Raw genomic sequence first — 57,671 nt, forward strand, 5'->3', positions numbered from 1 at the left:
AAGACACCCAAAATGGCCCGCCGCGCCGTCATGCGCTACGTCACCCGAGACATCTACCGCTACCTCGAAGACAACAGCCCACAACCAGCCCCCACCGCTTGACAAAATCGATAAGAGCGTCGAGACCGGGTGCGGGGCCTCGATACGCTCGCTCTCTTCGTTCGCGGGCTACTCGACCAGCCTGGGGGTCTTGGTTCGTGGCTGGGGCGCGGTGTTTCAGGGTGGTCGAGTAGCGACCGGAGCGCAGCGGAGGACGCGTATCGAGGCCCTGGTGCGGGGTCTCGATACGCTCGCTCTCTTCGTTCGCGGGCTACTCGACCGGCCGGTGTGTGGTTCGTGGTTGGGGCGCGGTGTTTCAGGGTGGTCGAGTAGCGACCGGAGCGCAGCGTAGGACGCGTATCGAGACCGGGTGCGGGGTCTCGATACGCTCGCTCACTTCTTCGCGGGCTACTCGACCAGCCTGGGGAGGAGGCGTCGCGGGTACTCGATCACCGTGTCGTACGAACGGACCCACCTCGAGGGGTGATTGTCTTCTTTAGCAATGTTGCGGCGGTGATTGTGACGTGTATCTCGGCCCCGGCGTCGAATCGCTTTGGACCACGACCCGTTCTTTGGGTATTCTCAGGCCACTGAAATGTTACTAGCGGGTACAGGTAATCGGGTGGGGGTCGAACGTCCCGGCCGGAAGTGTGACAACAGCTGCTGGTGCGTTAGAGTGACCGCAGCCACAGGGGTCTCGGGCCGGTGGCGGCGAAACAACTCTGTAGGGGGAGCGGCGCCTCGCACCTCGTACTCGGTAGACATGAAAGGTCTGGAGGGACACTGTGGGTGTTGAGGTCAAGGTCGAGGGACTGACGAAGTCGTTCGGCTCACAGAACATCTGGCGCGACGTATCGCTGACCCTGCCTGCGGGCGAGGTGAACGCGCTGCTGGGCCCGTCGGGTACCGGTAAGTCGGTGTTCCTGAAGACGTTGATCGGCCTGCTGCACCCCGAACAGGGCTCGGTGATCATCGACGGCACCGACATCACCGAGTGCTCGGCCAAGGAACTCTACGAGATCCGCAAGCTCTTCGGCGTCCTGTTCCAGGACGGCGCGCTGTTCGGCTCGATGACCCTCTACGACAACATCGCCTTCCCGCTTCGTGAGCACACGAAGAAGAAGGAAGACGAGATCCGCCGCATCGTGATGGAGAAGGTGGAGCTGGTCGGTCTGGCCGGCGCCGAGGGCAAGCTGCCCGGCGAGATCTCCGGCGGCATGCGCAAGCGAGCAGGCCTCGCCCGCGCGCTGGTCCTCGACCCCGAGATCATCCTGTGCGACGAGCCGGACTCCGGCCTGGACCCGGTCCGCACCGCCTACATCTCGCAGCTCCTGATCGACATCAACGCCGAGATCGACGCGACGATCCTGATCGTCACGCACAACATCAACATCGCCCGCACCATCCCCGACAACATCGGCATGCTGTTCCGCAAGGAACTGGTCATGTTCGGTCCGCGCGAGCAGCTGCTGACCTCCGATCAGCCGGTCGTCAAGCAGTTCCTGTCCGGTGACCGGTTCGGCCCCATCGGCATGTCGGAGGAGAAGGACGAGGCGATCGCCGCAGCCGAGGCCGCAATGATGGCCGCGGGCATCTCCGGCGGTGGCACCAAGGACGACTTCTCCGAGATCATCGCCCAGGTGCAGCCCAACCCGGGCGTCCCGGTCCGCAAGGCCGCCATCCGCCACCGCGCCAACGTGCTCGAGATGCTGCCGTCGCTGCCGGCCAACGCGCAGGCCGCGATCCGTGCCTCGATCGCCGAGGAGGATGCGCGCGCCGCTGAGGCGCCGGAGTCCGTCGCGACGCTGGTGGCCCTGGCGAACACCGACTTCTCCGACCCGGCTGCCGTTCAGGCGGCCCAGGACAACGCTCACACCCAGGTGATCGAACGTCCCACCGAGGTCTATGCCACGGGCGACGATGCGCAGACCCAGCCCATCGACACCGCCGCCATCGAGACCGCCGTCAACCAGTCCAAGGGACAGGGGAGTACCGAGGCATGACGAGTGCCACCTCGCGTGGCGTCGACAAACTGGCGAAAGCCGGGGAGGGCGCGCTCGCCCAAACCGGCAACATCGTCCAGTTGTTCGTCGACGTCGCCCGCCAGCTCTTCGTGCGACCGTTCCAGTTGCGCGAGTTCATCCAGCAGGCCTGGTTCATCGCCAGCGTCACGATTCTGCCGACCGCGCTCATCGCGATCCCGTTCGGCGCCATCGTCTCGCTGCAGACCGGCTCGCTGATCAAGCAGCTCGGCGCCGAGTCGTACACGGGTGCGGCCTCGGTCCTGGTCGTCGTGCAGCAGGGCTCGCCGTTGGTGACCTCGCTGCTCGTGGCGGGTGCGGCCGGCTCGGCGGTTGCGGCGGATCTCGGCTCACGGACCATTCGTGAGGAGATCGACGCCATGGAGGTGCTCGGCATCAACCCGGTCCAGCGACTGGTGGTGCCGCGAGTGTTGGCGATGGTCCTGGTGGCCGTCCTGCTCAACGGTCTGGTCGCGGTCGTCGGCATCGGCGGCGGCTACTTCTTCAACGTGGTCATCCAGGGCGGCACGCCCGGTGCCTACCTCGCCTCGTTCGGCGCGCTCGCGCAGCTGCCGGACCTGTACATCTCGACGCTCAAGGCCGTGATCTTCGGTGTCATCGCCGGTGTCGTGGCCGCCTACAAGGGTCTCAACCCCAAGGGCGGTCCGAAGGGTGTGGGTGACGCGGTCAACCAGAGCGTCGTGGTGACCTTCCTGCTCCTGTTCTTCGCGAACCTGATCATCACCGCAGTGTTCCTTCAGATCGTTCCGCCGAAAGTAGGTTAGCGATGACTCGTGGTGTGACGATCTCCAAGAGCAGGCCCGAGTACCTCCTGTACGAGGCGCGCAAGCAGCTCGGACGGCCGCTCAAGCTGCTCGACGGCGCAGGCGAGCAGATGTCGTTCTACGCGCGCACCCTGGCGTGGATCCCGAAGACGCTGGTGCACTACACGCGCGAAGTGATGCGCCTGCTGGCCGAGGTGGCCTTCGGCTCGGGTGGCCTGGCCGTCATCGGCGGCACCGTCGGCGTGATGGTCCTGATGTCGGGCTTCACCGGCGTCGTCGTCGGCATGCAGGGCTACGCGGCCCTCGACCAGATCGGTTCGCAGGCCCTCACCGGCTTCCTGTCCGCGTACGTCAACACCCGTGAGGTCGCGCCCCTGGTGGCCGGCCTGGCGCTGTCGGCGACGGTCGGTTGCGGCTTCACCGCGCAGCTCGGCGCCATGCGGATCTCCGAGGAGATCGACGCCCTCGAGGTGATGGCGGTCCCGTCGATCCCGTTCCTGGTGTCCTCGCGCGTCATCGCAGGCTTCATCGCCGTCATCCCGCTGTACGTGCTGGGCCTGATGGCCGCCTATCTCGCGTCTCGAACCATCAACACCGTGTTCAACGGTCAGTCCACCGGTTCGTACGACCACTACTTCAATCTGTTCCTGCCACCGGCCGACGTTCTCTGGTCGTTCGGCAAGGTGCTGATATTCGCATTCGTCATCATCCTGATCCACTGCTACTACGGCTACTACGCCAGCGGCGGTCCGGCCGGGGTGGGCGTGGCCGTCGGTCACGCCGTCCGCACGGCACTGGTGCTGATCGCGGTGATGGACTTCTTCCTGGGCCTGGCGATCTGGGGTACGACCACGTCGATCCGAGTGGGAGGTTAGGAAAACCGTGGGGACACTCAAGCGCAGGCTGTTGGGCCTGTTGTTCTTCGTCGTCGTCATCGGACTGCTGGCCCTGTCGGTGCTCAAGTTCCGCGGCACGTTCGACGACTACTCGATGGTCACGCTGCGGACCGACAACGCGGGCAACGCGCTGGTCAAGAACGCCGACGTGAAGGCCAACGGCGTCGTCGTCGGCTCGGTCCGGTCGGTGAACGTCGAACCCGGCGGCAAGGTCTCGGTGGAACTCGGGATCACCCCCGACCAGCTCCACAACCTGCCGGTCGGCACCACTGCGCGGGTGCTGCCCAAGACGTTGTTCGGTGAGCGCTACATCGCGCTGCAACTGCCGGAGAAGACCGGCGACGGCACCCTGACCAACGGCTCGGTCATCACTACCGACCCGCGGGGCAATTCGGCCGAGGTCGAGGATCTCTTCGACGCGCTGCTGCCGGTGATCAAGGCGATCCCCCCGCAAGATCTCAACGTGACGCTCAGTGCCATCTCGCAGGCGATCGGCGGCAAGGGACAGGAGATCGGCCAGATCGTCGACCGTCTCAATACCATCTTCACGCGAGTCAACGCGAACATGACCGACCTGCAGGGCACCATCCGCGGGCTGGCGACCTTCTCGCAGACCTACTCCGAGGCGGTCCCCGACATCATCGACGCCCTCGACAACCTGCGCATCACCGGCAACACGCTGGTGGAACGCCAGGGCGATCTGCGATCGACCATCTCGACGTTGAGCGTGGCCGCCGTCGACACCACCGCGTTCCTGAAGAAGAACAAGAAGGACCTGCTGAACTTGTTCATCGACTCGGAGCCCTTCCTGCGGGCCACCGCGCGTCAGTCGCCGACCTTCGGCTGCATGTTCCACAACTTCGCCACCATCGTCCCGAAGGTCGGTGCGATCGTCGGCAAGGACACCCCCAACCCCGGTGTGCGCGTGAACCTGCAGTTCGTCAACCCGCGCGGACGCTACCTGCCCAACCAGGACGAGCCGCGCATGCTCTGGGTGGATCCGCCTGCCCGCTGCTACGAGCCGGCCACCAACGGACGGCCCTTCCCGCAGTACCCCGGCGGCGGTGTGCCGGACGGCTCCTACCAGCCGCCGTCACGTAACGCCGGACCGTCGACCTGGCCGGATCTGCCGCAGCCGCAGTTCAGCGCCACGCCGAGCGGAACCGTCTCCGAGACCGATTACCAGAAGCAGATGCAGGTCGTTTACGGCGCCTCGTCCGGCCAGAACCCCGAAGACGTTCCGCTGTGGGTCACCTACATCGGCGCGGGATCGCTGCAGGGAGCGCAGGTGAACATCAAATGAGAGGGATCGTCGCACCCCTGGTGAAGCTGATCGTCTTCGCGGTGATCACCGTCTTCGCCACCGCGATGCTCGGTCTGACCATCGCCAACGCCGGCGCCGGCGGCAAGGCCAGCTTCAAGGGCGTCTTCAACGACGCCGCGATGCTCAACCCCGGCGACGACGTCCGCATCGCGGGTGTGCGTGTCGGACAGATCGAGAGCGTCCAGATCACCGACCGCAATAAGGCGCTCGTCGGATTCAGCGTCGACCGCGATCAGCTGCCGAAGGGCACCCAGCTGTACATCCGCTACCGGAACCTCACCGGCCTGCGGTACATGGCGCTGGAGAAGGGACCGGGTCCGGCGGGCGACACCGTCGACAAGGGCTACACGTTCCAGAACACGCCCACGCACACCAGCACGCACGACGCGGTGAACCTGACCGAACTGTTCAACGGCTTCCGGCCGCTGTTCAAGCAGATCACGCCCGAAGACATGAACAAGCTGGCCGAGACCATGATCAAGGTCTTCCAGGGCGACATGGACACCACGATCGGCAACCTGATCAGCGATACCGCAGGCCTGACCAATGCGCTGGCGGACAAGGACAAGGTGATCGGCGAGATGATCACCAACCTGACCAAAGTGCTCGACACGGTCAACCGCAACGACGACCAGTTCACCAGCCTGCTCGTGAACACCGAGAAGCTGATCACCGGCCTGGCCGCACAGCGTGACTCGGTGGGCTCGGCGATCGCCTCGGTGTCGAACCTGACGACCGTCACCGGATCGATCCTGAGCAAGACCCGGCCGGCCATCCAGGGCGACATCGCGGGCATCAAGTCGCTGTCGGATCAGCTGAACTCGCGCACCGACGACATCGAGAAGGCGTTGACGAACCTCCCGATCAAGCTTCAGAAGATCGGCCGAGCGGCGACCTTCGGATCGTGGTTCCAGTTCTACCTGTGCGGCATCGACGTCGTCGCGGGCAACGGCAAGTCGACCCTGCTGACGCAGCCGGTGGTCCCGCTGCCGAACATCAATCATGTGCTCTACACCAGCGCCGCCACGCGATGCTGGCGCGACGGAAAGGCTGGGGGGTGACCATGAGCGAGCACCAGAACACCCCGGATCCGGAGTCCTCGGCGGTTCCGACGACACCGAAGAAGAGCAGGCGTTTCGCTGGCCGGCGAAGCCCGGTCAGCATCGGCGCGATGGGTCTGCTGATCCTGATCATGGCCGCGGTCTCCTCCTTCTACCTGAAGGATCTGCCGCTGCTGGGCGCGGGCGCCCGCTACACCGCACAGTTCTCCGAGGCCGCCGGCCTGAAGGCGGGCAACGAGGTGCGGGTGGCCGGCGTCAAGGTCGGTCAGGTGACCGACGTCAAGCTCAACGGCGACAAGGTCGACGTCTCGTTCCGGGCCAACAACACCTGGATCGGCGACCAGACACAGGCGTCCATCCAGATCAAGACGGTCTTGGGGCAGAAGTACCTGGCACTCAATCCGCGTGGCAGCAAGCTCGCCGACCCGGACGTCACGCTGACCGACACGGTGGCGCCCTACGACGTCATCGAGGCCTTCGGCGACGCGGCCGATCAGATCGAGAACATCGACACCGACCAGCTCGCGAAGTCGCTGCGCACCCTGTCGACGGCCTTCTCCGGCACCAGCGGCGAGGACATCAACGCCTCGCTCACCGGCATCTCCCGGCTGTCGAACACCATCGCCAGCCGCGACCAGGAAGTGCAGCGCCTGCTGAAGGCCACCAAGGACTCGAGCAAGATCCTCGCCGACCGCAATGAGGAGTTCACCAAGCTCATCGCGGGCGCGGGGGTGCTGCTCAAGGAGCTGAACACCCGGCAGAAGAACATCTCGGCGCTGCTTGCGAGCACGACCACCCTCAGCAAGGCGCTGACCGGGATCGTGCGCGACAACGAGGCCCAGCTGGGCCCGGCGCTCGACTCGCTGCGCGGCGTCACCGACATGCTGACCCGGCAGAACCAGAACGTGCGCGACACCATCACCTACATGGCGCCGTTCTACCGGCTGTACGCGAACGTCCTCGGCAACGGCCGCTGGTTCGAGTCGACCGTGACGAACCTGCTGCCGCCCGCGCTGCCGCAGCAGAACACGACGCGGCCGCCGAACATGACTAAGAATCTCACCAACGGCGGAACGGGGGTCGGCTGATGACCGGGTCTGACCAGGCCTCTGGGCTGTTCAGCAAACGCAACGTCGTCTACGGCGCGCTGGGCGCGGTCCTGCTGCTCATCATCGCAGCGGGCGGCTGGTGGGCGTCGACGCTCATCGGGACCACCAAGGTCCACGCGACCTTCACCAGCGCGGTCGGCATCTACGAGGGCAGCAATGTGCGGATCCTCGGCGTCGACGTCGGCAAGGTCACGAAGGTGACTCCGCGCGGCGACGTCGTCGACGTCGACCTGAGGGTCAATCGCGGTGTCAAGCTGCCCGCCGACGTCAAGGCCGTCCAGATCATCCCGTCGATCGTCGCGGACCGCTACGTCCAGCTCATGCCCGCCTACAGCGGGGGACCGCAGGCCGGCAGCGACATCGAGCTGACGACCAAGCAGACCCGCGTGCCCGTCGAGATCGACTCGATCTACGCCAACCTGCAGAAGCTGTCGAAGTCGCTCGGACCGGACGGTGCCAACAAGAACGGTGCCGTCACCGACTTCGTCGACGTCTTCTCGAAGAACCTCGACGGCAACGGCGCCAAGCTCGGCGAGGCGATCACCAACCTGTCGAAGGCCGCGGGCACCCTGTCCGACGGCAGCGGCGACCTGGTGAGCACCATCAAGAACCTCAACGTCTTCGTCGGTGCGCTGAAGGAGAACGACGCGCAGGTGCGTCAGTTCAACACGCAGATGGCCTCGTTCAACACCTTCCTGGCCGGCGAGCGTCAGCAGCTCGGCACGGCGCTGGACACCTTGTCGTACGCCCTGGGCGATGTCGCGACCTTCATCTCCGACAACAACCAGAAGATCGGCGATGCGATCCGCGGCCTGCAGCCGACCGGACAGGCGCTCCTGGACAACAAGGACCACCTGCTCGAGATCTTGACGGTGCTGCCGGTGACGATCAGCAACCTGATCAACGCCTACGACGCGGAGTCGGGAACCGTGGCCATGCGCCTGAACATCACCGACCTGCAGGATCCGCTCGGCGCAGGCTGCAAGTTCCTGGATCTGGGACAGCTGCTGCCGGGCAACCCGATGGCCGTCGACTTCTCCCGCAAGATGGCGCCGCTGGTGAACAACTGCAAGGGCGTCGCCAAGCAGATCACCGACGGCGTCCTGGAACCGACTCTCCCGATCCTGCCGTTCGGCATCCTGAGCGGCAACAAGGAGCAGAAGAGCCCGGCGCCGGGCACCGTCCCCGGCAACCCCGATCCGAAACTGCCTGGAGGCCAGCGATGACGGCGAAACGCTCGACGCGAGCCCGCGTCGCCGGTGTCGGCGCCGCCCTCGCCACCGTCCTGACGGTGACCACCGGCTGCGCCGGAATCCAGTCGGTCCCGCTGCCCGGCGGCGTCGACGTGGGAGACAATCCCCGCACCTATAAGGTGCAGTTCGACGACATCTTGGACCTGGTCCCGCAGTCCATGGTGAAGATGGACGGCATCCCCGTCGGCCAGGTGACCAAGGTCGAGGTGCCGAAGGGCGCCTGGAACGCCCTGGTCACCATCAAGGTGAAGAATTCGGTGAACCTGTCCGACGAGGCTTCGGCCGCCGTCCAGCAGACGAACCTGCTCGGCGAGAAGTTCGTGGCGCTGAGCGAACCGCAGGGCGTCTCCGCGGCGACGCCGCGGCAGCCGTCCGCGCAGCCGATCAAGACCGACCGCACGCGCACCGTCACCGACATCGAGCAGCTGCTCGGCGCCCTGTCGATGCTGCTCAACGGCGGCGGGATCAACCAGCTGGAACCGATCATCACCTCGCTCAACCAGGCGTTGGGTGACCGGCCGAACACGGTGCGGTCGCTGCTGCGGCAGTCCGAGACATTGATCGCCAGCCTCAATCGGCAGCGCGACGACATCGTCCGCGCCATCGACGGGGTCAGCAAGCTGTCGGCGCGCGCCAACCAGCAGACCGCACAGATCGAGCGGATCCTCGACCAACTGCCCGCGGGCGTCAAGGTGCTGGAGGATCAGCGACCGCAGTTCGTCGACCTGCTCACCAAGCTCGACTCGCTGGGACAGGTCGGCACCGACATCCTCGGCAAGGCGCACGACGAGATCATCACCGACCTCAAGGCCCTGCGGCCGATCCTGTCGGAGCTCGCCAAGTCGGCGCAGGACGCCGTCACGGCGCTCCCGCTGATGCTGACCCACCCGTTCCCGGACGATCTGCTGCCCGGCGTGCACGGCGACTCGACGAACCTGTTCATGACCCTCGACTTCCGGCTGCTCAATCAGCTCGAAGCGCTCGGTGTTGGGCAGGGGACGCCGAAGTACCAGGCGCCGAAGGTCCGCCCGCCCAACATCGATCCGAACAACCCGTACATCAACGGGAACGGTCCGCGTCGCGGATGGCCGACGATCTCGCTGTTGCCGCCGTCCGGGAACTCGCGTCCCGGACCCAACACGCCGCCCTCGGGAGGCACCTATCCGATGAATCCGCCGGCGACGGGCAAGAAGCCGAGCTCGAAGAAGAACCAGTACTCGACGATGCCGTCGAGCAGCGAGAACTTCCTCGACGGCACCCTCGCGATGCTTGGAGGTGATGGCCAGTGACCACCAGACTGGTCAAGGTGCAGCTGATCGTCTTCGCGGTGATCGGTGTGCTGGCGATCGTCTACGTCGGCGCCAAGTATGCCCGGCTCGACAAGCTTGCCGGCTTGTCGACCTATCACGTCACCCTGCACATGCCCGATGCGAGCGGCGTCTTCACCAACGCCGAGGTGACCTACCGCGGGGTTCCCGTCGGCCTGGTCGGCGACATGAAGATGGTGCCCGGCGGGGTCGATGTGACGCTGAACATGAACTCCGGCGCCCCGAAGGTGCCTGCATCGTCGAAGGCGGTGCTGGCGAACCGGTCGGCGATCGGTGAGCAGTTCATCGACCTGCAGCCGCCGAGCAGTGCCGGCCCCTACCTGACGAACGGGTCGAAGATCGACGGCGCCGAGACGCCGCCGAAGCTCCAGGACGTCATCGCCGACACCATCACGCTCACCAAGACGGTGCCGGTCGACCAGCTGAGCTCGGTGATCAAAGAACTCGGCAAGGCGTTCAACGGGAAGGGCGAGGATCTCACTCGCCTGGTCGAGTCGCTCGACAAGATCTCGAAGGACGGCGTCGACAACATCGGCCCGATCACCGAGCTGATCCGCAACTCGAACACCGTCCTGGGCACCCAGGCCGAGCAGTCCGACGAGATCCTCGCCTGGTCGAAGAACCTCAATCTGGTGACCGCGAAGCTGGCGGGCTCGGATCCGGCGGTGCGTCGCATTCTGACGAATGCACCGCCCGCGGCGACCGCCCTGACGCAGTTCCTGCAGGACAACGGCGCCGATGCGTCCAAGTTGGTGCACCAACTCGGGACTACCATGCACACCGCGGCACCCGCGTCGTTCGCGACCGGCGCGACCTTCGCGATGCTCTCGGCGCTGTCGGCGGGCTCGCACAGCCCGGCGCCCGGCGACGGACAGATCCACTTCGGCATCGTGCTGGAGACGGGCAACCCGGTCAGCTGCACGCGCGGCTACGAGAGCACCGACGCGATCATCGCGGAGATGAAGAAGCGCAACCCGAACTTCGACATCAACTACGACGACTTCCCGTTCAACACCAAGGCCAACTGTGACGTGCCGGTCGGCAACCCGACGTCGGTCCGCGGTGCCAACCGCGCGGCGCTGGCCAACCCGTACATCTCGCAGCCGTGGGACAACACGCCGAAGAAGGATCCGGACAAGTTGAATCTGAACCCCCTCGCGACCCAGCTCGCAGCACTGATGGGTGTTCATCGCCGGTGATCGCCCAGCCGATCTGCCGCAGCCGACAGGCGCCGCGGCAGATTGGCGAGGCGCGCCACGCGATGACTACAGTTGCGCTCGATGACTGACGACGACAGCAGCAAGCCGACCGGGGAACCGGCGGACGGTGCGGGGACTCCCGCGGAACCGACCGACGGTGACGCCACCGCCACGCGGCCGGTCGATCTGACGAAGGCCCCGACGGACGAGGCCGCAGAGGAGGCCGGGGACGCCGCTGCGGCGACCGACGAACCGGCAGCCGCCCCCGACGATGCCACCGCCACCGCCGACGCAGCAGCCCCGGACGAGCCGTCCGGACGGTCGCCGCTGTCGTCGATGGCGTTGGCCGCGGCCGTCGCCGCGCTGATCGCCGCCGTCGTCTGCCTCGGCTACTTCGGATACACCGGCATCAAGGCATACACCGTCGACGCCGCCACCGAGACGCTGCGGACCGAATCGGTCGACGCCGCCGAGCAGGCGGTCCTGAACATCACCTCGGTGGACCCGACCGACGCCGCGGGGTGGAAGAAGCGGCTGGAGTCATCGCTGACCGGTGAGGCCCTCAAGCAGGTCAACGCCTCGGTCGTCGCCGACATCGAGAAGCAGGTCCAGGCCAGCGGCGGTAAGGCGGGCAAGATCGAGTCCCGGATCGCGCGCAGCGCCGCGACCGAGGTCGATCGGTCCGAGGACCGGGCGACGGTGCTCGTCTACGCGAACGTCAAGTCCACCGTTCCGAACCAGCCGGTCGCCCAGCAGCAGATGGGCTTCCTGCTGACCATGGTCGACGTCGACGGCACCCGCAAGGCGGAGAAGGTCGTCGCCCTGCAGACCCTCGAGTACAGCGACGCCCAGTCCGGCGTCACCCAGAACAACCAGCAGGGGGGTGGCAACTGATGGCCGCCGGACGCCCACGCAACCCGAGCTCGTCGCCCAAGCGCACCCCGAAGGTCGCCGGTCGCAACGCCCCGCGCGTCGCGGTCTCCAAGCCGGCGGAGAACGTCGACGAGACGGCACCCGTCGAGTCCGATGCCGCACCGACTCCGAGCGATGCCGCCGGTTCCGGTGTCGAACGCAAGCGCCTCGCTGCGCAGGAGGCGAAGGACCGGCGGCGACGGGTCAAGAAGATCCGCGAGGCCGGCCCGGCCGTCCGGGACACCTCGGCGACGCTGAGCCTGGCACGCAAGACCGGCGCCGCAGCGGTGGTGATCGGGGCCGTCGCCGCGGTCCTCGCGTTCCACCCCGGTGCCGGGGTGACCGGCAACCAGGCCTTCGTCGACAAGCCGGCGACCGACCGTCTGCTCTCGGAGGCGGCCAACGCGGTCTGCGCCCCCTTCCGGTTCGACTACAAGACGATCGACAACTGGTTCGCGACCATCAGCGACAGTCTCACCGGCTCGGCGCTGACCGAGTTCCGCAAGACCGAGAAGACGAACCGCGACATCACCACCCAGGCCAAGGCCGCGCAGGACTGCCAGGTGGAGGCGCTGGGCGTGTCGAATCTGTCCGGTGACGACGCCGTGGTCGTGACTCAGCTCCTGGTGAGCACCACGCAGAACGGCATGATCGCGGCCAGCGACGCTCCGCACGTCGAGTTCGTGATGCGGTTCGAAGACGACCGGTGGAAGGTCGCCGAGGTCCACGACTTCTAGTGGACTGCGGTTCGGCGCGGGCTCGCCGGACGCGTCGGCGCGGTGTGGTCCCCGTGGGGTCGGCGTGTCCCTCCCAGAGACATTACCGGTGGACGGTGTCAGCTCCGTTCGCCCGATCCGGGGTGCATCGGCGGCGTCGAATCGGTGTCCGATCGGTGATTCGTCGAGGATTTCCGCGCGTTCGGCTTGACGCGAGGGGCGTCGGCGCGTCAATCTGTCTCAAGTCGATTGTCACAGGTAGGCAGCCGTAGACAATCTCTCCCGGACCGGGTATACACAATTCCTTTGGAATCTGATACAGTTGGACGTTGCGCTGGCTGCCTCCTGTCCGCTGATTGCTCATCCTTCCAGCCCGCCCCTCGGGGTCGGCTCTCGGATGCGATGGTCGTGCAGGCTGCACGACCACCGCAGGGCCATACGGCCACGCACCGAGAAACTTCGTGTTGGAAGGACGCATCTTGGCACTCGACCGCCAGTCCACCTCAACCACAGCGGGAACCATCCCGGGCGCACCGCATCGCGCTTCGTTCGCCAAGATCGACGAGCCGCTCGAGGTTCCGGGTCTGCTGGATCTGCAGCTGGACTCGTTCGAATGGCTCGTGGGCACGCCGGAATGGCGCGCCAAGGCGATTGCACGGGGTGAGGAGAACCCGGTCGGCGGACTTGAGGAAGTCCTCCGCGAACTGTCACCCATCGAGGACTTCTCGTCGTCGATGTCCCTGTCCTTCTCTGACCCGCACTTCGACGAGGTCAAGGCCTCCATCGAGGAGTGCAAGGACAAGGACATCACCTACGCGGCACCGCTGTTCGTGACGGCCGAGTTCATCAACAACAACACCGGCGAGATCAAGTCGCAGACGGTGTTCATGGGTGACTTCCCGATCATGACCGACAAGGGCAGCTTCATCATCAACGGCACCGAGCGTGTCGTGGTGAGCCAGCTGGTCCGCAGCCCCGGCGTGTACTTCGACTCCAGCATCGACAAGACCACGGAGAAGACCCTCCACTCGGTCAAGGTCATCCCGGGCCGCGGCGCCTGGCTGGAGTTCGACGTCGACAAGCGCGACACCGTCGGTGTCCGCATCGATCGCAAGCGTCGTCAGCCGGTGACCATCCTGCTCAAGGCCCTCGGCATGTCGAACGAGGAGATCGCCGAGCGCTTCGGCTTCTCCGAGATCATGATGTCGACCCTGGAGAAGGACTCGACCACCAACCAGGACGAGGCCCTGCTCGAGGTCTACCGCAAGCTGCGCCCGGGCGAGCCGCCGACCAAGGAGTCGGCCGAGAGCCTGCTGGAGAACCTGTTCTTCAAGGACAAGCGTTACGATCTCGCGCGCGTCGGCCGCTACAAGATCAACAAGAAGCTCGGTCTGACCGCGACCCCGATGTTCGGCGAGTCGACGCTGACCACCGAGGACATTGTCGCCACGGTCGAGTACCTGGTCCGCCTGCACGAGGCCGATCCCAACCTGACCACCATGATGACCGTCCCGGGCGGCGTCGAGGTGCCGGTCGAGGTCGACGACATCGACCACTTCGGCAACCGTCGCCTGCGCACCGTCGGCGAGCTGATCCAGAATCAGATCCGCGTCGGCCTCTCGCGCATGGAGCGCGTCGTGCGCGAGCGCATGACCACCCAGGACGCCGAGGCGATCACCCCGCAGACCCTGATCAACATCCGTCCCGTCGTGGCGGCGATCAAGGAGTTCTTCGGCACCAGCCAGCTCTCGCAGTTCATGGACCAGAACAACCCGCTGTCGGGCCTGACGCACAAGCGTCGCCTGTCGGCGCTGGGCCCGGGCGGTCTGTCGCGTGAGCGCGCCGGCCTCGAGGTCCGCGACGTGCACCCGTCGCACTACGGTCGCATGTGCCCGATCGAGACCCCGGAAGGCCCGAACATCGGCCTGATCGGTTCGCTGTCGGTGTACGCGCGCGTCAACCCGTTCGGCTTCATCGAGACGCCGTACCGCAAGGTCGTCGACGGCGTGCTGACCGACGAGATCCAGTACATGACCGCCGACGAAGAGGATCGCTTCCTCATCGGCCAGGCCAACACCAACTACGACGCCGACGGCACCATCACCGACGAGCGCGTGCTGGTCCGCATCAAGGGCGCCGAGGTCGAGTTCGTGCCCGCCAAGTCGGTCGAATACCTCGACGTCTCACCGCGTCAGATGGTGTCGGTCGCGACCGCGATGATTCCGTTCCTCGAGCACGACGACGCCAACCGCGCGCTGATGGGCGCCAACATGCAGCGTCAGGCGGTGCCGCTGGTTCGCAGCGAGTCGCCGCTGGTCGGCACCGGCATGGAGCTGCGCGCCGCGGTCGACGCCGGCGACGTCATCGTCACCGGCAAGACCGGCGTGGTGGAGGAGGTCTCGGCCGACTTCATCACGATCATGGCCGACGACGGCACCCGCGACAGCTTCCGCCTGCGCAAGTTCGAGCGGAGCAACCACGGCACCTGCGCCAACCAGGTCCCGATCGTCGACGAGGGTCAGCGCGTCGAGGCCGGCCAGGTCCTGGCCGACGGCCCGTGCACCGACCAGGGCGAGATGGCGCTCGGCAAGAACCTGCTCGTGGCGATCATGCCGTGGGAGGGCCACAACTACGAGGACGCGATCATCCTGAGCCAGCGCCTCGTCGAAGAGGACGTCCTCACCTCGATTCACATCGAGGAGCACGAGATCGACGCACGCGACACCAAGCTGGGCGCCGAGGAGATCACCCGGGACATCCCGAACGTCTCCGACGAGGTCCTGGCCGATCTCGACGAGCGCGGCATCGTCCGCATCGGCGCCGAGGTCCGCGACGGCGACATCCTGGTCGGCAAGGTCACCCCGAAGGGCGAGACCGAGCTGACTCCGGAAGAGCGCCTGCTCCGCGCGATCTTCGGTGAGAAGGCGCGCGAGGTGCGCGACACGTCGCTGAAGGTGCCGCATGGCGAGACCGGCAAGGTCATCGGCGTCCGCACGTTCAGCCGTGACGAGGACGACGACCTGGCGCCCGGCGTCAACGAGCTCGTCCGCGTGTACGTCGCGCAGAAGCGCAAGATCCAGGACGGCGACAAGCTCGCCGGTCGTCACGGCAACAAGGGCGTCATCGGCAAGATCCTCCCCCAGGAGGACATGCCCTTCCTGCCCGACGGGACCCCGGTCGACATCATCCTGAACACCCACGGTGTGCCGCGCCGTATGAACATCGGTCAGATCCTCGAGACCCACCTGGGCTGGGTGTCGAAGGCCGGCTGGAACATCGACACCGTGAAGCTGGAGCAGGAGTGGGCCAAGCGTCTGCCCGAGGCCATGCACTCGGCGCCGCCGAACACCAACACCGCGACCCCGGTCTTCGACGGTGCGAAGGACGACGAGCTGGCCGGTCTGCTCGGCTCCACTCTGCCGAACCGCGACGGCGAGGTCATGGTGGGTCCGGACGGCAAGGCGACCCTGTTCGACGGTCGTTCCGGTGAGCCCTTCCCGTACCCGGTGGCCGTCGGCTACATGTACATCATCAAGCTGCACCACCTGGTGGACGACAAGATCCACGCGCGTTCCACCGGCCCGTACTCGATGATCACCCAGCAGCCGCTGGGCGGTAAGGCGCAGTTCGGTGGCCAGCGCTTCGGTGAGATGGAGTGCTGGGCGATGCAGGCGTACGGCGCCGCGTACACGCTGCAGGAACTGCTGACCATCAAGTCGGACGACGTGGTCGGCCGCGTGAAGGTGTACGAGGCCATCGTCAAGGGCGAGAACATCCCCGAGCCGGGTATCCCGGAGTCGTTCAAGGTGCTCCTCAAGGAGCTGCAGTCGCTGTGCCTGAACGTGGAGGTCCTCTCCAGCGAGGGCACCGCGATCGAGATGAGCGACACCGACGACGAGGACCTCGAGCGCGCTGCTGCCAACCTCGGCATCAACCTCTCGCGCAACGAGTCCGCGACGGTCGACGACCTGGCCAACTGATTCTCCCCACCTACGACGGGGTCCGCCTCGGCGGACCCAGAGAGCTCTGAAAGGTAACACGTGCTCGACGTCAACTTTTTCGACGAACTGAAGATCGGCCTCGCCACGGCCGACGACATCCACAACTGGTCGTACGGTGAGGTCAAGAAGCCGGAGACCATCAACTACCGCACCCTCAAGCCCGAGAAGGACGGCCTGTTCTGCGAGAAGATCTTCGGACCCACTCGCGACTGGGAGTGCTACTGCGGCAAGTACAAGCGCGTGCGCTTCAAGGGCATCATCTGTGAGCGCTGCGGCGTCGAGGTGACCAAGGCCAAGGTGCGCCGCGAGCGCATGGGCCACATCGAGCTGGCCGCACCGGTCACGCACATCTGGTACTTCAAGGGTGTGCCGAGCCGGCTGGGCTACCTGCTCGACCTGGCGCCGAAGGATCTCGAGAAGATCATCTACTTCGCCGCCTACGTGATCACCGCCGTCGACGACGAACTGCGTCACGCCGAGCTGTCGACCCGCGAGGCCGAGATCGGCGTCGAGCGCAAGGCGATCCTCGACGACCTCGAGGCCGCACTGGCCGAGCGTCAGCAGAAGCTCGAAGCCGACCTGGCCGAGCTGGAGGCCGAGGGCGCCAAGGCCGACGCCAAGCGCAAGGTCCGCGACGCCGCCGAGCGCGAGCTCAAGCGGATGCGCGATCACGCGAACCGCGAGGTCGAGGCACTCGACGAGATCTGGGACAAGTTCACCAAGCTGTCGGTCGGCGAGCTGATCATCGACGAGCGCCTGTACCGCGAGCTCGAGGACCGCTTCGGCGAGTACTTCACCGGCTCGATGGGCGCCGAGGCGATCAAGAAGCTCCTGGAGACCTTCGACATCGAGGCCGAGGCCGAGTCGCTGCGCGAGACCATCCGCTCGGGCAAGGGCCAGAAGAAGCTGCGTGCGCTGAAGCGACTGAAGGTCGTCGCGGCGTTCCAGCAGTCCGGCAACTCGCCGATGGCGATGGTGCTCGACGCCGTGCCGGTGATCCCGCCGGAGCTGCGTCCGATGGTTCAGCTCGACGGTGGCCGCTTCGCGACCTCCGACCTGAACGACCTGTACCGCCGCGTCATCAACCGCAACAACCGCCTCAAGCGACTGATCGACCTCGGTGCCCCCGAGATCATCGTCAACAACGAGAAGCGGATGCTGCAGGAGTCCGTCGACGCCCTGTTCGACAACGGTCGTCGCGGCCGCCCGGTCACCGGACCGGGCAACCGTCCGCTGAAGTCGCTGAGCGATCTGCTCAAGGGCAAGCAGGGTCGTTTCCGTCAGAACCTGCTCGGCAAGCGCGTCGACTACTCGGGCCGTTCGGTCATCGTCGTCGGCCCGCAGCTGCAGCTGCACCAGTGCGGTCTGCCGAAGCTGATGGCTCTCGAGCTGTTCAAGCCCTTCGTGATGAAGCGTCTGGTCGACCTGAACCAGGCGCAGAACATCAAGTCGGCCAAGCGCATGGTCGAGCGTCAGCGCCCCGCCGTGTGGGACGTCCTCGAAGAGGTCATCGCCGAGCACCCGGTGATGCTCAACCGTGCACCGACGCTGCACCGCCTCGGCATCCAGGCCTTCGAGCCGCAGCTGGTGGAAGGCAAGGCCATCCAGCTGCACCCGCTGGTCTGTGAAGCGTTCAACGCCGACTTCGACGGTGACCAGATGGCCGTGCACCTGCCGCTGAGCGCGGAGGCGCAGGCCGAGGCCCGCATCCTGATGCTGTCGAGCAACAACATCCTGTCGCCGGCGTCGGGCCGACCGCTGGCCATGCCGCGTCTGGACATGGTGACCGGCCTGTACTACCTGACCACCCAGAAGGACGGGCTGGCGGGCGAGTACACCCCGGCGACCGCCGACGACATCGAGCGCGGCGTCTACTCGAGCCCGGCCGAGGCCATCATGGCCGTCGACCGCGGTGCGCTGACCATCCAGTCGAAGATCAAGGTGCGGCTGACGCAGCAGCGTCCGCCCGCCGACGTCGAGGCGGCGGAGTTCCCCGAGGGCTGGCGTCGTGGCCAGGCGTGGGAGATCGTCACCACGCTGGGCCGGGTGCTGTTCAACGAACTGCTTCCGCGCGACTACCCGTTCGTCGACGAGCAGATGCCGAAGAAGCGTCAGGCCGTGATCATCAACGATCTCGCCGAGCGCTACCCGATGATCGTCGTCGCACAGACCGTCGACAAGCTCAAGGACGTGGGCTTCTACTGGGCCACCCGCTCGGGTGTCACGGTGTCGATGTCCGACGTGCTGGTGCCGCCCGCCAAGGCGGAGATCCTGGAACGCTACGAGGAGCGGGCCGACGGACTGGAGCGCAAGTTCCAGCGCGGTGGTCTGACCCCGGACGAGCGTCGCGATGCGCTGGTGGAGATCTGGAAGCAGGCGACCGAGGAAGTCGGTGCCGCGCTCGAGGCCTACTACCCCGACGACAACCCGATCACGATGATCCCGAAGTCGGGCGCCACGGGCAACATGACCCAGGTCCGCAACCTGTCGGGCATGAAGGGTCTGGTGACGAACCCGAAGGGCGAGTTCATCCCGCGCCCGATCAAGTCCTCGTTCCGCGAGGGCCTGACCGTCGCCGAGTACTTCATCAACACGCACGGTGCGCGTAAGGGTCTGGCCGACACCGCCCTTCGTACCGCCGACTCGGGTTACCTGACCCGTCGTCTGGTTGACGTCTCGCAGGACGTCATCGTCCGCGAGACCGACTGCGGCACCGAACGCGGCATCGTCGTCCCGCTGGGCGAGCGTCAGCCCGACGGCAGCATCATCCGCGATGCGCACGTCGAGACCTCGGCGTACGCGCGGACGCTGGCGTCCGACGCCGTCGACGCCGATGGGAACGTCGTCGTCGAGCGCGGCCACGACCTGGGTGATCCGGCGATCGAGGCCCTCCTCGCCGCGGGCATCGCCGAGGTCAAGGTGCGTTCGGTGCTGACCTGTGCCACCGGCACCGGCGTCTGCGCCATGTGCTACGGCCGCTCGATGGCCACCGGCAAGCTGGTCGACATCGGCGAGGCCGTCGGCATCATCGCCGCCCAGTCGATCGGTGAGCCCGGCACCCAGCTGACGATGCGTACGTTCCACCAGGGTGGTGTCGGTGACGACATCACCGGCGGTCTGCCGCGAGTCACCGAGCTGTTCGAGGCGCGTGTCCCCAAGGGCAAGGCTCCGATCGCCGAGGTCTCCGGCCGCGTGCGCATGGAGGACGACGATCGCTTCTACAAGATCACGATCATCCCGGACGACGGGAGCGACGAGGTCGTGTACGACAAGCTGTCGAAGCGTCAGCGTCTGCGCGTGTTCAAGCACGAGGACGGCAGCGAGCGTCTGCTCGCCGACGGCGACCACGTCGAGGTGGGCCAGCAGCTCCTCGAGGGCGCTGCCGACCCGCACGAGGTGCTCCGCGTGATGGGCCCGCGCCAGGTGCAGATCCACCTGGTCAACGAGGTCCAGGAGGTGTACCGGAGCCAGGGTGTGTCGATCCACGACAAGCACGTCGAGACGATCGTCCGCCAGATGCTTCGTCGCGTGACGATCATCGACTCCGGCGCCACCGAGTTCCTGCCCGGTTCGCTCACCGAGCGCGCCGAGTTCGAGGCCGCCAACCGCGCTGCGGTCGCCGAGGGCAGCGAGCCCGCGGCCGGCCGTCCGGTCCTCATGGGCATCACGAAGGCGTCGCTGGCGACCGACTCGTGGCTGTCGGCGGCGTCGTTCCAGGAGACCACTCGCGTGCTGACCGATGCGGCCATCAACAGCCGCAGCGACAAGCTCGTCGGCCTCAAGGAGAACGTGATCATCGGTAAGCTCATCCCGGCCGGTACCGGTATCAACCGCTACCGCAACATCGAGGTGCAGCCGACCGAGGAGGCCCGCGCAGCGGCGTACGCCCTGCCGACCTACGACGACACCTACTACAGCCCGGACAGCCCCTTCGGCGCTCCGAGCGGTGCCGCCGTTCCGCTGGACGACTACGGTTTCGGCGGCGACTTCCGCTGACCTGAACCGCGCAAGGCCCGTCTCCCTCGTGGAGGCGGGCCTTTCGTCGTCTCGGGGTATCGCACCGCTTTCGTTCTGCGCACCCGGTCGCGACCAGGTGCGCAGAACGAAAGCGGTGCGATACCGGGCTGTGGATGGCGGGCTGGGCATTCCGGCCGGGGACGGGTTGGCTCAGGTGCATGTGGAACGTGGACGTCAACGGCCTGGTCCGACGAGCTGATGCCCTCGAGCGGGGTCTCACCGACGCCGACATCAAGCAGGCGCTGCGGTGCGGGGAGCTGATCTCCGCGTGTCGGGGCCTGTACGCGCCGACGTCGTCGTTGCCGGAGGAGGGGTGGCGGCGCGCCCAGGAGCTCTACCGTCGTCGCTGCCTGGCGGCGGGCCGCCGTGATGATGATGCGGCGGCGGGCCGCCGTGATGGTGGTGCGGCCCCGCTCAGTCATCAGTCGGCGGCGGCGCTGCACGGGCTGGAGATGCTCAAGCCGGACTTGACGCGGGTGCACGTCGGCGTGGCGCGGGATTCGAGCGGTAAGTGTCGAGCGACGCGGCACATCCACCCCGGCCTCGATGAGCGCGACGTCGTCGACCTGGCGGGGATCGCGGTGACCCGGATCGAGTGCGCCGCCGTGGAGGTGGCGGTGACCTCCGATTTCGCCGGGGCACTGGCGGTCTTCGACTCGGCTCTGCGGATGGGGGTGCCGCGCGCGTCGCTCGAGGAGGCGTTGAACTCGCGGCAGCGTCGTGGCAGTGTCCGAGCCCGTCAGGCGCTGCGGCTGGCGGAGGCGGGGGCGGCGAACCCGGGGGAGTCGTGGAGTCGGGCACAGATGATTCAGGCGGGTCTGCCGATCCCGTTGCTGCAGCAGGCCGTCGACGTGGAGGGGCATCGCTACTACAGCGACTTCGAGTGGGCGCGTCGGCTCATCGGGGAGTTCGACGGGGAGGGCAAGTACCTGTCGCATCGTCGGCTCGGGGAGAGTGTGGCCGACGCGGTGCTTCGCGAGAAGGAACGCGAGAACCGGCTCCGCGACATGGGGTTCGACGTCGTCCGGTGGGACTGGTCGGTGCTGGAGCGGCGCGGCGTCGTCGCCCGCGTCGGTCCGCGGCTGGAGGCCGCGGGACTCGTCTGAGCCGGTATCGCACCCCTTTCGTTCTGCGCACCCGGTCGCGACACGGTGCGCAGAACGAAAGCGGTGCGATACGGCGACAGATGGTGCGATCAGGCGCCGATCGCGCGGGCGATCAGCGGCCAGGACTCGACCAGATCGGCGTAGAACAGCCCCCAGGTGTGCACGCCGTCGGGGCGGTGGACGAAGCGGTGCGCGATGCCCAGGCCGCGCAGGCGATTGGACATGTTCGTCGTGCACTGCAGGCTGACGGCCTCGATGACGTTGCCGCCGACCAGGCCGCCGCCGTTGCGCAGCAGTGGGCCGTCGACCGGGCCGGGCAGCCCCGAACCGGCCGACAGGTAGACGGCCTTACCGCGCAGCTTCGCGGCGTTCACGATCGGATCGTGCCGGAACCAGGCGGGGCTGCCGGGCGGTCCCCACATGTTGACGACGTTGCCGCCGCCGCGCGCGACGACCGCGGTCGTGGCCAACATGCCGAGCGGGTCGGTGGTGCCCGGACAGCCGCTGTAGGAGGCGACCGCCCGGAACCGACCGGGCGCGTGGGTGACCAGATCGAGTGCCGGGCCGCCCGACATCGACACCCCGGACAGGGCGTTCACGCCGCTGGTGCGGAACACGCGGTCGACCGCGCGCGGCAGCTCACGGGTGACGAAGGTCTGCCACCGGTTCCGCCCCAGCGCCGGGTCGTCGGCCGCCCAATCGGTCATCATCGAGAACCTGCCACCGATCGGCAGCACCACGTTCACCCGCTTGTTCGCAAAGAATCGTCGGACGTCGGTGTTGTTGAACCAGGAGATCCCGTCCTCGGCGCCGCCTGCGCCGGGCAGCAGGTAGAACGTCGGCAGCCCGGCGGGCGTTCCCGGCGGATGCAGGACATGACTGCGAACCCACCGGTGCATCGACGGCGAATAGGTCGACAGGACGCTGACGGTGGGGCCCAGCGAGACGGTGCCCGCCTGGAGCGGTGCCGCGCCGGCGGTCGGCGCCGCGGCGAGCCAGGTGAGGGCCAAGAGGACCAGTGCCGGGATGCGCAGCCGACGGCGATGACGGCCGGGTCTGTGCCCGCTTCGGCCGATCTCGCGTGAGGTCTGCGTGCATTGTCTGCTCGGTCGGGTCATGCGGTCACCGTACGATCAGCGGCGCCGAGCCGGGCATTGCGCGCAGGCGCCGTGTCCGAAACGATAGCTCGCCGCTATCGCACCGCTTTCGTTCTGCGCACTTGGTCGCGACAGGGAGCGCAGAACGAAAGCGGTGCGATACGGCGGTAAAGGCGCAGGCGTAATGAAACGGTCACCGGGAACGACAGATCTGGTGGTGTGATTTCCGAGTCATTCAAGGAGATGCAGTGACCGAACAGATGAACAGGGCCCAGCGGCGGGCCGTCGCACGGTCGACGGGCCAGCGCCGACAGCGTCTGAAGCACGGCCTGGTGGCCGTGAGCGCGGTCGCCGCGCTCGGCACCGGCACGGTGATGGCGCCGGCCGGACAGGCCTTCGCCGCGACACCAGCGCCGAGCAGCGCCGCACTCGGCGGCGCGGACCTCGGTGCGATGCTGGGGATGCTCGACGACCCACTGGTGTCCCAGTTCATCGAGATGTGCCGCACCGGTGGTCTGGCCACGGGGCCGGACGCCTCGAAGAGCACCGAGTTCGATCCGGCGAATCCGCCGGCGGCGATCGCCGACTGCTCCAAGTCGAACGGCACGGGCATCGCCCTGGTGCTTCCCGACAGCCTCGAGGTCGGGCAGGCCGCCGAGAACATGACGCTCGATCTCGGCGACGACATCAACCTCCTGCTCGTCAAGTACCGCATGGGTGAGCGGAACCTGTTCGAGGTGCTGGGCGGCGTCGTCCTCGGCAGCGACACGATCAAGAGCCTCGCGAACGGTGTCGTCGGCGTTCGCGTCGACCCGGGAGCCTTCGACAAGTACAAGACCTACGAGGCGATTCAGCGCGATGCGGCGCTGCCGATCAACCCGGCGAGCAAGGACGGCTGCCTCCAGTCCGACGGCAGCATCAAGAACTTCGACTTCCTGAAGGGCTGCACGTTCGTCGGCGGCACGAAGGTCAGCAAGGGCCAGGACCTGAATCTCGGCAAGCGCACCGAGGCGCTGAAGATGGCCGAGTACCTCACCGGCCACAAGTACGACTACAGCACGCCGCAGGAACTGCCGTCCCCGGCCAAGCCGATCGGCTCCTCGACCATCGTCGGCGACGGCATCAACGTCGCGCTGTCGATGCGCGGCGGCACCGCGCTGGCCCAGACGCGCAACTCTCTCGCCCTGGCGCTGGCCGGCGCCGACAACGGACGCACGTCGACGGCGAGCTCGCTGTTCGGTTTCGCCTCGGCGCTCAACATGGACACCAGCGACATCAAGTTCACCTGGTTCGGCCAGGAGATCGACTTCAGCAAGCTCCGTGCCGCAGGCCTGCTCGACTCGCCGCTCGCGGGCGAGGCCGGTGCCGAAGCCGGTGAGATGCTCGACATGCTCGAAGGACTGAACGGCAACGTGCCCGGCCTCAAGGAGGTCGCGTGCTTCGGCGTGCACGCTCAGGCCACCGCCGAGGGACTCGGCTCCTGCACCAATATCCTCGGCACCTTCGACCACTACAAGGATCTGCGGCCCGCGACCGACGGCAGTCATCGCCAGGAGCAGTGGGGGCTGACCGATGCCACGTCGTTGCTGTTCGGCAACGACGCGCTGCTCAAGCAGCTCGGCCCGGCGCTGGGCGGAGACACCGACAGCCTGATGGACAGCCCGTTCATCGCAGGCATGCTCAAAGCCCTCACCTCCGAAGACGACCGGATCAAGTTCGCCAAGGACTTCGTCCGGTTCACCAAGGACGTGCAGACCAAGATCGTCCCGGTGCTCGACGCCGACGGCAACCCCGTGCTCGACGCCGACGGCAACCCGGTCACCAAGACCGAGACGATCACCGCGCATTGGCTGACCAGCGATTACGGGCTCCGCAATCCGCTCACCATCCAGTGGATGGGACATCAGATCGTGTTCTTCCCGCCGGTGGAGATCAACGGCAGCACGCGTCCGAACCTGATCGGGCTGCCGCAGATCACGAAGATCGCCGACGACGCCCGCGTCGGACTGCTGCCCAAGATCAGCCTCGTGCAGTGGGACAACCCGTTCGGTCTCGGCACCCTGAGCCTGGACAATCCGTTCGACCCGGTCGGCACCCTTCGGAACTACATCAAGAGTGTCACGATCGTCGACGACTTGAAGTCCGCCAAGGACCTGGTCGGGCAGCTGACCGCCGAGAAGGGAGCCGCCGACGCACCGGCCGACGCCGCCGATGCCGACGCCCTGCCGGAGATGGTGGTCAACGCCCCGTCGACGGATCTGGCGCCGACCGTGGTGAAGCCCGCGCCCACGCCGAGCCCGATCGAGATCGCCGGGCCGGATGCGGGCAACGGCGACGGAGCCTCGCCGACCGAGACCCCCTCGGATCAGGCCCCCGCTCCTGATGCAACCGCGCCCGATGCAACCGCTCCCGACGCTCCCGCCGCCGATTCCTCGGTGAGCGACGACTCCGCGTCGGAACCGGCCACGGGTGAGGCCGCACCGGAGGCCGGGACGGACGACGCCGCTCCGGCCGACCTCGTGTCGGTCGGCTGACACACCTCGACAGCGCACGACCCGGCTCGTCCCTCCGGACGGGCCGGGTCGTGCGCTTTAAGATCTGAAGGCATGGGTGAGGCGCGCCGATACCGGTGGCTGCTGCACATCGACCTCGACCAGTTCCAGGTCGCCGTGGAGCGGCTGCGACGCGGCGATCTGATCGGGCGGCCGGTGATCGTCGGCGGCGACGGCGACCCCGGGCGTGCGCGGCAAGTCGTCACCTGCGCCTCTTACGAGGCCCGCGCATTGGGTGTCCGAGCGGGCATGCCGATGCGTGCGGCGGGCCGGCGAGCGCCGGAGGCGGTGTTCCTGCCGCTCGACATGCCGGCGTACGAGGACGCCTCGGCGCGCGTGATGGACGTGCTCCGCGGATTCGGCGACGCCCTCGAAGTCTGGGGGTGGGACGAGGCATACCTGGGCGTGGAGCCGCGCGACGGTCCGGCGCGGCTGGACACCGCCGGCGTCGTCGCGACGGCGCACGCCGTCCGCGAGGCGGTTCGAGTGGGGAGCGGGCTGGCCAGTTGCGTCGGCGTCTCGGACAACAAGCAGCGCGCGAAGGCTGCGACCGGATTCGCCAAGCACGCCATCGGCGCGGACGACTCCGGACCGCGCGACCGCGTCTTCGTGCTCGACGACGCCAACTGGTCGGTGCTGATGGATCAGCGACCGTGCCGCGACCTGTGGAGCGTCGGCCCGCGAACCGCGACGAAGCTGGCCGCGGCGGGGATCGACACCGTCGCCCAACTGGTCGGCACCGGGCGCGACGAGCTGGTCGAGATGTTCGGTCCGCATCAGGGGAACTGGCTGTACGTCCTGTGCCGCGGCGGCGGAGACGACGCGATCGCCGACGAGCCGCCGATCGCCAGATCACACTCGCGGGCCCGCACCTTCGACTCCGACCTGACCGATGCGGCGGATCTGCGGGTGGCGGTCCGCAGGCTCGTGCGCGAGGTGCTCGACCAGGTCGTCGCCGAGGGGCGGGTGCCGTTCCGGGTCGGTCTCACAGTCCGGACGAGGTCGTTTCACACCCGGACGAAGGTGCGCAAACTGGCGGCGCCGAGCGTCGAGTTCGAAGCGCTCGCGACCGTCGTCGAAGAGCTGCTCGAGGCGTTCGCGGTGGACCGGCCGGTACGGCTGATGGCGGTCCGGCTGGAACTGCTCGACCCGCCCGGCGCCGAGCCCTCGACCGTCAGACGGTGATGCCGGCGGCGCGGGCGTGCAGTTCGCGGATCTCGTCTTCGAGGTCGGGCGCCGGTCCCGAAACGGGGACGTCGGGCGCCACCTTGTTGATCGGCAGCGACGCCACCGGTGCGTCGGGCAGCCCCCATGCCGCGCGCCACACGGCCAGCTGGTCGGAGCTGGCGGCGTAGACGATCCGGCCCAGCCCGACCCACGCGTGGGCGGCCGAACACATCGGGCAGTGCTCGCCGGAGGTGTAGACGGTGGCGGCCGCGCGCTGGGCCTCGGTCAGGTTCTCCACGGCCCAGCGGGCGATGGCGAACTCCGGATGGCGGGTGTGGTCTCCGCCGCTGACGCGGTTGCGGTCGGCGAATCGGATGTCGCCCGCCGCGTCGACGACCAGCGAGCCGAAGGGTTCATCACCCTCCTCGAGTGCCTCGCGTGCCAGGGTCACGCAGCGGCGCAGGTGAAGCAGGTCCACATCAGTCGGGGGTGTGATCAAAGGGGCCATGGCTGCGACGTTACCCGGCGGCGCGACTGATCAGCGCGGCACCCGGAAGGCGATGAGTCGGGCGTCACGATCCAGTTCGAGACCGAGCCGGTCCCAGGCGACGCCCACTTGCACCACGGCGTAGGCCGAGGTCGGGAACCGGTCGATGGCGCCTGCCGGATCGAGCGACAGTGCCGCCTCGGGCATGCCGGGGAAGTGCCCGACGACGAGGACGGTCGAGGCGTCGGCGGGCACGTGGATGCGGACGGTCTCGAAGATCTCCGCGGGGGTGCCGCCGTACAGGTCGGACACGTATTCGACGGGAGCGGCGATCCCGGTCTGGGCGAGCGTCATCCGCGTCCGAGTGGACGTGGAGCACAGCACCTGGTCGACGACGATGCGGTCGTCGGCCATCCACCGGCCGGCGAGAGCGGCCTGCCGCATGCCGCGCTCGTTGAGCGGACGTTCGTGGTCGTAGACGCCGTCCGGGTAGGCCGACTTGCCGTGCCGCATGAGGATCAGGGTGCGGGGAGCGGTCATGCCGCACCGCTGATGCCGCCGAGGCGGAGCGCGCGCACGTCGGCGTCGTCCGCCATGAGACGCAGCAGTTGAGCGGTCTCGCGCCACGCCGACACCTCCTGCACCAGCAGGACGTGCTCGTCGATCCGCTCATCACCGAGCGCCTCATCGGCCAACTCGGTCAGCTCCAGCAGCTCATCGACGCAATGCGTGATCAGCTCCGGGATCCGGACGCCGCCGCAGGCGTCGTCGATCTCCCGCGACGACAGCGTCGTCATCCGCTCGAGGTCCCTGCGATAAGTCATGCCCTCACGGTAGTGCCCGCCACCGACAGAATCGGGCAGGCGCGCGCCGCGCGGACGAGTGATCTCGGCGGCCGACACCGCGGGCGTCGCGAAGACGGATTCGACCCCGAACCGGGTAAAAACCGCGGTGAGGACAACGCTGTCCGGGCCGCCGACGGCTCCGTACGGTCATCGCCATGACGACAACACAGCTCATCGACATCCCCGACACACAGACCCCGCTCAACACGATCGCGGCGGCCACGGCGTCCGCGGTCGCGGCGAAGGCGAGCAATGCGCAGGTGGTCTTCGGGGCCACCGCGACCGCGACGGAGGGCGTCGCCAGCGAGGTGTCGCTGCGATCGTTCAGCGTCAGCGTCGACGAGCCGCCGACCCTGGGCGGAGCCGATGCCGCACCGAACCCCGTCGAGTACTACCTCGCCGCGCTGCTGTCGTGCCAGGTCGTCACCTACCGGTTCTGGGCCGAGCGCCTCGGCATCGCCTTCGACGACCTCAAGCTGTCCGCGGAGGGCGACCTCGACGTCCGCGGCTTCTTCGGCCTCGACTCGCAGGTGCGTCCGGGATTCACCGCGGTCCGCGTGGTGGTCGACATCTCCGGGCCGGCCTCCGACGAGGACTACCGCCTCCTCCAGGAGACCGTTGAGCGGCACTGCCCCGTGCAGGATCTGACGACCAATCCGACCCCGGTGGAGACGCGGTTGCGCGTCGCTCGCTGAGCAACACCGAGACGGTAGGGTCCGCGACCGGGCGCGGGGGCATTAACCTTGATCAGGTGCATACCTGGGCTCCGATGCTGCTGGCGGTCGTGGCGGCGATACTGATCGCCGCCGGCACCGTGCTGCGGCAGCGGGCGTCGGCGTCCAACGGGGCGATCACGGCCGGCTGGTGGCTGGGGGCGGCGGTCGCCTTGGCGGGCTTCGGCCTGCAGGCGACCGCCCTCGGCCTCGGGTCGATCCTGGTGGTGCAGCCGCTGGTGGTGTTGGCTGTGCTGTTCGCGCTGCCGATGGAGTCCTGGATCGACAAGCGCCGCATGGAGCGCAGCGAATGGCTCTGGGGGCTGATCCTGGTCGCGTGCGTGGTGTCGTTCCTGGTCCTGGCGCGGCCGGTCTCCACCGACCGCCGTCCGAACATGCTGGTCATGGTCATCACGGTCGGCGCCCTGATGCTCGGAATCGTCGCCATCGTGATCAACGCGGAGCGATGCCGCAGCCCGCACTTCTGCGCCCTCTGCTACGGACTGGCCGCGGGCGCCCTGTTCGGCGTCTCCGCGCTGCTGATCAAGGCGGTCGCGATCCGGTTGTACTACGACCCGGTGTCGGTGTTCGTGCACGCCGAGATGTACCTGCTGGTGGTCGTGGTGCTGTTGGCGATAGCCGCACAGCAGCGCGGTTTCGGCGCGGGTGAGCTGCAGACGTCGTTCCCGGCGATGAACGTGATGGAGCCGCTCGTGGCGATGGTGCTCGGCGTCGCCCTGCTGGGCGAGAACATCTACGTCAATGCGCCGACCGCGGTGTTCCTGTGCGTCGTGGCGGTGGTCGCGGCCGTCGCCGTGGTCAAGCTGGCCCAGGACAGCGCGGCCAGCGGTCAGGAGCGGCGCGCGATGCGTGAGGAGCGGGTGAGGCTGGGCTGATCAGCCCTGCTCGATGAGCGCGGGCAGCGCCTGCGCCCACTCCTCGGCGGCCTTGACCGGCTTCACGGTGGACGAGGCGTCGTGACGGAAGTGCTCGCCGACCTGGACGGCGCCGAGTTCGGTCAGCTTGGCGGCCATGATCTCGCCGCCCCGGTTGTAGGTGTCGCCGTAGACGGTGTCGCCCATGCCGAAGACGGCGAAGCGCAGACCCGTCAGGTCGGGCTTCTCCTCGTCGAGCTCGTCGGCGAAGGGCAACGCGCTCGAGGGCAGTTCGCCTTCGCCGTACGTGGAGCAGACGACCACCAGGAAGTCGTCGGTGCTCAGGTCCTCGGCGGCGAACTCCGCCATGTCGTAGACCGACGGATCGTGCTCAGCCGCCAATACGTCAGCGATCGCATCGGCGACGAGCTCGCCGGTGCCGGTCTCGGTGCCGTAGAGGATGACAGCTGCCATGGTCGTGAATCTCCTGAGTTCGGGGTCGGCGACGACGATTACGGTAGCGTAACCAATTCGCTCAGTCGAATCCCCGACCAGGGGCTTTGGTCTCGGATCGGGCGCAGGTCCGGCGACCTCACTCGACCTCCCAGCGGTCCTGTTCCGCCGCTTCGGTGACGTGGTAGGTCAGGGTTCCGGTATTGCCCGCGGAATCGGCGACCGAACAGGTGAAGCTCTGCTGCGGCGCCACCGCCTTCAGCCCGCTGCCGCAGTCGACGGTGATGGGCCGGCCGATCTTCTCGCTGACCGCGGGCGCCAGCTTCTTCGAGGTCGTCTTCATGTCGTAGGCGCGCTCGACGGACTTGAAGTTGACGTCGGGCTGGGCGACGGTCGCGGTGACGTTGAAGGCGGTGCCGTCGGCGGTGGCGACGCAGTTGAACTCGGTGCCGTCGCCCGGATCCTTGCCGGGGTCGTCGCACGTGACGTCCTGCACCCGGTAGCCGAACGGGGCCAGCGTGGAGTTGAACTCGTCGGTGATCGCCGAGGTCAGTTTGTCCATGTCGATGGAGTCACCGCCGATCGAGAACGAGCAGGAGGCCAGGACGGGGGCGGCGACGATGCCGACGGCGACGGCCGCAATGCGACGAATGAGCATGTCGATGACTCTATCGCGGCGTCGACCAGCGACGATGCGAATCGCGGCGCATACGGGATCATCGACGGAAGTGGGACTATGGTCCCGAACCGCCCACCTGACGAGTATGGCGACGAACACACCTGGTTACCATCGAATCCCCTCGTGAGAAAGTAGGTCCGCAATGGACTGGAGCTCGTTCTGGAACGTCCTTTGGTACACGGTGCTGGTGTTCGCCTTCATCGCCTACCTGATGGTCCTCTTCATGGTCCTCACCGACCTGTTCCGCGACCACAAGCTGTCTGCGGTCTGGAAGATCGTCTGGATCATCTTCTTGATCCTGCTGCCGTATCTGACCGCTTTCGTCTACGTGATCGCGCGCGGTCGCGGCATGAGCGAGCGCAGCCAGGCGGCCGCGGTGGCGGCCGAGAAGGCCAACCAGGAGTACATCCGGCACGCGGCGGGCAAGAGCTCACCGGCCGCCGACATCGCGACCGCGAAGAGCCTGCTCGACGCGGGGACCATCACCCAGGCCGAGTACGAGACCCTCAAGGCGAAGGCCCTCGCCGGCTGACGGCGCCCCGACCCGTCCGATGCCCGGAATCCGCCACGCGGGTTCCGGGCATCGGCGTCTGCGGGGTGCGCCGAGATGACGGTTACTGTGGGACGCAGCCGGTTCGACCGACGCCTCGGGCAGGGAAGGGGAGCGATGGCCACGCGCATCGACAGCTGGATCTGGGCGATCCGGCTGACCAAGACCAGATCGGCGGCGGGGGCCGCCTGTCGGGCCGGACATGTGCAGCTCAACGGGGTCGCCGCGAAGCCTGCCGCGCCGGTGTCGGTCGGCGATCGCGTCACGGTCCGCCTGGGCGGGCGAGAGCGGATCGTCGAGGCGACCAAGCTCATCAGCAAGCGGGTGTCGGCGCCGGCGGCGGCCGAGTGCTTCATCGACCACAGTCCGCCGCCTCCGCCGCGCGAGGTGCTGGCCTCCATCCCGCACCGTGACCGCGGGGCCGGGCGCCCGACCAAGCGCGAGCGCAGGCAACTCGACCGGTTCCGCGCCGGCCCGGCGATGGTCGGCCCGCTGCTGGCGGGACTGGTCGCGCTGGCGATGCTGGTCACCGGATGTTCGTCGAGCGAGGGCGCCGACGCGCCCGCCGAACAGACCCCGCGGGCGGGCGACGGGCCGCAGTTCGCCCGGTGCGGCGGACTGACCACAGACGAGGTCGTCGACCTCTCGGGGATGCCCGGGCTCCGACTCGCCATCGACAACCCGTCGACCTGCGAATGGCGGGCCGACGTGCAGCGCAACGGCTCGGTGTCGTTCAACTGGTACCGCGGGTCGCCGATCGGGCGAGAGCGTGGGACCGAGCAGCTCAGCCGGGACAGCACGCGTGACTACTCGATCGACGGCCACCCCGGATTCATCGCCTCGACGCCCGGGATCTGCGAGACGGCGATCGCCTGGGACGCGGACTTCGTCGAGATCTCGCTCGCCTCGCCGAGCAGCGCCGTCGCCGGCCCGACCATCGAATTGGATCGACTGTGCGCCTCGGCCAAGCGGATCACCGAGAAGGTTGTGAAGGGGGCGTCGTGACCGGTCGAAGCAGACGATCCGTCGGTCGTGCCGCGGCGACGGTGCTCGCCGCGGTCCTCACGCTGACGGCGTGCACGGTCGACGGGACGGCGGTCCGCGAGGGCCGGTCGGTCGGCACCGACACCGGGCACGTCGACACCGATCGCTTCGAGAAGCTGCTCGCCGAATGCGAGGTGCTGCCCGCCGCGAAGATCGCCCAGGTCATCGGCGGAACCACGGCGTCGCCGAACTTCTTCGGCGCGAACTGCCGCTGGGTGGTGATGCCCCAGCAGGTCGACGTCACCTTCAACTGGTTCGAGTGGGGCGACTACAACCTCGAGAAGGAGACCGCGCAACGTCTCGGCTTCACGACCGAGAACATCGCGATCCAGAGTCAATCGGCCTTCACGCAGCGCGACCCGAAGCGGCCGCACGTCTGCGGGGTCACCGCCAAGGCGACGGCGGGCGGAGTGTTCACCTGGTGGGTGGAACCCGAAGGCGGTCAGGCCGGCGATCCGTGCATTGCGCCCACCAAGCTGATGGAGCTGATTCTGACGAGCGCGTACTGACGATCGGACCGGCGGCGGTCGGACCGGCGGCCGCGGTCAGGGGATCCGGGCCACCGAGACCGACGCGGCCACGGCGAGAGCCCCGTCGTCGTCGGGAGTCATGATCCACATCAGCAGCGCGTCGGGAAGCCGGTGGCGACGAACGGTCACCCGCGCACCCGGCCGGATGGGCCGCAGGTACTCGATGACGGCGCGATGCGGCGCCGCGAGCAGATCGGGATGGTCGACCAGTTCGTCCTCGACCGCCTCGAAGTACGCGGCGTTGTTGAGGTGCTTGAACGGATCGAAGTCGGTGACCCGCAAGACGTGTTCGCGGTCGGGGACGGCGAGTCCGGCCGGGTCGGGGGCGAGGGCGGGGTTCATCGCCTTCCATCGGAGCCGATGCTCGTCGGTCATCGGCCTCAGGGTCTGCATCGCCAGGTCGCTGATCCGGGCGGGCAGCCCGCTCTCGGTCATGTTGATCCAGAACGCCTCGGTCTCGATGAGGCCGTCGGGCCGCGGCTCCGGATTGAAGCGGTTGGTGCCGCCGTCGGCGCGGATCCGTACGCGCATGTTGGTCCACCTGGTCGACAGGGCGCCGCACCAGCGTTCGGTCGTGAAGTCCGACGGCCAGGTGATCGGAACCAGGACGTCGATGACGGTGCGGCGGATGATCCAGAACGGATCGGTGTCGGCGAAGGGCACGGCGGCGATGTTGTCGTTCGCGACGTCCTGCAGGTAGCGGGCGACGCCGTCCAGGCGGACGCGCATGTCCTGATCGATGTCGCCGGTCCGCACGCGATAGGGCGCGGTGTAGAACTCGGCACCGACCTTCCGGTCGCTGAGCGGGCGATAGTCCGGTGCTGCGGTCATCGGTACGGACCTTCCTGAGATGGTTCCTCCATCCGGTCTCACTGGGGGTCCGGATGTGACCGAAGATACGGTACTCTCATAGAAACTAGAACACGTTCACCCTTGATGTTCGAAAGGGATGTCTGCGATGACGCACATTATTACTCGGGCCTGCTGTAACGACGCCTCCTGCGTCGACGTGTGCCCGGTCAACTGCATCCACCCCACGCGGGACGAGCCGGAGTTCCTCACCGCGGAGATGCTGTACATCGACCCGGAGACGTGCATCGACTGCGGTGCGTGCGTCGACGAGTGCCCGGTGAGTGCGATCTACCCGGACGATCAACTGCCCGCGCAGGAGGAGCCCTTCCTGCAGATCAACGCCGACTACTACAAGGACCACGACGTCGAAGGCGGCCTGGTGCGGCATCCGAAGCCGCCGCAGCTGCCTGCGGACGAGCTGCGCGTGGCGATCGTCGGCGCCGGTCCGGCCGCCTTCTACGCCGCGCAGGAGCTGGTCAAGAAGGCGCAGATCACCGTCGACATGTTCGACCGTCTGCCGACCCCCTACGGACTGGTGCGCGCAGGCGTCGCGCCCGACCACGCGCAGACCAAGGGCGTGGAGGACACCTTCGCCGCGGTGGAGCGCAAGCGCAACTTCACCTACCACCTCGGCGTCGAGGTCGGCACCCACATCACGCACGACGAACTGCGGGAACGCTACGGAGCCGTGCTGTACGCCGTCGGCGCCCCGCACGACCGACGCCTGGACATCCGGGGCGAGGACCTGCCCGGATCGGTGGCGGCCACCGACTTCGTCGCCTGGTACAACGGCCATCCCGACTACGCGCACCACGAGTTCGATCTGTCGGGAGAGCGCGCGGTGGTGATCGGAAACGGCAACGTTGCGATCGACGTCGCCCGGATCCTGGTGACCGACCCTGAGGAGCTGGCGGGCACCGACATCGCCGACCATGCGCTCGCGGCGCTGCGCGCCTCGCAGGTGCGCGAGGTGGTGGTCGTGGGTCGGCGCGGAATCGAGCACGGCGCCTTCACCAACGGCGAGTTCGTCTCCCTGGCCGATCTCGAGGGCGTCGACATCGTGATCGACGACGCCGAACTGACGCTGTCCGACGAAGCCGCCGAAGCGCTCGCCGCCGACACCCTCGATTCGGTGATCGCCACCAAGGTGCGGCTCGCCCGCGAGTTCGCGGCCACGCCGCAGACCGACGGCAACCGGCGGATCGTGTTCAAGTTCCTGTCGTCGCCGGTCGAGTTCGGCGGCACCGAGGCCGTGAACGCGGTGACGCTGGTGCGCAACCGGTACATCGGCGACGGGAGGATCGAGCAGACCGATCAGAAGACCGAACTGACGACCGGCTTCGCTGTCCGATCCATCGGCTATCGTTGCGAACCGATCAAGGACCTGCCCTTCGACGACCGCCGCAGCGTCGTCCCGAACGCCGACAGTCGCGTGCTCGACGGCCCCGACGGCGAGCCGCTCACCGGCGTCTTCGTCGCGGGCTGGATCAAGCGCGGCCCCACCGGCGGCATCGGCCGCAACCGGCTCTGCGGCGAACAGGCGGCCGCGTCGATCCTGGCCGACTTCGCCGGCGGAGCGCTGGTCGCACCGACCGCCGATCGGTCCGACGTGCCCGACCTGGTGGCCTCGCGCGGTGCCCACCGCGTCGACCTGGCGGGATGGAAGCGCATCGACGCCGCCGAACGTGAGGCCGGATCGGCGGCGGGGCGCCGTAGGGTGAAGTTCGTGTCGATCGACGAGATGAAGAACATCGCGGGCGCGGCCGAGCCGATGGGCGAAGCCTAGTGCGGATCGCGTTGCTGTCGTACCGCAGCAAGCCCCATTGCGGCGGACAGGGCGTCTACGTCCGGCATCTCTCGCGCGAACTGGTCGCGCTCGGGCACGAGGTGGAGGTCTTCTCCGGTCAGCCCTACCCCCAACTCGACGAGGGGGTCGGGCTGACCGAGGTGCCGAGCCTGGACCTGTACGGCGAGCCGGAGCCCTTCCGGACGCCGCGGCTGCGCGAGTACCGCGACTGGATCGACGGGCTCGAAGTGGCGGCGATGTGGACCGCCGCCTTCGGGGAGCCGCTGACCTTCAGCCTTCGGATGGCGCGGGTGCTGCGGGGCCGGCGCGACGACTTCGACGTCGTGCACGACAATCAGTGCCTCGGCTACGGATTGCTGTCGATCAAGAAGCAGGGATTCCCGCTGGTCGCGACGATCCACCACCCGATCACCCGCGACCGCGCCCTGGCGGTCAAGGCCGCGGTGGGATGGAAGAAGATCAGCGCCTGGCGGTGGCATTCGTTCCTGGCCATGCAGGGGCGGGTGGCCCGGCGGATCCCGTCGCTGCTGACCGTCTCGAACAGCAGCGAGCAGGACATCCGCGAGGCCTTCCACGTGGAGCCGGGGGCGCTGGCGACGATCCCGCTCGGCGTCGACGTCGACCTCTATGCACCCCGCGGGCCGCGCGTCCCGGGCCGGATCGTGTGCGTGGCCAGTGCAGATGCACCCCTCAAGGGCGTCTCGTACCTGCTGGAGGCGGTCGCGAAGGCGGCCGTGGAGAAGGACGTGCACCTGACCCTGGTCTCCAAACTCGATCCGGAGGGGCCGTCGGCGCGGTTGATCGACGAGCTCGCGATCGGCGATCGCGTCTCGGTGGTCTCCGGGCTCGACGACACCGAACTCGCCGAACTGCTGGCCAGTGCGGAGGTGGCGTGCGTGCCGTCGCTCTACGAGGGCTTCTCACTGCCCGCGGTGGAGGCCATGAGCTGCGGTACGCCGCTGGTGGCCACCCGCGCCGGAGCGATCCCGGAGGTCGTCGGAGACGATGAGGAGGCAGCCGTCCTGGTGCCGCCGCGGGATGCCGGCGCCCTCGCGCAGGCCGTGCTGCGACTGCTCGACGATCCCGCGCTCGCCGCCCGGCTCGGCGCCGGCGGTCGGGCCCGGGCAACCGAGCGGTACAGCTGGTCGGCCGTCGCCCGGGCCACCGCCGAGCGCTACCAGGCCGCCATCGACGCCGCTACGGAAGGACGCTGACCTTGCTCACTGTGGATTTCGACCGGCTCGACGTGGGGCCCGGCGTCCGCGCTATCGACATCGGCGCCGGTCAGGGCAGGCATTCGTACGAGATGCTGCGCCGCGGCGCCGACGTGACGGCCTTCGACCAGAACGAGCGGGACATGGCCGACGTCGCCGAGATGTTCGGGGCGCTCGCCGCCGCGGGCGAGGTCCCCGAGTCCGGGGTCGCGCGCACGCAGGTGGGCGACGCCCTCGCGCTGCCGTACGACGACGCGAGCTTCGACGTCGTGCTGATGTCGGAGATCCTCGAGCACATCCCCGACGACGAGTCGGCGATCGCCGAGATGGTCCGGATCTTGAAGCCGGGCGGGCTCGCCGCGGTGACGGTGCCGCGGTACTGGCCGGAGAAGATCTGCTGGGCGCTCTCGGACGCCTACCACGAGGTGGAGGGCGGACACGTTCGCATCTACCGGGAGTCCGAACTGGCGGGCAAGCTGGCTGCGGCCGGGCTGGAGGTGACCGGTTCCGGTCACGCGCACGCGCTGCATGCGCCGTACTGGTGGCTCAAATGCGCCGTCGGCGTCGACAACGACCGCCACCCGCTGGTCCGCGGTTATCACCAGCTCCTGGTCTGGGACATGATGAGCAAGCCGTGGCTGACCCGGGTGGGAGAGCAACTGCTGAATCCGGTGGTCGGCAAGTCGGTGGCGATCTACCTGCGTAAACCGGCCGAGAGTGTCGAGTCCGCCGAGCCGGCCGCCTGACGATGAGCCTGCCGTGGATCTCGGGCGTGCTGACCCGCGCACAGGTGCGGGCCACGGGCGCGGCGATCGTCGAGATGCAGGAACCCGACGGTGCGCTGCCGTGGTTCCCGGGCGGAAAGACCGACCCGTGGGATCACGTCGAGTCGGCGATGGCGCTGACCGCCAGCGGCTTTCACGCGCAGGCGCGAGCGGCCTACGAATGGTCGGCGCACACCCAGCGCGCCGACGGCTCCTGGCCGCGGGAGCTGCGGGTGGGGCGCGTGGTGGACGCCGGTGTCGACTCCAACTTCTGCGCGTACATCGCGGTCGGCGTGTGGCACCACTATCGGGCTTCGGCGGACGAGGCCTTCCTGTGGAGCATGTGGCCGACGGTGCGCGCCGCGATCGACCGGGTGCTGATGTTTCAGCGGGCCGACGGCGCGTTCCGCTGGGCGGCGGACTATCGGACCGGCGAGATGTTCGACGACGCGCTGATCACCGGGAACGCGAGCATCTACTCGTCGCTGTGCTGTGCGAGTCGCATCGCGGCCGCTGTCGAGGTGCCGGTGCCGGAGTGGGATCGGGCGCTGGCCGACCTCGCCGCCGCCTTCACCAGGCCGACCGAGACCTTTCTGCCACCCAGCGACCACTCGATGGACTGGTACTACCCGGTGCTTGGTGGACCGATCCGCGGCGCGGCGGGCCGGGCGCTGCTCGACGAGCACTGGGATCGGTTCGTCGTGCCCGGGCTCGGCGCGCGATGCGTCGATCATCGACCCTGGGTGACCGGCGCCGAGACCAGTGAACTGGCGTTGGCGCTGGAATCGGTCGGCGACGTCGATCGGGCCGCGCAGATGGTCGAATCGATCCAGCATCTGCGGGATCCCGATGGCTCGTACTGGACCGGGCTCGTCTTCGCCGACGGCAAGCGCTGGCCGGTGGAACGCAGTTGCTGGACGTCGGCGGCGGTGATCCTGGCGGCCGACGCGATCAGCCGTGCCACGCCCGCCGGCGGTGTCTTCGCCGAACTCGGCTCGGTGCCTGTTCCCGCCCTCGACTCTTAGTTAGACTTGTGTCCAGTCTGGTGTCCATTCGGGGCGCCGCGGATTCGGAGGGTCACGTGGATTTCGGAATCGTGCAGTTCACCAGCGATCGCGGACTGCGTCCCCAAGAGCTGGCGCCGCTGATCGAGGAGGCGGGCTTCGCCGCCTACTACGTGCCGGAGCACAGCCACATCCCGACCAAGCGGGAGGCGGCGCATCCGCGGACCGGTGACGCGAGCCTGCCCGACGAACGGTATACCCGCACCCTGGATCCATGGACGTCGCTGGCGGCCGCGGCCGCGGTCACCTCGCGGATCGAACTGTCGACGGCGGTCGCGCTGCCGGTGCAGTCCGATCCGCTGACCCTGGCCAAGACCATCGCCACCCTCGATCACCTCTCGCAGGGACGTCTGAGTCTCGGCGTCGGCTTCGGCTGGAACCTCGACGAGTTGGCCGACCACCACGTACCGGCCGGTCGCCGCCGCACGATGCTGCGCGAATACCTGGAGGCCATGCGCGCCCTGTGGACGCAGGAGGAGGCGGAGTACCACGGCGAGTTCGTCGACTTCGGCCCCAGCTGGGCGTGGCCCAAGCCGGAGCGGACGATCGCCGTCAACGTCGGCGCCGCGGGCACGGAGAAGAACTTCAAATGGATCGCGCGCAGCGCCGACGGCTGGATCACCACCCCCGGTGAGACCGAGATCGACGACTCGGTGGCCCTGCTGAACAAGGTGTGGTCCGATGCAGGCAGGGAAGGGCGGCCGCAGATCGTCGCGCTCGACATCAGGCCCGACGCCGAGCGCTTGGCGCGGTGGGAGGAGATCGGCGTGACCCGCGTGCTCTACGGCCTGCCCGACAAGGACCTCGACACCGCGCGCGCCTACCTGACGAAGCTGGCGGCCAAGCTCGCCGCCTGACCGCGCGCTCGCCTGTCTTCTAGGGTGGTCGCGCATCGAGCCCAGGGTGCGGGGGTCTCGATACGCTCGCTCTCTTCGTTCGCGGGCTACTCGACCGGCCTGGGGGCGCGGCTTCAGGGTGGTCGAGTAAGCGACCGGAGCGTAGCGGAGGCCGCGCATCGAGACCTGCGGGTGTGGGGGTCTCGATACGCTCGCTCTCTTCGTTCGCGGGCTACTCGACCGGCCTGGGGGCGTCTCGCCCGGCCTGGGGGCGTCTCGCCCGGCCTGGGGTGGGGCGGTTTTAGGGTGGTCGAGTAAGCGACCGGAGCGCAGCGGAGGCCGCGCATCGAGACCTGCGGGTGTGGGGGTCTCGATACGCTCGCTCTCTTCGTTCGCGGGCTACTCGACCAGCCTGGGGTGGTGGTGCGAGGCTGGGCGGGTATCGCCGCAAGCAGTACGCTCACGGGCCGCCGCCGGCAATGTTCCGGAGGTGGCTGCTGAGCGTCCTGTTTGCGGGAGTGTGGCGCTGGGTGCCCGGGGATGCGGGGGTCTCGATACGCTCGCTCTCTTCGTTCGCGGGCTACTCGACCAGCCTGGGGGCGTCTCGACCGGCCTGGGGTGGGGCGGTTTTTAGGGTGGTCGAGTAAGCGTCCGGAGCGTAGCGGAGGCCGCGCATCGAGACCTGCGGGTGGGTGTCGGCTCCGGAGGCCTCGACCAGCGTGCGGTGGGGCCTCCGGAGGGCTCGATACCCCTCAGCCCGCCATGTACGCCGCCTCCAATCGGCCGAGGTCGGCGGTCAGGGCGGCGGCGTTGTCCTCGAGGTGGATGCGGCCGCGCACCAGGACGACGGCGCGGTCGGCGACGCCCAGCGCGAGGTGCACGTGCTGTTCCACCAGGACCACCGAGGTGCCCTGCTCCGCGGCCACCTGGCGCAGCACCGGCAGGATGGCCTCCACGATCACCGGCGCCAGACCCATGCTGAGTTCGTCGATCAGCAGGACATCGGGCTTCTGCAACAGCGCCCGAGCGAGGGCGAGCATCTGCTGCTCGCCGCCCGAGAGCTGCCCCGCAGCCACCGGGAGTCGCTTGCGCAGGGCCGGGAAGTAGCCGAGCGCCACCTCGATCTCCTGCGCCGCCGCCTTGCGGCCCCGTGCTCGCGCCGCGAGCCGCATGTTCTGCTCGGTGGTCAACTTCCGGAAGAGCGCGCGATCGTCGGGCACCAGGACCAGCCCGTTGCGCACGGCCGCCCGCGGATTCCCCGAAGGCAACTCGGTCCCGGAGACGGTGACCGTGCCCGCCTCACGGGGCAGCAGCCCGGCGAGGGTCTCGAGCAGCGTCGTCTTACCGGCGCCGTTCGGACCCAGCAGGGCCACCACCTCGCCCTTGCCGATACTCAGATCCACCTCGTGCACGCACGGGCTGTTCCGGATCCGGGCGGCCGACAACCCGGCGCATTCGAGTACGTTCACTTCTGCTCCTCCGCGGTCGTGCCTGCCACCCGTGTCGCCGCCTGCGCCGCCGCGGCGTCGCCGGCTGCGGGACCGGTGTCGTCCGGGACGTCGTCCGGGCCCGCCATCTCGGCGGCCAGCGGTGACCCGAGGTAGGCCTTGATGACGGCGTCGGACGATCGGATCTCGTCCGGGGTGCCGGTGGCGATGACCGAGCCCAGGTCGAGCACGATCACTCGATCGCACACCCCCAGAACCAGATCCATGTCGTGATCGATCAGCAGCATCGCCGTCCCCGACATCTGCGCGGCCCGCAGACGCGCGCCGAGCCACTGGCTCTCGTCGGTGTCCAGACCCGCCGCCGGCTCGTCGAGCAGGGCCACCCGTGGTTCACCCGCCAGCACGCGCGCCACCGACACCAGCTGCCGCTGGCCCTGGGAGAGTTCGGCGGCGGGCACGTCGGCCAGATCGGTGATCCCCAGCAGATCGAGGGCCTTGTCGACCGCGCCCTCCGGGCTGCGCCCGGCCGCGACCTTCAAGTTCTCGATCACCGACAGGTCGTCGTACAGCTCGATGTCCTGGAAGGTGCGGCCCAACCCGGCGCGGGTGCGTTTGTGCGGCGCCAGCCTGTCGATGCGGCGTCCGCCCGTCGTCACCTCGCCGGTGGCGGGCACGAAACCGCAGATCGCATCGACCAGGGTGGTCTTGCCTGCACCGTTGGGGCCGATGAGGCCGACGATCTCACCGGCCCGGAGCTCGAACGACACGTCGTCGACGGCGACCACCTGCCCGTACTTGACGCCGACGTGATCGGCGCGCAGGACGACGTCGCCGACGGCGCGCGTCGGCGTCGTTCCGGTCTCCGCCCCCGGCGCGGCGGTGTCGGCGCCGCGCGAGAGGTCCGCGGTGGCCGCCCGCTTGGGCGGGCGGATGGCGGTCAGCCTGCCGGCGATGCCGTCCGGGCTGGTCACCACACCGACGATCAGCAGGGCGCCGCTGGCCAGCATGTAGTAGTCACCGAAGTTGAGGTACTTGTCCATCGCGAAGTACATCAGCGCGCCGGGCGCGATGACACCGGCGATCAGCGAGCCGGTGATGGAGGTGACGCCGGCGATGTAGATCACCGCGAACAGCGCGATGCCGCTGAACACCGTGTACGACGTCGCCGTGGCCAGCGTCTGCTGATAGGCCAGCAGCGAGCCGCCCAGGCCGGCGATGAAGGAGGCGATCGCGAACGCGGCCAACTTGGTGGCGCCGACGTCGATGCCGGCCGACGCCGCCGACCGCTCGTTCGCGCGGACCGCCAGCATCGACGCGCCCAGCCGGCTGCGTCGCAGGGCGGCGACCGCCAGGGCGGTGATCGTCAAGATCACCAGGCACATCACGCCGAAGGAGATCCTCGGATAGCCGTCGCCCGCGCCGATGCCCAGGTCGATCCCGAACAGCGACGGTGAGCCGATCGGCGCACCGTCGAGCCCGCCGTTGAAGCTCGGATTGCGGAACCAGAAGGCTTCGGCGAACACCGCGAGCGCCAGCGTCGCGACCATCAGCGGCAGTCCGCGCACCCGCAGCGCGGGCAGTCCGACGATCACGCCGATCACGGTGGCGACCAGTGCCGCGAGCAGCGGGGCGATCGGGAAGGGCAGCTCCAGGTTGACGGTGAACCGGCTCAACGCGAAGGCCCCGGTGCCCGCGAGCGTCAACTGCGCGAGGGAGACCTGTCCGGTGTAGCCGGTCACGACCAGCTGGGAGAGGGCGATCATGCCGAAGATCATCGACGCGATGACCGCCAGCCGGAGGCTGCCGGAGGTGGTGATCAGCGCGACCACCGCGACCGCGACCCACCCCGCGGTGGGCACCAGAATGCGGCGCGGTCGGGGCGAGCGGCCCAGATCGTTGGTCGAGACCGCGCCGCGGCCCGGGAGCGGACGCCCGCGGATCAGCAGGAAACCGAGGATCAGGATCAGCGGGACCGCTTCGGCCAGACCGGCCTGGGGCAGTGCGTCCCACACCGACTGCAGGTAGGTGGCCTCGGACTGGAGCATGCCGATGACCAGGCCCGCGGTGACGGTGATGCCGATGCCCGCGAAGTCGCCGACCAGCGCCGCGGCCAGCGCGGGCACGATGAACATGGTGTAGGCGACCGGGTTGAGCGGAACGATCGGTGCGATCACGATGCCGCCGACGGCCGCGGTGCCCGAGGAGAGCGCCCAGTTGGCCAGGGCGATCCGGTCGGGCGACAGACCCGTCAGCAGCGCGCCCTTCTCCGACTCCGCGGCGGCCTCGGTCGCCATGCCGAAGCGGGTGTACCGCAGCACCAGGCCCGCGCAGACGGCCAGTCCGACGATGACCGCGGCCAGCCAGAGTCGGTCGGTCGGGATGACGGCGTCGCCCAGGTGCAGGTTGCGCTGGGCGAAGATCGGGCCGACGGTCGGGGTGTCGGTGCCGACCTGCAGGGCGATGAGCGCCTGCAGCACCAGCATCACGCCGATCGCGGCGACGGCCTTGGCGAGCACCGGGGCGTTGCGCATCGGCCGGAAGACGACCAGTTCGGCGATCACGCCGAGGATCGCGGCGAGCAGGACCGAGACCACCAGCGCTGGGAGCACGCCCCACGGCCCGCCGACGTCGACCGTCGACTGGACCCCGGGGATGGGGATCAGCAGTTGGCCGTGGCGGAGGAAGGCGAACGTGTACGCCGCGTAGAGGGCGACGGCTCCGGTGGCGAAGTTGACCACGCCGGAGCTCTTGTAGGTCATGACCAGGGCGAGGCCGAGCGCCGCGTAGACGGCGCCGTTGCCCAGGCCCAGGAGGAGGTATGCGAAAACGGAGGTCATCAGGTCCTCGGAAGTCGAGACAGGTCACCCGGTGCACTGCGGGCGGGTGGGGGCAGCTGCACGAGTAGGAGTCGGGAAGCGTGCCGGGGGTCGTCGAGCGACGACCCCCGGCACGTCTTCAGGTGATGTCGATCAGTGCTGGTTGACGACCTCGGTGTCGACGAGCTTCAGATCGGGCGAGATGGTGCTGACGAGGATGCCGCTGCTGCAGATGCTCGGCAGCATGGGGACGGCCTTGCCGTTGCACGTGAAGTGCAGGCCCGGGGCGGCCGGGATCGGGACGTTCTGCGCGGTGCGGAAGGCGGTCATGACGTCCTTCGGGCCCACCGTGTCGGTCTTCGGCAGCGAGCCGCCGACGCCGGCGAGCGACATGACGATCTGGTAGCCGAGGTAGGAGATGCCGCTGGTGTCGACGTCGGAGGCGTACTTCGCCATCACACTGCGGAACAGCTTGACCGATTCATCGTTCTGATCGGTCAGGTTGACGGTGGTGAACGCCTTCGATCCGGCGACGGCCTCGGCGCCGACGGCGTCGGTGACCGGCTTGTCGATGCAGGTGGAGATCATGAACTTCTTGATGTCCGGGGCCACGGTCTGCAGCGCCTTGATGGTGGTGGTGCACTGACGGGTGTCACCCATGATGGTCACCGCGTCGGGCTTGTCGGAGGCCAGCGCGGCGGTGATGTTGGGCGTCGGATCGGCGATCGAGGCAGGGACGGTGATGACGCGGAAGTCGACGCCGGCCTTGGCGAACATCGGATCGCCGAGCGCCTTGACCGAGGATGCGGCGTCACCGGAGTCGCCGAGGATGACGGCGAACTTCTTGACGCCCTCCTTCGCGGCCTGGGTGGCCTGGGCCGACAGCACGCTCACGACGCCGCCGGCGATCATGAAGGCATCGGGCGAGACCATCTCGGCCTGCGACACCGGAGCCTGCGCGATGTAGGGGATGCCCGCGCCGGAGATGATCGGCAGCATCACCGCGCCCATCGAACCGAACGGCGACACGACGGCCGAGACCTTCTGCTCGACCATCTGGTTGGCGCACTTGGTGGCCGATGCCGGCTCCTCGTGCTCGTTGCAGACCACCAGGTCGATCTTGTGCCCGGCGATGCCGCCGCCGTTCTCGTTCAGGTACCGGGTCGCGGCCTCGCCCGCCTTGCGGACCTCGGGAAGGCTGATCGCGCCGCCCTCGGGGGAGATGAAGCCGACCTTGATCGCCGAACCGGTCGCCGGGTTGGCCGACAGTTCGACGGTGGGGCCGGTCGAACCCGTCGTCGAATTGTCGGAGGCGCAGGCGGTGAGTCCGCCCGCAAGCATGACGGAGGCGGCCAGGATGGCGCCTGCCGCGCGGAGCGGGCGCCTGAGTCGTGAGGAGGTGTCCACGAATATCCCTTCGGTGAGCCGTGTCGCCTCCGTCGTTGGAGGAGATGCACGAACCGGCTGCCGTCGGGTCGCCGATGCAGCCATTTCCGAAAGATAACGCGTCTGATCCACGTTTGTGGCGAAACGCACAACTTTGCATGCCTCTGAGCGTGCATTTTCGAAACGCACCAGGGTTGACAGGCGATGGTCTCGCATGTCCCCATCGGAGGATGGTCAGGTGATCGATCGGGTCAGCACGCGGAGCGAGCCGTGCACCGCCGACTCGGTGAACCGGCCGGAGTCGAGGGCCTGCCGGTAGATCTCGTACGGCGGTCGGCCCCCGTCGGCGGGGTCGGGGAAGACGTCGTGAATCAGGAGTGCGCCGCCGGGACGCACCCAGCGGGCCCAGCCGTCGTAGTCGTTCTGCGCGGCCTCCATTGAATGACCGCCGTCGATGAAGACGAAATCGACCTCGCGCCCCCAGATCCGGGCGGCGGCGGTCGACGGCGCCAGCAGGCCGAGCACCGTCGACTCCAACTCGGCGTCGAACATGGTGCGCCGGAACCGGGCCGCCGTGTCGAGCAGTCCGCTGTGGCCGTCGACGAGGGCGGTGTCGTGGTACTCCCAGCCGGGCTGATGCTCTTCGGATCCGCGGTGATGGTCGACCGTGACGATCAGCGCGCCGAGCGGTTCGGCGGCGGCGCCGAGGTAGACGGTCGACTTGCCGCAGTAGGTGCCGATCTCGACGCCGACGCCCACCGCCTCCGGTTGCGACAGGTAGGCGACCGCGGTGTCGTGGAGGGCTCGCGCTTCGTCGGCGGGCATGAAGCCGGGGGCCTCGTCGGCGACGCGCAGCCGCGCGTCGGACAGTCCTGGCGAGGGGGAGGTCGATGACATGGAACGATCGTATAGACACCTGTCCGGCGGCTACCGTGAGACGCATGAAAGCACAGGTGATCGTCAGTGAGACCGGGCCGGACGGCCTGCAGTTGCAAGACCTTCCGGCTCCCGAACGCCATCCCGGGCAGTATCTGATCGACGTCCGCTCGTGCGGCGTCTGCTTCCCCGACCTGCTGATGAGCCGCGGCGAGTATCAGCTGCGGCCGCCGACGCCGTTCACGCCGGGAACCGAGGTCGCCGGCGTGGTGAGCGCGGCCCCCGAAGGCGGGCGGTTCGCGGTCGGGGACCGCGTCGTCGTCGCGTCCATGCTGGGGGGCTTCGGCGAGCAGGTCGCGGTCGTCGAGCAGCAGCTGTTCCCGCTGCCCGACGAGTTGACCTTCGACGAGGGCGCCGCTCTCGGCATCAACTTCCAGACCGCGCTGTTCGCGCTGACCATGCGGGCGCACCTGCAGCCCGGGGAGACCGTCGGCGTCCTCGGCTCGGCGGGCGGAATCGGCGTCGCCTCGATCATCGTCGCCAAGGCGCTCGGGGCGCGAGTGGTGGCCGTGGTGCACCGCACCGGCAACGAGGAGATGCTGCGCGGGCTCGGCGCCGACGAGGTGGTGGCGCTGACCGACGGATGGAAGGATCGGGTGCTGGAGCTGACCGGCGGCGGCGTCGACGTGATGATCGACCCGGTCGGCGGCGAGGTGTTCGACGAGGCGCTGCGGGCGGTCGCGCCCGACGGTCGGTTCGTGGTCATCGGCTTCGCGGCCGGCGGCATCCCGACGGTGAAGCTCAACCGGGTGCTGTTCCGGAACATCGCGGTGGTCGGCGCGGCGTGGGGCGAGTACATCCGCACCCACCCGGAGGTGCCCGGCGTGCTGCACGAGAAGATCCTCGAACTGGTGGGGCAGGGCATGCGGCCGCCGGTGAACCACGTTTACCGGTTGGACCAGCTGCCGCAGGCCCTCACCGACCTCGCCGAGGGGCGAGTGCGCGGGAAGGCAGTGGTTCGCGTGTCGTCGTAGGAGGGCCGAATCGGGGGTGTGCCTGCGGTTTGCCGAGGCCTCTCGACCGGTCGATCGTTCACGTGAATAAGTGCTGTTATCAGCGATGATTCGACGGGCGGTCGGGTTTGCCGCCCACGTTGCTTCGGGGGCGACGGAAAATGCGCAATCACGCTGCAGGTTTGACTCTCCCTTTACGGTCCGGCGCGCGGCGCGCGGCGGTGCGATTGTCTGGATTCCACCGTCCTCGGCGCCCCGGACCGCCCTGTAACCCTTCGTAACGTGATCTGACTCATCGTCGATCCTCATCGTGAAGCCCGACCGGCAGACGGCGGGCCCGATCCGGCAGCGCGTCCGGGAGGTGATCGAGGAACGATGAGCGTGCAATACGGCACCGATCGGATGTGGGGCGATTCGCGCGCGGACTCCGCGCCTCGGATCGCGCGATCACAGCCGTGGCTCCGCGTCCTCGGCAGACGGCTGCGGGTCTCGGACTTCGCGGCCGTCACCGCCGCGGTCGTCGCCGGGCACCTGATCCGGTTCGGCGCCGACGTGCGGCAGGTGGAGCCCGTCGGCGCCCTCGGCCTCCCGGTGGTGTGGCCCGAAGCGGTCCTGATCATCGGCTGGATGATCGCGCTCGGCGTCGCCCACACCCGCGATCGGCGCGTCCTGTGCAGCGGTGCGACCGAGTACAACCGGGTCATCACCGCGAGCTTCGGCCTGTTCGGGGCGCTCGCGATCACCGACCTGATCTTCAACCTGTCGATCGCGCGCGGGTTCATCGCCGTCGTCTTCCCACTCGGCACCCTGTTGCTGCTGGTGTCGCGCTGGTCGTGGCGCCGTCGGATCGCGCGCGGCCGGACCCGCGGCCGGTACATGCAGTCGGTGCTGGTGATCGGCGAGCCGGTCGCGGCGGCCGAACTGACCAACCGCCTCACCTGCGATCCGGCTCTGGGCTACGAGGTGGTCGGCATCTGCGTCGCCTCGTGCGAGGCGGCCGGTCGGACCCGCGCCGACAGCCGGATCTCGTCGGCCGGCGTCGCGGTCTACCCCGGCTACGACGAGATCCATCGCGTGCTCGCGCAGAGCGGCGCGACGGTAGCGGCCGTCACCGATGCCGAGGTCCTCGGTGACGGGGGACTGCGCGAGCTGGCGTGGGAACTCGACGACCAGGACATCGAACTGCTGGTGGCGCCGGGGCTCGGCGGCATCGCGGCACCGCGGATCACCGTCCGCGCGCAGCCCGGGCTGCCCCTGCTGCACGTGGCGCGGCCCCGCCATCATGCGGCCAACCGGATCATGAAGGTCGCCTTCGACAAGGTGGTCAGCGTCTGCGCGCTCCTGGTCTTCGCGCCGGTGATGCTCGCCTGCGCCATCGCGATCAAGGTGAGCGACCGCGGGCCGGTCTTCTACCTCGGCGAACGGATCGGCGCCGACAACGTCCCGTTCTCCATGTGGAAGTTCCGGACGATGGTCGACGGTGCGGACGCCATGGTCCGCGACCTCGCCGATGCCGACGACGGCAACGGCGTCCTGTTCAAACTGCACGACGACCCGCGGGTGACCCGCGTCGGACGATTCCTCCGCAGGCACAGCCTCGACGAGCTGCCGCAACTGTTCAACGTCATGGCCGGAACGATGAGCCTGGTGGGGCCGCGGCCGCCCCTGCGCGGCGAGGTCGAGACCTACGACCGGATGACGGTGCGCAGGCAGCTCGTCCGCCCGGGCATCACCGGGCTGTGGCAGGTGTCCGGCCGCAGCGACCTGTCGTGGGAGGAGTCCACCCAGCTCGATCTGTCGTACGTCGAGAACTGGTCCCTGACCGGAGACCTGATCATCCTGCGCCGCACGGTTCATGCGGTGCTGTCGAAGAAGGGCGCCTACTGATGCGGCGCCCGCCGCGCACCAGCGCTGACGAAAGGCTCGTATGAAGAAGGCGCTCATCACCGGTATCACCGGGCAGGACGGCTCGTATCTGGCCGAGCTGCTGCTGGCCAAGGGCTACGAGGTCCACGGGCTCACCCGCCGCGCGTCGACCTTCAACACCGGACGCATCGACCATCTGTACCAGGATCCGCACGACCCCGAGGCGCGCCTGTTCCTGCACTACGGCGACCTGAGCGACGGTGCGCGACTGGCGACGCTGATGTCGGCGATCGACCCGGACGAGGTGTACAACCTGGCCGCCCAGTCGCATGTGCGGGTGAGCTTCGACGAACCCGAGCACACCGGCGACACGACCGGCATGGGATCGATCCGGCTCCTGGAGGCGGTGCGGCAGGCTCGCATCGACTGCCGCTACTACCAGGCCTCCAGCTCGGAGATGTTCGGCGCCTCACCGCCGCCTCAGAACGAGTCGACGCTGTTCTATCCGCGGTCCCCCTACGGCGCCGCCAAGGTCTACTCGTACTGGGTCACCCGCAACTACCGCGAGGCGTACGGGATGTTCGCGGTCAACGGGATCCTGTTCAACCACGAGTCGCCGCGCCGCGGCGAGACCTTCGTGACGCGGAAGATCACCCGGGCGGCCGCGCGGATCAGCGCGGGCGTCGAGGACCGACTGTTCATGGGGAACCTCGACGCCGTCCGGGACTGGGGCTACGCACCCGAATACGTGGAGGGCATGTGGCGGATGCTGCAGGCCGACGAACCCCGCGACTACGTGCTCGCCACCGGCCGCGCGTACTCGGTCCGGGACTTCCTCGACGCGGCCTTCGAGCACGTCGGTCTGGACTGGCGGGCGCACGTCGAATTCGACGAACGCTATCTGCGGCCCACCGAGGTCGACAGCCTGATCGGCGACGCCGCGCTCGCCCGCGAACACCTGGACTGGACCGCGACCGTGCACGCCCCCGAGCTCGCCCGGATCATGGTCGACGCCGACGTGGCGGCGCTGGCCTGCGAGGGGCGTCGGTGGATCGACAGTCCCGCGCTGCCGGTGTGGAGCAGCTGAGTGGAGCGGCAGATGGAATCGCTGAAGACGGCGCGGATCTACGTCGCCGGCCACCGCGGCCTGGTCGGCTCGGCCCTCGTGCGGGCACTGCGGGCGCGCGGGTGCACCGACATCGTCGGCGCCACCCGCGCCGAGCTCGACCTGCGCGATCGCGAGGCGACCTTCGACTACCTCCGCCGGATCCGGCCGGACGTGATCGTCCTGGCCGCGGCCCGCGTCGGCGGCATCCTCGCCAATGCGACGTACCCGCTCGACTTCCTGTCCGACAACCTGCGGATCCAGACCAATGTCCTCGACGCCGCCGCGCACCTGCGGGTGCCGCGGCTGCTGTTCCTCGGCTCGTCGTGCATCTACCCCAAGTACGCGCCGCAGCCGATCGGCGAGGAATCGCTGATGACCGGTCATCTCGAGCCGACCAACGAGGCCTACGCGGTGGCCAAGATCGCCGGGATCGTCGGCGTGCAATCGGTGCGCCGCCAGCACGGGTTGGCGTGGATCTCGGCGATGCCGACCAACCTGTACGGACCCGGTGACAACTTCGCGATCGACGCGGGCCACCTGCTGCCCGCGCTGATCCGGCGCTACGACGACGCGGTCCGCTGCGGCCTCGGGACGGTCACCAACTGGGGCAGCGGCACCCCGCGGCGCGAACTGCTGCACGTGGACGACATGGCCGCGGCCTGCCTGACCCTGCTCGACCGGTACGACGGCGACCTGCACGTCAACGTCGGGACGGGCGAGGACCACTCGATCGCCGAGATCGCCGAGATCGTCGCCGACAGCGTCGGCTACTCGGGGGCCGTCGAATGGGACACCGGCCGGCCGGACGGCACCCCGCGGAAGGTCCTGGACGTCTCGGTCCTGCGCTCATACGGCTGGGAGCCGCAGATCGGGCTGCGCGAGGGCGTCGGCCGAGTCGTCGAATGGTATCGGGCGAACTCAGGGGCGCTGCGTGAGTGAAGGTGCGGCGATCGCGGCCGGACTGCGGACGAGGGCGTGCGGCGCCACCTCCCGGTCGATCCTCGCGCCCGCACCGACGACCGCCCGCCGACCGACGCGCACCGATCCGGTGACCGTGGCGCGCAAGGCGATCCACGCGCCGTCGTCGACGATCAGCGGCCCCGGCTGCGCGGCGATCAGCCGCGCCGCCTGCGACAGGACCACGTCGGATCCGATGACGATGGGCGCGCGCCGACAGTCCAGCTCCACCGCTTCGCCGATCCACGAATCGGTGCCGACCGACAACCGCCGGGGCGCCCGGATCCGCACGCGCGGCCGGATCAGCACGCCGCGGCCGATGTCGGCGCCGAAGAGCCGCAGCACGCCCACCCGGACGCGGCCCGGCACGAAGGTCATCGCCGCGAGCCGGGACACCGGAGGCCACAGCAGCGATGAATAGTTCCTCACGCGTCCGAGGATATCGCGAACCGGACCAGCGGTCACCGGGCCGGAGGGTCGATCTCGTCGCGATCAACTACGCGCCCGAGGTGACGGGGATCGGCCCGTACGTCGCCGATCTCGCCCGCCGGCTCGCCGCCGCCGGGTGGGATGTGCGCGTGCTCACCGGTCACCCGCACTACCCGCAGTGGCGGGCGGCCGACGTCGACGTCGAGAGCGCAGCCGACGCGGGAGTCGCGATCCGCCGGCTGCGACACAGCGTGCCGGCGTCGGCGAGCATCCTCGGGCGCGCCCGCATGGAACTCGAGTTCGGCGTCGGAGTGGTCCGGCTGGGACTGCGCGAGGACGCCGTGGTGGTCCTGGTGAGTCCGCCGCTGGTCGCGGCGGCAGTGGTGCTCGCGGCGCTGAGCCGACGCGGTAGACGACGCCCGCCGGTCGGCCTGTGGGTCCAGGACCTGTACTCGCAGGCGATCGTCGAGGCCGCGGACCGGCGGGGCCGCACCGCACGCGCGGTGCGCCGACTCGAGACGGCGGTTCTGCGCGGCGCCGATTCGGTGGCGGTGGCGCACGGGCGGTTCGGGGAGATAGTCCGGGACACCCACGGCGTCGATCGCGACCGGGTGATCGCGATGCGCAACTGGAACCAGGTGGGGCCGCGACCCCGATCCGACCGCGCGGGTGCGCGGAACCGCGCGGGTCTGCCCGCCGGATCGGTGATCGCGGTGCACGCCGGGAACATGGGGATGAAGCAGGGGCTGGAGAACGTCGTGGCCGCCGCGCGCGTGGCCGCCGATCTCGACCTCGACCTGCACTTCTACCTGGTCGGCGACGGCAACCGCCGGACGGCGCTGGAAGCGGCCGCGCAGGGCTGCACGCACCTCACCTTCGTCGACCCCCTGCCCGACGAGCAGTTCCACGACCTGCTCTCGGCTGCGGACGTGCTGCTGGTCAACGAGAAGCCGGGAGTGGCCGAGATGAGCATCCCGTCCAAGCTCACCACTTACTTCGGCACCGGACTGCCGGTCGTGGCCGCGGTCGACCCGGACGGCATCACCGCGGCCGAGATCACGCGCGCCGGCGCCGGGGTGATCGTCGCCTCCGGTGACCCCGAAGCGCTGGTGACGGCCGTGGTCGAGGTGGCGGCCGACGCGCAGCGGGCCGCGACCCTGGGGGAGGCGGGTCGGCGCTACGCGATCGTCGAACTCTCCGCGGCCGCGGCGACAGACCGGTTCGGCGCCTGGCTCGACGACCTCGCCGCCGCGCGTCGTCCCGCCGCGCCCACCGCACTCCCGGACGCCCGACGCCTGGCCGACTACGTGGTCGACAAGCGCGACCGGGGACGCAACCGCGCCTGGCTGATCGCCTGGATCGCGGTCGCCGCGCTGATGCGCACCGGTGTCGGCGGCCCCCGGTGGCGCGCCCGCGTCCTGGGCTGGTTCGGCGCGTCGGTCGCCGCCTCGGCCACGATCGACCGGTCGTTCCGCGTGCACTTCCCGTGGAAGCTGACGATCGGCGCGCGGACCGAGATCGGCGCGCACGTGTGGATCATCGACCCCGAACCGGTGCACATCGGCGGCGACTGCGAGATCGGCCCCGGCGTGATCGTCTGCTCCGGCGGCCACGACCACCGTTCGCCGACCTTCGACCGCACCAGCGAACCGATCCGGATCGGGGACCGCTGCGTGATCGGCGCCGACGCGATGGTGCTGAAAGGCGTCCGGCTCGCCGACGCCGCCGTCGTCCCGGACGGCGCCGTGTTGATTCCCGGCGGGGCGCCGACCGTCGTGATTCCCGGCGGGGCGCCGACCGTGTTGATTCCCGGCGGGGCGCCGACCGTGGCCGAGACGGACTCGGCAACGGCCCGGAAGGCGGAGCGGACATGAGGATCCTGCAGGTCGTCGCACTGCTCACCCCGGGCGGCGAGTACGGCGGGCCGGCGACGGTCGCGCTCGGACAGGCGCGGGCGCTGGCCGCCCGCGGCCACCGGGTGACGCTGGTCGCAGGGGTCCGCGGCCGATACCGACCCGCCCCGGTACCCGGCGTCGACGTGCAGACCTTCGCCGTCCACACGGTCGGACCCGGATGCTCGTTCACCCGGATCGGGTCGCCGACGATGCTGCGCTGGCTGGCCGGACATGCCGGCGACTTCGACGTCGCCCACGTCCACCTGGGACGCGATCTGGTCACGGCACCCGCCGCGCGACTGCTGGTCGGCCGGATCCCGACGCATGTGCAGACGCACGGCATGGTGGCACCGCGCACCTCGCCGGCGCACCGGGTGTTCGACGCGCTCCTGATGCGACCCGTCCTGCGCCGAGCCGGCACCGTCTACTGCCTCGACGAGCGCGAACGGACCGGGATCCGCGCGGTCGGCGCCGACCGGTCGGCGATCGGACTGCTGACCAACGGCGTGCCGACCGCCGCACCTCGACCGCCGAGGACCGCCGGTGCCGCCGAAGTGCTGTTCCTGGCGCGGCTGCACGAACGGAAACGCCCGGTGACCTTCGTGACCGCCGCGCTGCAGCTGGCCGTCGACCATGCGGTGCGGTTCACCGTCGTCGGTCCCGACGAGGGACAAGGGGCGGCGATCGACCGACTGCTCGCCGCGGCGCGGGCCGACGGGGTGCACCGCCGCGGCGTCGTCGCGCGCGAACCCGCGGTCGCACCCGATGACGTGCTGGACCGGTTGGCGCGGGCCGACGTGTACGTGCTGCCCGCGGTGCACGAGCCGCTTGGCGTCTCCGTGCTGGAGGCGATGTCGGTGGGTCTGCCGGTCGTCGTGACCGACACCTGCGGGATCGCCGACCGGATCGCCGCCGCCGGTGCCGGAGCCGTCGTCGACGACACCGTCGAATCCCTGTCGGCGGCGATCGCGGCGATGCTCGACGACCCGGACGCGGCACGCCGATGCGGCGACCGCGCGCGGGCCGCGGTGCAGGAGCACTGGAGCGCCGACGCGGTCGCGCGGCAGTTGGCGGACAGCTATGCGGGCCGAGCGCACGCAGGTGAGAGAGGCAGACCATGACCACGACCCCGACCACCTTCTCGATCCTGGTGCCCTCGTTCAACCCGGGCCGCTACCTCGCCGAGGCGATGTCGTCGGCCCTGGACCAGTTGGGCCCGCACGACGAGATCCTGGTGCAGGACGCGTGCTCGACCGACGGCAGCCAGGAACTGCTGCGCCGGCTGGCGGCGACGGACTCGCGGCTCCGGCCGGTGTTCGCCGCCGACGACGGCCAGTCCGACGCGTTGAATCGCGCGCTGAGCCGGGCGAGCGGCACGTGGACGATCTGGCTCAACGCCGACGACGTCCTGTGCGCCGGCGCGCTCGCCGGCGTCCGCGCCGCGCTCGCCGATCGACCCGACCTGCAGGTCCTCACGGGCGATCACCGTCTGCTGCGCGCCGACGGCGAGGTGATCGACGACTTCGACGGGCGGCCCATCGAACTCGACACCCTGCTGCGGCGGTCGACGTGCGCGTCGTTCTCTGGGTCGGTGGTCGCCCGTACCGACTTCCTCCGCGACCTCGGGGGCTTCGACACCGCGCTGAACTGCACGATGGACTACGAACTGCAGTACCGGATCGCCCGCGCCCGGCCGCGCCAGGCGGCCGTGCCCGTCAGGATCGGCGCGCTGCGCCTGCACGACGCGAGTAAGACCGGGACTCTGTGGCGGACCTTCCTCACCGAAGCCCATCGACTGCGGATGGGGAACGCGGCCACCGCCCGGCAGCGCGCCCTCGGCTGGATCGGCACCGGCGAGCAGGCCGCCTCGGTCGTGGTGTTCGGGCTGCGGCAGACCGCCGGTTACCGGCGACTGCGGCGTGCGGTCAGCCGAAGCGGACGTGCGGGGCGGGCCGACCATGGCTGACGGCACCGCCCGCGGGGTCGCCCGGGACGCCGCCCTGCGCATCGGCGCCCGCGCGGCCGGTTCACTCATGCTCGGCGGCACCCTCCTGATCCTGGCGAAAGCGATGACGGTCGACGACTTCGGCCGCTTCATCCTCGTCTACACGGTCGGCATGGCGGTGAGTCTGGTCGCCGGGCTCGGAATGCCGATGCGGGCGCTGCGCGTCAACGCGCTCGACGATCCGCAGGCGGCCGCCGCGCGGCTGTTCGTCGTGCACACCGTCGCCACTCTGGCCGTCGCCGCCCTCGCCGCCGCCGGGATCGCGGCGGCGGCAGTCGTGGGTTTCGGGTTCTCGACCGTCGTGCTCGCCGGCGCGGTCTTCGCCTACAGCGACGCGGTGCAGAACTACGCCCAGGCGCACCTGGCCGGACTCGGCGCGCACGGCGGCGCCAGCGCCCTCGGGATGGTGCAGCGGGCGGTGCCGCTCACCGCCGTCGCGGCCGCGCTCGCCTGGCACGTCGCCGTCGAGAACGCCCTGCTGATCGCCTTCCTGACGACCGCGGTACTGGGGGTGGCGAGCCCGGTCCGGTCGGCGGTCGCCGGACGCCGACGAGGCCGGGTCGTCGAGCCCGGCGCGAAGCGGACCGGGCAGCCGGCGGGAGGAGAGCGGGGCCGCGGATTCTGGCTGCTGTCGATCTCCGGCGTCCTGGCACAGCTGCAGGTGCCCGCCTTCGCGCTGTTCGCGTCGGCGACCGCAGTCGGTTGGTTCGCGCTCGCCACCCGCGTCACCGGCCCGCTGACCCTGTTCGCGGCTGCGGCGTCGACGGTGCTCATCCCCGAACTGGCCCGGCGCATCGGCGACCCGCCCGAGTTCGACCGGATCTTCCGCCGCTACCTGGGGGCGACCGGAATCTATCTGGCCGTCGTCGTCCTCGGCGCGATCCCGGGCGCCTGGCTGGTGATCGAAGTGGTGGGCGAGAAGTACGCCCCGGCGCGATGGATGCTCGCCGGGCTCGTCGTGGCCGCCGGCCTGTCCTCGGTCTCGCAGTCGGTGAGCTCGGCCTTCCTCGCACGCGGACGGCCGGGCCGGGTGACCGGCGCGATCGTCGCCGGCGGCTCGCTCACCCTCGTGCTGCTGGTGCTGTGCGCCTACACCGGGGCCGTCGACCTGGTGTGGGCCGCGCCGGTGGTCGGACAGGCGACGGTGCTGGCGATCCTGCTCGACGGTCTGCGCGACCGACCGTTGACGGCACGGCTCGCGGCGCGCGCCGACGCCGTCGCCCTGGCGGTCGCGGCCGTCGCCGCCGGGACGGTGCTGGCGGTCGGCGCCTTCTCGTCACCGGCCGGCGGAACCGCAGCGGCCGGCTCGTCGCCGGTCGACGTGCTCACCGACCCGCCCGCGGTCCGGGTGCTCCTGGTCGGCGACTCGATGGTCGAGGGGTCGGCCGTCGGCGGCCGCGGCGACGCCAACTGGACCGCGCTGGTCCAGTCGCGCCTGGCCCGACATTCGCCCGCGGCGTGCCCGGTCCTGCTGCGCGTGTCCGGACGCGGCGGGTCGGGATTCGCGACGCCCGGCAAGCGCGGGACGACGTTTCCGGCGGAGGTGGATCGCCTGATGACCCCCGACGTGTCGGTGCTGGTCCTGATGGCGGGCAACAACGACGCCGCCGCCGCACGCAGATCGCCCGCCCAGTACCGGGCGCTGGTGGAGCGGACCGTCGGCGCCGCACGCGCCGTCGCCCCCGGCGTGTCCGCGGTGATCGTCTCGCCGCTGCGTCTGCCCGGAGTGAACCGGCCGCCGGGCGCCGCGGCGTCCCGCGGACTCCTGCAAGAGGCCGCCGCCGCGGTCGGCGCGCGGTTCGTCGACTCCGAGGCCCGCGCCTGGTTCGCCCGCGGGACCGGCGCGACCGTCCTCGGCGCCGACGGTCAGCATCCCACCGACCTGGGCCACCGGATGATCGCCGACGGGATGACCCCGGTGCTGGAGAGCGCGGCCGCCGGCGGACGGTGCACGCGATGACCAGGCGGGCGGGAGTGCTGCTCGCGATCGTCGCGGCGGCGCTGGTGGCCGCGGGCGGCGCGGCGACCGTCATCGCTCAGCACGACGTCCACCAGGCGCGGGCGCGGGCGGTCCTGGTCGCGTCGCCACCGCCGGGGATGCCCAATCCCGGATACGCACCCGGCGTCCCGGCGATGTTCGCGATCGCGATCGACTCCTACGCCGTGCTGGTCGAGAGCGAGACCTTTCTGCGCCGCGTCATCGACCGCAGGCAGCTGCCCATGACGACCGCCGAACTGCGCGCGGCCACCGTGGTCTCCTCACCCCGCGGCACCACGATCGTCGACTTCGACGTGCGCTCCGACAACCCGGTCACCGCGCGTCGGGCGGCGACGGCCATCGCCGACGAGTTCGCGCTCGTCATCCCCGAACTGGAACGACCGACGCCGATCACCGTCGAAGTGCTCGCCGCCCCGCCGGCGCACCCGGCGTTCCCGCACTCGACGCTCCGGACGATCGTGCTGGCGTCGATCGCCGCGGCGACCGCGGTCGCCGCCGTCGGATACGGGGCACGGCGCTCCCGCGCACCGGCCGAGTCCGGCACCCGCCCGTCCGCCCGCACCGGCCGCACCCGAAC

47 protein-coding genes (1 of these 47 running past the window's edge) are annotated in these 57,671 nt (G+C 69.1%); 35 read left to right on the forward strand and 12 right to left on the reverse strand.

From position 1 onward, the window contains the following. Positions 1-824: 824 nt before the first annotated feature. The 14 genes from AAFO60_RS18970 (at position 825) to AAFO60_RS19035 (ending at position 21,767) form a co-directional block, all read left to right on the forward strand. Positions 825-2,042: an ABC transporter ATP-binding protein gene (locus tag AAFO60_RS18970; RefSeq protein WP_347957804.1), complete on the forward strand. Its 1,218-nt coding sequence runs from the start codon at positions 825-827 to the stop codon at positions 2,040-2,042. Further along, a complete protein-coding gene (locus tag AAFO60_RS18975; protein ID WP_347957805.1) occupies positions 2,039-2,845 on the forward strand; it encodes an MlaE family ABC transporter permease in 807 nt (268 codons plus the stop codon). Before AAFO60_RS18970 ends, AAFO60_RS18975 begins: the two co-directional genes overlap by 4 nt. 2 nt (positions 2,846-2,847) lie before the next feature. Further along, the gene (locus tag AAFO60_RS18980; RefSeq protein WP_347957806.1) at positions 2,848-3,720 is read left to right on the forward strand and encodes an MlaE family ABC transporter permease; all 873 of its coding nucleotides are present in this window, start codon (positions 2,848-2,850) and stop codon (positions 3,718-3,720) included. A 7-nt stretch (positions 3,721-3,727) separates the two neighbouring features. Continuing rightward, the gene (locus AAFO60_RS18985) at positions 3,728-5,044 is read left to right on the forward strand and encodes an MCE family protein (protein WP_347957807.1); all 1,317 of its coding nucleotides are present in this window, start codon (positions 3,728-3,730) and stop codon (positions 5,042-5,044) included. Beyond that, the gene (locus tag AAFO60_RS18990) at positions 5,041-6,126 is read left to right on the forward strand and encodes an MlaD family protein (protein ID WP_347957808.1); all 1,086 of its coding nucleotides are present in this window, start codon (positions 5,041-5,043) and stop codon (positions 6,124-6,126) included. Before AAFO60_RS18985 ends, AAFO60_RS18990 begins: the two co-directional genes overlap by 4 nt. Before the next feature lie 2 nt (positions 6,127-6,128). Continuing rightward, complete coding sequence (locus AAFO60_RS18995; protein WP_347957809.1) at positions 6,129-7,214, forward strand: MCE family protein; 1,086 nt, start codon at positions 6,129-6,131, stop codon at positions 7,212-7,214. Further along, the gene (locus AAFO60_RS19000; RefSeq protein WP_347957810.1) at positions 7,214-8,461 is read left to right on the forward strand and encodes an MCE family protein; all 1,248 of its coding nucleotides are present in this window, start codon (positions 7,214-7,216) and stop codon (positions 8,459-8,461) included. Before AAFO60_RS18995 ends, AAFO60_RS19000 begins: the two co-directional genes overlap by 1 nt. After that, complete coding sequence (locus AAFO60_RS19005; RefSeq protein WP_347957811.1) at positions 8,458-9,777, forward strand: MCE family protein; 1,320 nt, start codon at positions 8,458-8,460, stop codon at positions 9,775-9,777. The genes AAFO60_RS19000 and AAFO60_RS19005 overlap by 4 nt, the downstream gene beginning before the upstream one ends. Continuing rightward, on the forward strand, positions 9,774-11,015 hold the full coding sequence (locus tag AAFO60_RS19010; RefSeq protein WP_347957812.1) for an MlaD family protein: 1,242 nt from the start codon (positions 9,774-9,776) through the stop codon (positions 11,013-11,015). The genes AAFO60_RS19005 and AAFO60_RS19010 overlap by 4 nt, the downstream gene beginning before the upstream one ends. An 81-nt stretch (positions 11,016-11,096) precedes the next feature. Then, positions 11,097-11,909 carry a hypothetical protein gene (locus AAFO60_RS19015; protein WP_347957813.1) on the forward strand — a complete coding sequence of 271 codons (813 nt, stop codon included), beginning with the start codon at positions 11,097-11,099 and terminating at the stop codon, positions 11,907-11,909. After that, complete coding sequence (locus AAFO60_RS19020; RefSeq protein WP_347957814.1) at positions 11,909-12,664, forward strand: hypothetical protein; 756 nt, start codon at positions 11,909-11,911, stop codon at positions 12,662-12,664. The genes AAFO60_RS19015 and AAFO60_RS19020 overlap by 1 nt, the downstream gene beginning before the upstream one ends. 458 nt (positions 12,665-13,122) lie before the next feature. Beyond that, positions 13,123-16,623, forward strand: a complete 3,501-nt coding sequence (locus AAFO60_RS19025; protein WP_347957815.1) for a DNA-directed RNA polymerase subunit beta — start codon at positions 13,123-13,125, stop codon at positions 16,621-16,623. 60 nt (positions 16,624-16,683) lie between these two features. Further along, on the forward strand, positions 16,684-20,640 hold the full coding sequence (locus AAFO60_RS19030; RefSeq protein ID WP_347957816.1) for a DNA-directed RNA polymerase subunit beta': 3,957 nt from the start codon (positions 16,684-16,686) through the stop codon (positions 20,638-20,640). Between the two features lie 179 nt (positions 20,641-20,819). Continuing rightward, a complete protein-coding gene (locus tag AAFO60_RS19035) occupies positions 20,820-21,767 on the forward strand; it encodes a hypothetical protein (RefSeq protein ID WP_347957817.1) in 948 nt (315 codons plus the stop codon). Between the two features lie 89 nt (positions 21,768-21,856). Here the strand turns inward: AAFO60_RS19035 and AAFO60_RS19040 are convergent, their stop codons facing one another. Further along, the gene (locus tag AAFO60_RS19040; protein ID WP_347957818.1) at positions 21,857-22,885 is read right to left on the reverse strand and encodes an alpha/beta hydrolase; all 1,029 of its coding nucleotides are present in this window, start codon (positions 22,883-22,885) and stop codon (positions 21,857-21,859) included. 227 nt (positions 22,886-23,112) lie between these two features. On the opposite strand from AAFO60_RS19040, the gene AAFO60_RS19045 reads away from it, so the two are divergent. Continuing rightward, a complete protein-coding gene (locus AAFO60_RS19045; protein ID WP_347957819.1) occupies positions 23,113-25,398 on the forward strand; it encodes a hypothetical protein in 2,286 nt (761 codons plus the stop codon). Between the two features lie 72 nt (positions 25,399-25,470). Then, the gene (locus AAFO60_RS19050; protein WP_347957820.1) at positions 25,471-26,601 is read left to right on the forward strand and encodes a DNA polymerase IV; all 1,131 of its coding nucleotides are present in this window, start codon (positions 25,471-25,473) and stop codon (positions 26,599-26,601) included. Here AAFO60_RS19050 and AAFO60_RS19055 read toward each other — a convergent pair. Genes AAFO60_RS19055 through AAFO60_RS19065 form a run of 3 tightly spaced genes read right to left on the reverse strand, consistent with a single transcriptional unit; the run spans position 26,591 to position 27,894 of the window. Beyond that, positions 26,591-27,091, reverse strand: coding sequence for a nucleoside deaminase (locus AAFO60_RS19055; RefSeq protein WP_347957821.1), 501 nt, complete (start codon positions 27,089-27,091; stop codon positions 26,591-26,593). The two genes, AAFO60_RS19050 and AAFO60_RS19055, sit on opposite strands and share 11 nt — an antisense overlap. Before the next feature lie 30 nt (positions 27,092-27,121). Further along, positions 27,122-27,610 (reverse strand): SixA phosphatase family protein, encoded by a 489-nt coding sequence (locus AAFO60_RS19060; RefSeq protein ID WP_347957822.1) that lies wholly within the window; start codon positions 27,608-27,610, stop codon positions 27,122-27,124. Beyond that, on the reverse strand, positions 27,607-27,894 hold the full coding sequence (locus AAFO60_RS19065) for a hypothetical protein (protein WP_347957823.1): 288 nt from the start codon (positions 27,892-27,894) through the stop codon (positions 27,607-27,609). The genes AAFO60_RS19060 and AAFO60_RS19065 overlap by 4 nt, the downstream gene beginning before the upstream one ends. A 176-nt stretch (positions 27,895-28,070) precedes the next feature. Between AAFO60_RS19065 and AAFO60_RS19070 the strand changes: the two genes are divergently transcribed. Both AAFO60_RS19070 and AAFO60_RS19075 read left to right on the forward strand, forming a co-directional pair. After that, positions 28,071-28,610, forward strand: coding sequence for an OsmC family protein (locus AAFO60_RS19070; RefSeq protein WP_347957824.1), 540 nt, complete (start codon positions 28,071-28,073; stop codon positions 28,608-28,610). A 56-nt stretch (positions 28,611-28,666) separates the two neighbouring features. Further along, positions 28,667-29,524: a DMT family transporter gene (locus AAFO60_RS19075; protein WP_347957825.1), complete on the forward strand. Its 858-nt coding sequence runs from the start codon at positions 28,667-28,669 to the stop codon at positions 29,522-29,524. Here the strand turns inward: AAFO60_RS19075 and AAFO60_RS19080 are convergent, their stop codons facing one another. Continuing rightward, complete coding sequence (locus tag AAFO60_RS19080; RefSeq protein ID WP_347957826.1) at positions 29,525-29,977, reverse strand: flavodoxin domain-containing protein; 453 nt, start codon at positions 29,975-29,977, stop codon at positions 29,525-29,527. 118 nt (positions 29,978-30,095) lie between these two features. Then, on the reverse strand, positions 30,096-30,614 hold the full coding sequence (locus AAFO60_RS19085) for a DUF4333 domain-containing protein (protein WP_347957827.1): 519 nt from the start codon (positions 30,612-30,614) through the stop codon (positions 30,096-30,098). A 163-nt stretch (positions 30,615-30,777) separates the two neighbouring features. On the opposite strand from AAFO60_RS19085, the gene AAFO60_RS19090 reads away from it, so the two are divergent. From AAFO60_RS19090 to AAFO60_RS19100, 3 genes are all read left to right on the forward strand, one after another. Continuing rightward, entirely contained in the window at positions 30,778-31,167 is a 390-nt protein-coding gene (locus tag AAFO60_RS19090; RefSeq protein WP_347957828.1) for an SHOCT domain-containing protein, read from the forward strand. 135 nt (positions 31,168-31,302) lie between these two features. Then, positions 31,303-32,190 carry a DUF3558 family protein gene (locus tag AAFO60_RS19095; RefSeq protein WP_347957829.1) on the forward strand — a complete coding sequence of 296 codons (888 nt, stop codon included), beginning with the start codon at positions 31,303-31,305 and terminating at the stop codon, positions 32,188-32,190. Further along, positions 32,187-32,738, forward strand: a complete 552-nt coding sequence (locus AAFO60_RS19100) for a DUF3558 domain-containing protein (RefSeq protein WP_347957830.1) — start codon at positions 32,187-32,189, stop codon at positions 32,736-32,738. The genes AAFO60_RS19095 and AAFO60_RS19100 overlap by 4 nt, the downstream gene beginning before the upstream one ends. A 36-nt stretch (positions 32,739-32,774) precedes the next feature. Here the strand turns inward: AAFO60_RS19100 and AAFO60_RS19105 are convergent, their stop codons facing one another. Next, a complete protein-coding gene (locus AAFO60_RS19105) occupies positions 32,775-33,590 on the reverse strand; it encodes an acyl-[acyl-carrier-protein] thioesterase (protein ID WP_347957831.1) in 816 nt (271 codons plus the stop codon). A 127-nt stretch (positions 33,591-33,717) separates the two neighbouring features. On the opposite strand from AAFO60_RS19105, the gene AAFO60_RS19110 reads away from it, so the two are divergent. The 5 genes from AAFO60_RS19110 to AAFO60_RS19130 are packed head-to-tail and all read left to right on the forward strand — an operon-like array spanning position 33,718 to position 39,317. Next, entirely contained in the window at positions 33,718-35,397 is a 1,680-nt protein-coding gene (locus tag AAFO60_RS19110) for an FAD-dependent oxidoreductase (protein ID WP_347957832.1), read from the forward strand. Continuing rightward, positions 35,397-36,632, forward strand: coding sequence for a glycosyltransferase family 4 protein (locus AAFO60_RS19115; protein ID WP_347957833.1), 1,236 nt, complete (start codon positions 35,397-35,399; stop codon positions 36,630-36,632). Before AAFO60_RS19110 ends, AAFO60_RS19115 begins: the two co-directional genes overlap by 1 nt. A 2-nt stretch (positions 36,633-36,634) precedes the next feature. Continuing rightward, on the forward strand, positions 36,635-37,378 hold the full coding sequence (locus tag AAFO60_RS19120; RefSeq protein WP_347957834.1) for a class I SAM-dependent methyltransferase: 744 nt from the start codon (positions 36,635-36,637) through the stop codon (positions 37,376-37,378). Positions 37,379-37,380: 2 nt separating this feature from the next. Beyond that, entirely contained in the window at positions 37,381-38,421 is a 1,041-nt protein-coding gene (locus tag AAFO60_RS19125; RefSeq protein ID WP_347957835.1) for a prenyltransferase, read from the forward strand. Between the two features lie 56 nt (positions 38,422-38,477). Beyond that, positions 38,478-39,317 (forward strand): LLM class F420-dependent oxidoreductase, encoded by an 840-nt coding sequence (locus AAFO60_RS19130; RefSeq protein WP_347957836.1) that lies wholly within the window; start codon positions 38,478-38,480, stop codon positions 39,315-39,317. A gap of 731 nt (positions 39,318-40,048) precedes the next feature. Here the strand turns inward: AAFO60_RS19130 and AAFO60_RS19135 are convergent. The 4 genes from AAFO60_RS19135 to AAFO60_RS19150 all read right to left on the reverse strand — a co-directional run bounded on the left by AAFO60_RS19135 (position 40,049) and on the right by AAFO60_RS19150 (position 45,843). Then, positions 40,049-40,765: an ATP-binding cassette domain-containing protein gene (locus AAFO60_RS19135; RefSeq protein ID WP_347957837.1), complete on the reverse strand. Its 717-nt coding sequence runs from the start codon at positions 40,763-40,765 to the stop codon at positions 40,049-40,051. After that, entirely contained in the window at positions 40,762-43,581 is a 2,820-nt protein-coding gene (locus tag AAFO60_RS19140; protein ID WP_347957838.1) for a branched-chain amino acid ABC transporter permease/ATP-binding protein, read from the reverse strand. Before AAFO60_RS19140 ends, AAFO60_RS19135 begins: the two co-directional genes overlap by 4 nt. A 132-nt stretch (positions 43,582-43,713) precedes the next feature. Continuing rightward, entirely contained in the window at positions 43,714-44,967 is a 1,254-nt protein-coding gene (locus AAFO60_RS19145; RefSeq protein ID WP_347957839.1) for an ABC transporter substrate-binding protein, read from the reverse strand. 213 nt (positions 44,968-45,180) lie between these two features. Next, positions 45,181-45,843, reverse strand: a complete 663-nt coding sequence (locus AAFO60_RS19150; RefSeq protein ID WP_347957840.1) for a class I SAM-dependent methyltransferase — start codon at positions 45,841-45,843, stop codon at positions 45,181-45,183. A gap of 44 nt (positions 45,844-45,887) precedes the next feature. Between AAFO60_RS19150 and AAFO60_RS19155 the strand changes: the two genes are divergently transcribed. The 4 genes from AAFO60_RS19155 to AAFO60_RS19170 all read left to right on the forward strand — a co-directional run bounded on the left by AAFO60_RS19155 (position 45,888) and on the right by AAFO60_RS19170 (position 50,748). Continuing rightward, positions 45,888-46,856: an NADPH:quinone oxidoreductase family protein gene (locus AAFO60_RS19155; RefSeq protein ID WP_347957841.1), complete on the forward strand. Its 969-nt coding sequence runs from the start codon at positions 45,888-45,890 to the stop codon at positions 46,854-46,856. Positions 46,857-47,210: 354 nt separating this feature from the next. Next, positions 47,211-48,722 (forward strand): sugar transferase, encoded by a 1,512-nt coding sequence (locus AAFO60_RS19160; protein WP_347957842.1) that lies wholly within the window; start codon positions 47,211-47,213, stop codon positions 48,720-48,722. A 40-nt stretch (positions 48,723-48,762) separates the two neighbouring features. Then, positions 48,763-49,788 (forward strand): GDP-mannose 4,6-dehydratase, encoded by a 1,026-nt coding sequence (gene gmd, locus AAFO60_RS19165; protein ID WP_347957843.1) that lies wholly within the window; start codon positions 48,763-48,765, stop codon positions 49,786-49,788. A gap of 12 nt (positions 49,789-49,800) precedes the next feature. After that, on the forward strand, positions 49,801-50,748 hold the full coding sequence (locus tag AAFO60_RS19170; RefSeq protein WP_347957844.1) for a GDP-L-fucose synthase family protein: 948 nt from the start codon (positions 49,801-49,803) through the stop codon (positions 50,746-50,748). Here the strand turns inward: AAFO60_RS19170 and AAFO60_RS19175 are convergent. Continuing rightward, positions 50,728-51,195: an acetyltransferase gene (locus AAFO60_RS19175; RefSeq protein WP_347957845.1), complete on the reverse strand. Its 468-nt coding sequence runs from the start codon at positions 51,193-51,195 to the stop codon at positions 50,728-50,730. The two genes, AAFO60_RS19170 and AAFO60_RS19175, sit on opposite strands and share 21 nt — an antisense overlap. Here AAFO60_RS19175 and AAFO60_RS19180 point away from each other — a divergent pair. The 5 genes in view from AAFO60_RS19180 to AAFO60_RS19200 are tightly spaced (each overlapping or abutting the next) and all read left to right on the forward strand, a layout consistent with a single transcriptional unit that may run on beyond the window. Next, positions 51,180-53,069, forward strand: a complete 1,890-nt coding sequence (locus AAFO60_RS19180; RefSeq protein WP_347957846.1) for a glycosyltransferase — start codon at positions 51,180-51,182, stop codon at positions 53,067-53,069. The two genes, AAFO60_RS19175 and AAFO60_RS19180, sit on opposite strands and share 16 nt — an antisense overlap. Continuing rightward, positions 53,066-54,211: a glycosyltransferase gene (locus AAFO60_RS19185; RefSeq protein WP_347957847.1), complete on the forward strand. Its 1,146-nt coding sequence runs from the start codon at positions 53,066-53,068 to the stop codon at positions 54,209-54,211. The genes AAFO60_RS19180 and AAFO60_RS19185 overlap by 4 nt, the downstream gene beginning before the upstream one ends. Beyond that, on the forward strand, positions 54,208-55,056 hold the full coding sequence (locus AAFO60_RS19190; protein ID WP_347957848.1) for a glycosyltransferase: 849 nt from the start codon (positions 54,208-54,210) through the stop codon (positions 55,054-55,056). The genes AAFO60_RS19185 and AAFO60_RS19190 overlap by 4 nt, the downstream gene beginning before the upstream one ends. Continuing rightward, positions 55,049-57,055: a GDSL-type esterase/lipase family protein gene (locus AAFO60_RS19195; protein ID WP_347957849.1), complete on the forward strand. Its 2,007-nt coding sequence runs from the start codon at positions 55,049-55,051 to the stop codon at positions 57,053-57,055. Before AAFO60_RS19190 ends, AAFO60_RS19195 begins: the two co-directional genes overlap by 8 nt. After that, positions 57,052-57,671, forward strand: the 5' portion of a protein-coding gene (locus AAFO60_RS19200) for a hypothetical protein (RefSeq protein ID WP_347957850.1). It continues 31 nt past the right edge of the window; only the first 620 of its 651 coding nucleotides appear in the window; it begins with the start codon at positions 57,052-57,054; the stop codon falls past the right edge of the window. Before AAFO60_RS19195 ends, AAFO60_RS19200 begins: the two co-directional genes overlap by 4 nt.

It is taken from the genome of Gordonia aichiensis (genome assembly GCF_039946255.1).
In the GTDB taxonomy this organism is placed as follows: domain Bacteria; phylum Actinomycetota; class Actinomycetes; order Mycobacteriales; family Mycobacteriaceae; genus Gordonia; species Gordonia aichiensis_A.

Coding starts and splice junctions, on each gene's coding strand:
- AAFO60_RS19170 (WP_347957844.1), top strand. CDS start 49,801: ATGGAATCGCTGAAGACGGCGCGGATCTACGTCGCCGGCCACCGCGGC.
- AAFO60_RS19095 (WP_347957829.1), top strand. CDS start 31,303: ATGGCCACGCGCATCGACAGCTGGATCTGGGCGATCCGGCTGACCAAG.
- AAFO60_RS19190 (WP_347957848.1), top strand. CDS start 54,208: ATGACCACGACCCCGACCACCTTCTCGATCCTGGTGCCCTCGTTCAAC.
- AAFO60_RS19160 (WP_347957842.1), top strand. CDS start 47,211: ATGAGCGTGCAATACGGCACCGATCGGATGTGGGGCGATTCGCGCGCG.
- AAFO60_RS19110 (WP_347957832.1), top strand. CDS start 33,718: ATGACGCACATTATTACTCGGGCCTGCTGTAACGACGCCTCCTGCGTC.
- AAFO60_RS19020 (WP_347957814.1), top strand. CDS start 11,909: ATGGCCGCCGGACGCCCACGCAACCCGAGCTCGTCGCCCAAGCGCACC.
- AAFO60_RS19050 (WP_347957820.1), top strand. CDS start 25,471: ATGGGTGAGGCGCGCCGATACCGGTGGCTGCTGCACATCGACCTCGAC.
- AAFO60_RS18990 (WP_347957808.1), top strand. CDS start 5,041: ATGAGAGGGATCGTCGCACCCCTGGTGAAGCTGATCGTCTTCGCGGTG.
- AAFO60_RS19065 (WP_347957823.1), bottom strand. CDS start 27,894: ATGACTTATCGCAGGGACCTCGAGCGGATGACGACGCTGTCGTCGCGG.
- AAFO60_RS19090 (WP_347957828.1), top strand. CDS start 30,778: ATGGACTGGAGCTCGTTCTGGAACGTCCTTTGGTACACGGTGCTGGTG.
- AAFO60_RS19000 (WP_347957810.1), top strand. CDS start 7,214: ATGACCGGGTCTGACCAGGCCTCTGGGCTGTTCAGCAAACGCAACGTC.
- AAFO60_RS19185 (WP_347957847.1), top strand. CDS start 53,066: ATGAGGATCCTGCAGGTCGTCGCACTGCTCACCCCGGGCGGCGAGTAC.
- AAFO60_RS18980 (WP_347957806.1), top strand. CDS start 2,848: ATGACTCGTGGTGTGACGATCTCCAAGAGCAGGCCCGAGTACCTCCTG.
- AAFO60_RS19015 (WP_347957813.1), top strand. CDS start 11,097: ATGACTGACGACGACAGCAGCAAGCCGACCGGGGAACCGGCGGACGGT.
- AAFO60_RS19195 (WP_347957849.1), top strand. CDS start 55,049: ATGGCTGACGGCACCGCCCGCGGGGTCGCCCGGGACGCCGCCCTGCGC.
- AAFO60_RS18995 (WP_347957809.1), top strand. CDS start 6,129: ATGAGCGAGCACCAGAACACCCCGGATCCGGAGTCCTCGGCGGTTCCG.
- AAFO60_RS19105 (WP_347957831.1), bottom strand. CDS start 33,590: ATGACCGCAGCACCGGACTATCGCCCGCTCAGCGACCGGAAGGTCGGT.
- AAFO60_RS19140 (WP_347957838.1), bottom strand. CDS start 43,581: ATGACCTCCGTTTTCGCATACCTCCTCCTGGGCCTGGGCAACGGCGCC.
- AAFO60_RS19080 (WP_347957826.1), bottom strand. CDS start 29,977: ATGGCAGCTGTCATCCTCTACGGCACCGAGACCGGCACCGGCGAGCTC.
- AAFO60_RS19005 (WP_347957811.1), top strand. CDS start 8,458: ATGACGGCGAAACGCTCGACGCGAGCCCGCGTCGCCGGTGTCGGCGCC.
- AAFO60_RS19040 (WP_347957818.1), bottom strand. CDS start 22,885: ATGACCCGACCGAGCAGACAATGCACGCAGACCTCACGCGAGATCGGC.
- AAFO60_RS19070 (WP_347957824.1), top strand. CDS start 28,071: ATGACGACAACACAGCTCATCGACATCCCCGACACACAGACCCCGCTC.
- AAFO60_RS19055 (WP_347957821.1), bottom strand. CDS start 27,091: ATGGCCCCTTTGATCACACCCCCGACTGATGTGGACCTGCTTCACCTG.
- AAFO60_RS19035 (WP_347957817.1), top strand. CDS start 20,820: ATGTGGAACGTGGACGTCAACGGCCTGGTCCGACGAGCTGATGCCCTC.
- AAFO60_RS19150 (WP_347957840.1), bottom strand. CDS start 45,843: ATGTCATCGACCTCCCCCTCGCCAGGACTGTCCGACGCGCGGCTGCGC.
- AAFO60_RS18975 (WP_347957805.1), top strand. CDS start 2,039: ATGACGAGTGCCACCTCGCGTGGCGTCGACAAACTGGCGAAAGCCGGG.
- AAFO60_RS19085 (WP_347957827.1), bottom strand. CDS start 30,614: ATGCTCATTCGTCGCATTGCGGCCGTCGCCGTCGGCATCGTCGCCGCC.
- gmd (WP_347957843.1), top strand. CDS start 48,763: ATGAAGAAGGCGCTCATCACCGGTATCACCGGGCAGGACGGCTCGTAT.
- AAFO60_RS19180 (WP_347957846.1), top strand. CDS start 51,180: ATGAATAGTTCCTCACGCGTCCGAGGATATCGCGAACCGGACCAGCGG.
- AAFO60_RS19060 (WP_347957822.1), bottom strand. CDS start 27,610: ATGACCGCTCCCCGCACCCTGATCCTCATGCGGCACGGCAAGTCGGCC.
- AAFO60_RS19155 (WP_347957841.1), top strand. CDS start 45,888: ATGAAAGCACAGGTGATCGTCAGTGAGACCGGGCCGGACGGCCTGCAG.
- AAFO60_RS19125 (WP_347957835.1), top strand. CDS start 37,381: ATGAGCCTGCCGTGGATCTCGGGCGTGCTGACCCGCGCACAGGTGCGG.